The following is a 56,398-nucleotide window of genomic DNA, read 5'->3' as shown; positions in this document are numbered from 1 at the left end:
ACGACGATGCAGGAGCAGGCTGACGCTTTGTCGCGCAACGATTCCTCGCCCGCCGCCTCCACCCCGATCGAGGGACAATCGCTGCCGCCGCCGTCAAGCGGCGGTGAACCTGCCGCTCCGGCGGCCGAAGCGCAGCAGCCGCGGCAGACCGCCGCCCTCAGCGCCGGCTCCTCTGCCGCTCGCGGCAATACCGTGCGCTTCCTGCCGATCATCGGCGCGCCGGTGCAGGCCGTGACCCCGCTCTCGCGCCAGCTCGGCGCCGAGGCGCGCGCGCACGGCCTTTCCATCAAGAGCTCGACCGATGCGAGCAGCGACTACATTCTCAAAGGCTATCTCTCCGCCTTCAGCGACGACGGCAAGGTCACCGTGGTTTATGTCTGGGACATTCTCGACAGCGGCGGCGGCCGCCTGCACCGCATCCAGGGGCAGGAAAGCGTGCCGACGGCGGCAGCCGACCCCTGGGCCGGCGTTCCCGCCTCGGTGATGCAGCAGATCGGCTCGAAAACCATCGCGGAATTCTCCTCCTGGCGGCAGACGCGGGGCGGTTAGTCACAAACTTTTTGCAAATATCAAAGCCTGTGGCGCCTTTGCCCTTGCATTCACGGGGAAGCTGGCTAAAAAGCGCGGCTATCAGCGCATAACAGGCGGACCAAAATGAAGGTTTTCGCAGGCAATTCGAACCGGCAACTCGCCGAAGCGATCTGCACCTATCTCAACGTTCCCTTGGGGAGAGCCAGTGTTCGAAGGTTTGCCGATCAGGAAATCTTCGTGGAAATCCAGGAAAATGTGCGCGGCGAAGACGTTTTCCTCGTCCAGCCGACCGCCTTTCCTGCCAACGACCACCTGATGGAGCTGCTGATCATGATCGACGCGATGCGTCGTTCTTCAGCCCGTCGCATCACCGCGGTGCTTCCCTATTTCGGCTATGCGCGTCAGGACCGTCGCGCCTCCGGCCGCACACCGATCTCCGCCAAGCTGGTCGCCAACCTCATTACCGAGGCCGGCGCCGACCGCGTCATGACGCTCGATCTCCATGCCGGGCAGATCCAGGGCTTCTTCGATATACCCACAGACAATCTCTTCGCCATGCCCGTGCTGACGCGCGACATCAAAAGCCATTACGACCTCAGCAATGTCGTGGTCGTCTCGCCTGATGTCGGTGGTGTGGTTCGTGCCCGTGCGCTTGCCAAGCGGCTGGACTGTCTTCTGGCCATCGTCGACAAGCGTCGCGATCGGCCGGGTGAATCCGAAGTGATGAACATCATCGGCGACATCACCGGCAAGGACTGCCTGCTGATCGACGACATCGTCGATTCCGGCGGCACGCTCTGCAACGCCGCCGACGCGATGCTGGCCCAGGGCGCATCGAGCGTCACCGCCTATATCACCCACGGCGTCCTCTCCGGCGGCGCGGTCACCCGCGTCACCTCCTCGAAGCTTCGTGAACTCGTCATTACGGATTCGATCCAGCCGACCACAGCCGTACTCTCGGCGCACAATATCCGCATCGTGACGACGGCGCCGCTGATCGGCGAAGCCATCAGCCGAACGGCCCAGGAAGAGTCCGTCTCCAGCCTCTTCGACTAAGAAGAGCCGGCATTCGTCCGGCTCTTTCAATTTCAGCATCAGATAAACCAGCTATTCCCGGGCATGCTCTCCGAGCCGCATGAATCGCTGGCCGTTGCTTGTCGCGAAGCCGCGTTCCTTGACGGCGAAAGCCCGGAATAAACTGCCGCGCCGATCGTTGACAAAAAAGGCCGGCACAAGGCCGGCCTCTTCATTTCCGATTGATAACGCTCAAGGCTGCTGCGGCGGTGCCGGTACCGCGTCCTGACCCTGATCCGGCTCCTGCCCTGGTTCCAATCCCTGATCCTGATCCTGGTCTGTCTCGAGGCTGGGATCCTGATCCGGACCATCCGGTCCCTTGATCTGCTGGCCATTGACCGCCACGGAACCATCGCGGCTGACGCTGATGTCCCAGCGCGAGCGACCGTCCGCATCGGTCTTGGCGAATCCCTTCACCATCATGATGCCGAAGGAGACCTGGTTGAGATCGGGATCCGTCTTGGCAAGCTCCTGAACCGCCGCGATCGTCTTGTCGAGATCGCGAGCAAGAATCGTCGCCTCCATCGAATAGTCCTTCTGGGTGTCGACGCGCCCCTCAATCTTGCCCGTCATATCGACATCATAGACCTGAGACTTGGCGCTGATCTTCGGAAACTCGACGGCAAGCCGGCCGTCGTGGAAGAGCTTCTTCGCCATCTCCTCGCCGGTCTTCTCCGGCGTTTTATCGTTGAAATCCAACGCCATGATGGCGTCGCCGAAGCTTGCGAAATCCAGGTTCGGAACAGCAAGCTGGAAATCGAAGCTGGTCGGCATGAAAGCCGAATAGTTTGCCGGCATCAGCGGCGTGTCGAGGCTGATCTCCTGGGCGTTCATGCCGAAGCCGAAACGCATGGCGTCACTCGGCCCGTCGATGGCGAGATTGTAGCCGAGTGCCTTGGCGCCGCCCTTACCCATCTCGCTGCTGACGATCAGGTCGTTGACCCCGATCGTCTCGCTGAACGAGGTCAGAAGCGGGAAGGCTTCCTTCACTATTCCCTTGATCTTGTCGCTGTTCTCCGGGCTCAGTTCCTTCTCATCGAGATGATCGAGGACAAAGAAAACCATGTCGCGTATTTGCTTTGCCGGCAGGCCGTCCACCTTGGCATCGACATTGATCGAGCCGGCACGAAATTCGACGGGCGGCATTTGCAGGCCGGAAACCTGCTCGACGAAACCTGACATCGAGGCGTTGCCGGCAAAATCGATACGTCCATTGCCGCCTGCGCTGTCCGTCGAACTCAGCTTTTGGTCCATGCTGGCGATGCTGGCATGGACCTCCTCGGTTTCGGACTTGCTGGCCATCTTAATGTCCTTGGCCGCAAAGGTGCCGGAGCGCAGATAACTGATCGCCGGGTCGAAGACGCCGGTATAAACAAGCGAAGCGATGGAATAGGTGAAATCCGTCGGCTTCTGATCCGGGCCTTTGAAGTGGCCGGAGACGTTGAACTTGTTGTCGCCTTCGACATTCCAGAGCCCGCTGTCGAGCGGCGTGGCGAACATCGAGAACGGCGTCAGCCCGTTGATCGTGAACGTCGCCGGATTAGCTTTGGCAACCAGCTTGGCCAGATCGTAAATGACTTCGTAGCGCGTGCCCGCCGGATTGACGGTTATAAAGCCGCTCTTCGCCAGTTCGTCAGGAAGCAGCTTCGTCAGAGTCTCCTTGACCGCATTGGCGCCGTCCTGGTTGATCTCCGCGCCCTTGGCCGTGGTGAAAAGGCAAAGAACAAGCAAGCTCGTTGCCGTGACATGTTTGAGACGCATAGTCTGTTTTTCTCCTCAGCCGCTTTTTTGATTGCGGCATCCAAAGATGCCAACTGCGCTCATGTCAAGCCAAGTGGCGGCAGGTACTGGCGATTTTGCCACGCGGGTGGGCGTGGATTACAAACATTTCAACGAGGTTCTTCTGGTCGAGACGGCCCGGCGCGGATGGCACGCAGTCGATCCAAGCAGATTTGCCGTCTCAACAATTGAGCGCCGCGGCGGACGCCTGTATATCACCCAAAAACCGCGGCAATCCGCAACTTGCGTTTCAGAGCGAGTTATAATATAGGCCACCGGTCCGTGTAGACACCCTTGGAGGCAACGCGGATGAGGATGGGGAAACCCGCCTCCGGTTTGACGGAACAAGGCATTTGCCCGCCGACGAACTCTCCAAATAACCTCGAAAGGAATAGCCATGAGCCAGGAAACTTACGAGCTCAAGGCCGAGGCGCGCGAACGGGTTGGTAAGGGGTCCGCCCGTGAACTTCGCCGCAACGGTTTGATTCCCGCTGTCATCTATGGTGACAAGCAGGCCCCCATTGCCATCGCTCTCAACACCAATGAGGTGACGAAGCGCATTCATGCCGGTGGTTTCATGACCACCGTGGCGACGATCGAAGTCGACGGCAAGAAGTACAAGGTTCTGCCGAAGGACTACCAGCTCGATCCGGTCCGCGACTTTACGATGCATGTCGATTTCCTGCGCGTCTCAGGCAACACCCAGGTGACCGTCGCAATCCCGGTTCACTTCATCAACGAAGATAAGTCCCAGGGCCTCAAGGTCGGGGGCGTGCTGAACATCGTTCGTCACGAAGTCGAAGTCCATTGCCCGGCCGATGCGATCCCGGAATTCTTCAACATTGACCTCAGCGGCAAGAAGATCGGCGACAGCATCCATATTTCGGAAGTCACCCTTCCGAAGGGCGTCACCACCGTCATCGACCGTGACTTCACGATCGCGACCATCATCGCTCCGGCTGCCGGCATCGACGAGAGCGCCGCGGAAGGCGAAGCCGAAGCCTGATCGCTTCGACCATTTGTAAAGCATACGGCCCGCTTTCCCGTGAACTGGGAAAGCGGGCTTTTCTTTGCCCGGCAAGCTCCCGTTTCAGCAACATTTAACGTATTCGTGAAAGCATGCTTCGTCAGCTGCGAAGAAGCCCGCCTAAGCGCGCGACAGCAGGTAGGGTCGGCCTGGGGGAGTAGACGGAACCATGAACAATTCCGTTGAGAACAGATTTTTTGGAATTGTTTGCGGAGCGCTGCTCGTTTTTGTCGCTCCCCTCTTTGTTCTCTTCCTTTTTCTTTCCTCGGAACGGGCCGACAAGGAAATACGCGATCATATTTCCGTTCTTCTTGTCGCCAATGCTCAGGCGCTGGCAAAGCCGCTCTGGGATCTCGACGAGGAGAGCGTCACCCAGATCAGCGCGACGGTGGTTTCCCAGGGCGCTATCGTCAAGGTCGAGGTGCGTGACCAGTCGGGCCAGCTCGACATCAGTCAGTCCACCATTCCGCGCTCCTTCGACGGCAAGCTCGTCCAGGTGTCGCGCGCCATTATCTACAACACCGTCGACGGCCCGAAGCATCTCGGCAGCATCAGTGTCTACTATCCCGCGCTCGGCTTGTTTTCCGGCCTGAAGCAGGAAGAGGTCGTCTTCATCTCGATCTTCATCTTCGCCGTGCTGACCGTTTTCGGCACGGCGCTGATCGGCAACCGGTTCTTCGTCATTCAGCCGCTGATGCGGCTGACGGCGGCAATCGAGGCCACTCGTCAACTCGGCTCACGCCACCATGTCGACTGGCAGTCGAACGACGAGATGGGACGGCTTGCCCGCAGCTTCAACGAGATGCAGACCAAGCTCGAAAGCGAGGAAAAGGAGCTGAAGGTCGCCCACCGCCGCGCCACCGACATCTATAATCTGACACCCGCCATGCTCTTTTCGCTCGACGAGGAAGATCGCATCACCGCCGTCAGTGATTACTGGCTGCTGGCCACGGGTTATAACCGCGCCGCCGTCATCGGCCGCAACTTCGCCGATCTCGTCACATCGACCACCCGCGACAAATTCGTCAAGCGCCGTCGGGCCGAAAGCGGCATGACCGTCACCGTCAAGTTCGTCTGCCTGGATGGCCGCACCATGGACGTCCTCATCATGGAATCGGAGGCGGAAGCCGGCGCTCAGGACCGCCTCTCGCTGTCGGTCATGACCGATGTGACCGAGCTCAAGGCCTCCGAGGACCGCAACCACCGCCAGGCGATCACCGATCACCTGACCGGGCTGCTCAATCGCCAGGGCTTCGAAGCCGTCCTCGACAACAAGATCGCCGCCGCCGATGCGGCCGGCCAGGAACTGGCCTGCCTCTTCGTCGATCTCGATCGCTTCAAGTGGATCAACGACAATATGGGCCACGCTGCCGGCGACGTGGCGCTGGTCGAGCTCGTCGAACGCCTCAAGGCCTACCTTGCCCCCTCCGATGAGGCTGCCCGTCTCGGCGGCGACGAATTTGCCATCCTGCTGCCGGCGAAAGATGCCGAAAAACGCGCCAGGATAATGTGCGAGCAGATCGCTTCGATCTTCGAAACGCCGTTCGCCCCCGACATGCATCTGAGTGCTTCCGTCGGCATCGCCATCTATCCGCACCATGCCGCAACCGCGGCCGAACTGCTGCAGAAGTCCGACCTGGCGATGTATGCCAAGAAACGCGACGGCAAGAATGGCGCGCAGCTTTTCGACAACGCCATGCTCGACCGTGCCCGCAGCCGCGCCGAGATCGAGGCCAATATCGAAGCCGGTCTCGTCGACAACTGGTTCGAGGCCTTCCTGCAGCCGATCGTCAGTCTGAACGGTCGCGGTATATCAGGTTTCGAAGCACTGATGCGCCTCAACCATCCGCAGAAAGGCTTGATGCCGCCGGCCGAGATCATCAGCGTCGCCGAAGAGACGGCAAAGATCGTCCGCGTCGGCAACGTTATCATGGAAAAGGCGGTCGCCAACCTAGCGAAGATTTCCCGCATATCAGGCATGCAGGACACTTATCTCGCCATCAACTTCTCGCCGCTGCAGTTCGAGCCGGCACTGCCTGCCCGTCTTGCCGCCATTGTCGGTCGCCATGGCATCCGTCCCGAGCGTATCGTCGTCGAGATTACCGAAGCCGTGCTGATGCACGACAACCCTGAGATTCGCATGATCGTCACCGAGCTTCGCCGCTTCGGCTGCCGTATCGCGCTCGATGATTTCGGCACCGGCTATTCGTCGCTGAGCTACCTCAACCGCTTCCCTGTCGACATCATCAAGATCGACCAGTCCTTCACCCGCGCAATCAATGACGGCGACGACGACGTGCGCCAGAAGAGCCGCATGCTGATCGAAGGCATTACCACGCTCTCGCACAAGATGAACTGCACCGTCATCGCCGAGGGCATCGAGACCGAAGAGGAATGCCGCACGCTCCACCAGATGGGGCTCGATTATGGCCAGGGCTACCTCTTCCATCGCCCGCAGCACGCAGCCGTCCTCATCGAGGAACTGACGGCCTCGCAATCGGCCGTCGCACGAGCTTCTTGAACGAAGGATAAGGGAGATGATTATGATGAAAAAGCTCCTGCTTCTTGCATGCCTGGCGCTGCCCTGCACCGCCCATGCGCAAACCGTGACCTTCACCACCGAGGACTACGCGCCCTTCAATTATCGCGAAGGCAAGGAGATCAAGGGCGCGACCGTCGAGCAGGTCGAAAAGGTGATGGCCGCGATCGGCGTCGACTACACGATCGAGATCATGCCCTGGGCGCGCGCTTTCGGCCTTGCCCGCACGGCACCGATGACCTGCGTCTTCGCGACCGCCCACAACGGCGCACGCGACCCGTTGTTCAAATGGATCGAACCGCTGCTCATCGATCGCAACATCCTGATCACCCGCAAGGGTTCCGGCGTTACAGCTGGCAGTCTGGACGAAGCGAAGAAATATACGATCGGCACGCAGCGCGAGGACTATACCGAGACGATCCTGAAGGAGAAGGGTTTCACCAAGCTCGATGTCGCCAGCGACTTCAACGCGACGCTGCGCAAGTTGCTGGGCGGCCGCATCGACATGATGCCGATCTCCGAACTCTATTTCGAAAAGCTGAAGGCCGATCAGCCGCTGGAAATGGTGACCGTGCTCTCCGCCCAGCCGATGAGCATCGCCTGCGAGAAGAGTTTTCCGGACGATTTGCGCGCCAGGATGCAGGCGGCCCTCGACAAGCTGATCGCCGATGGCGTCCAGAAGCAAATCTTCCTGAAATACGGCATGAACCTGTCGGAATGACACCGACGGATGCTGCCCTTTCGACTTGACTTTAGGTTCATTTCCAGATGGTGAACGGCGGGAAGTTCTAGCGAGGGAAGACAGACCATGCTGATCATCGCGGGTCTCGGCAATCCCGGCGGCAAATACGCCGGCAACCGCCACAATATCGGCTTCATGGCCGTCGACGCTATTCATCGGCGCCATAGCTTTTCGCCCTGGTCCAAGAAATTCAGGGCCGAGATCGCCGAGGGTGAACTCGGCGGCGAGAAGGTGCTGCTGATCAAGCCGCAGACCTTCATGAACCTCTCTGGCGAGTCCGTCGGCGAGGCGATGCGCTTCTACAAGCTCCAGCCCGCCAATCTTGTCGCGATCTACGACGAACTCGATCTGCCCCAGGGCAAGGCGCGGCTGAAGACCGGCGGCGGCCATGGCGGCCATAACGGCATCAAGTCGCTGGACGCCCATTGCGGCAAGGAATACCGGCGGCTGCGGCTCGGTATCGGCCATCCCGGCATCAAGGAAATGGTGCAGAATCATGTGCTCGGCGATTTCGCCAAGGCCGACAAGGCCTGGGTGGAGCCGCTTCTCGATACGCTTGCCGACAATGCCGATATGCTGGTGCGAAACGAGGATTCGCAGCTGATGAACAAGATCGCGCTGGCGCTCGGCGGCAAGGCCGAGGAGGAGAAGCCGCGGAAGGACAACAAAAATACCGAAAAAAAGCCGGCCGGCCAGTCGCACATACACCAGGCCCGCAATCACAATCAGCCAAAGGTGCTGGCCACCGGCCCGATGGCCGATATTCTAAAGAAGATGTTCGGTAACAAGGGAGACTGAGGCGGTGCCGGATCAGAATTTCGCCATCCGTCCCGCCGCATCAGGCGATCTTCCCGGGCTGACCACCCTGTACCGGCATTTGAACCCGACGGATCCGGCTCTCGACGAAACCAGGGCCGAAGAGCGGTTCTCCGCCATCCTCGCCCAGCCCGGCATGACCGTATTCATCGGCTTTTCCGGCGATCTCGCCGCAGCAACCGCTACCCTGATCGTCGTGCCGAACCTGACGCGGAACGGCGCCTCCTATGCGCTGATTGAGAACGTCGTCACCCACGCCGACCACCGTCAGCGCGGTTATGCCGGCGCCATCATCGGCCATGCGGTGGCCGAGGCCTGGAAGACCGGCTGCTACAAGGTGATGCTGCTCACCGGCTCAAAGAACCCGGCGACCCTGCGCTTCTACGAGAATTGCGGCTTCGTCAGCGACAAGACCGGCTATCAGATCCGCCGGCCCTGAGCCGCGCTACGCGTGTCTGCACAACATCATTCCTCGGGCTCGGTGGTGAACATCAGCGGAAAGCCCATCTCCTTGGCAAGGTCGATGCCTTCCTTGGCCTTGGTCTCGGCAATATCTCTGGCACAGACCACGACCACGCAGGAACCAAGCTTGTGCGCCGTCATCATCACCCGATAGCCGGTCTCCTCGCTCATGCGGAAGACGGCCTTCAGGATCACGATGACGAATTCGCGCGGCGTGTAATCGTCGTTGACGAGAATGACCTTGTAGAGCTTCGGCTTGTCCAGCTTCGGCTTCACCTTGGTCTTCGGTTTCAGGACAACGTCATTGTCACTCATCGGAAAATCCAGCCGTTGATGACATGAAAAGGCGGAAGAAACATCCGCCAACAATATATTGCACCGTAAGCACGGCAGTTCAATGACGTTGATCTCACTGGGCCGACAGCAGGAGTGATCTTTCGCCCGCCTTCCATCGAAGATCGCGACTATCTTCCGGGCGAACTTGCGGCCTTCAATCACCATCCTAATCTCGCTACCTTTTCAATTCATGCCGCAAACCCTTGACCCAAGCCGGCCATTCCCGCATAGGCAGGGCAAAGTTACCAATAGATATGGATCAAGCCATGGGCTTCAAATGCGGCATCGTCGGTCTGCCGAACGTCGGCAAATCGACCCTCTTCAACGCGCTCACCAAGACGGCGGCCGCACAGGCGGCGAACTACCCCTTCTGCACGATCGAGCCGAATACCGGCGAAGTCGCCGTGCCCGATCCGCGCATGCGCAAGCTTGCCGACATCGCCAAGTCGAAGGAACTGATCCCGACCCGCATCTCCTTCGTCGACATCGCCGGCCTGGTGCGCGGCGCCTCGAAGGGTGAAGGCCTCGGCAACCAGTTTCTCGCCAATATCCGCGAAGTCGATGCCATCGTCCATGTGCTGCGCTGCTTCGAAGACAGCGACATCACCCATGTCGAAGGCCGCATCAACCCTGTCGCCGATGCCGAGACGATCGAGACCGAGTTGATGCTCGCCGACCTCGAAAGCCTCGAGCGCCGCACCGAGCAGACGCGCAAGCGCGCCACCAGCAAGGACAAGGATTCCATGGCGATGCTGCCGATCATGGAAGCGTCGCTGAAGCTGCTCAACGAAGGCAAGCCGGTGCGCACGCTGCTGTCGACGCTCGATGCCGAGGAAATCGTCATCCTCAAGGGCCTCAATCTCCTGACCTCGCATCCGGTGCTCTATGTCTGCAACGTCGCCGAGGCCGAGGCTTCGACCGGCAATGAATTCACCGAGGCCGTCGCTGTCATGGCGAGGGAACAGGGTGCCGAAACCGTCGTCATCTCAGCGGCGATCGAGGCCGAGGTTGCTCAGCTTCCCGAGGATGAGGCCAAGGAATTCCTCTCCGCCCTCGACCTTGATGAGGCCGGCCTCGACCGGCTGATTCGCGCCGGTTACAAGCTGCTCCACCTCATCACCTATTTCACCGTCGGTCCGAAGGAAACGCGCGCCTGGACGATCGAGCGCGGCACCAAGGCGCCGCAAGCTGCCGGCGTCATCCATTCGGATTTCGAGCGCGGCTTCATCCGCGCCAACACCATCGCCTATGACGACTACATCAAATTCAACGGCGAAGTCGGCGCCAAGGATGCCGGCAAGGCGCGTGACGAAGGCAAGGAATACGTCGTCCAGGACGGCGACGTCATCCACTTCCGCTTCAACACCTAAGAAATAACGGGCTGCCGCCTCAACCGGGCGGCAGTCTCTCTGAAATCGCGCTCGGCAGCGCCCGCAACACCAGCCGCCGAAGCGGCATCCATCCCGTTCCAATGATGAGCACGATCGAGCCGACGACAATCAGCGTCGTGAAGATGTAGGTGTCGACGGTCGCGCTTCCGTGCCGGAAGACGCTGAAGATCGCAACGCCGAGCGACAGCAGCCCCGAGGTGACGAAGGCGCGGCGGTCGATAATGAGACCGATCAGCATCAGCGCCGCCACGGTCGCGACGACCACGGGCGTCCGGGCCGATACGTTCGCCAAATCGAAGATACGGCCACCTTCCCCCAGAGACAGCAAGGAAACAGTGCTGTAAAGCAGCGCCGGCGCCGCGCCGAGATGCAGCCAGAAAGCGATATCCGAGCGCGTCGTGCGGCGCAGCCGGTCGCCGAGATCGAAATAGAGCGCCGTCGCGAAGAGGCCGAGTGCGCAAACGAGGGAGACTGCCGCCAGCACGGCAAGATGATCGACGAAAAAGGCAGGATTGCCGCTGAGCCATTGCACCAAGCGCAAAAGCAGGGTGAGTACCAAGGCCAGCGTCGACATGATGGAAAGCGCCAGCGACAGGGGCACGCGATAGCGGGCATAGTAGATGCCGAGAAGGATCGGGAAGCCGGCGACAAACTGCGTCAGCTCAGCCCCGATTTGGGAAGTCCACGGCGTGAAGACGCGGGACATCAGCAAGAACGTCCAGCAGAACAGCGCAATCGTCAGGCTGACGGCCGGCAAAGCCAGCCGCTGGCGGCGCACCAGGATTTCCGAAAGCACGATGATGGCAGGCGGCACGGCATAAAGCGGCGCAAGGCCCCAGAGGCCGACAAGCGCCACGATCACGCCGATGGTGATCAGCACGTCGTGGAACCCTCGCACGAAACGCGGCGTCTCCGTATCCGACCAGGCCTGCTCCTCGGCCGCCATCGCCGGCTGCCCAGCGGCAACGGCCACGCCGCGCTCGATGAGGAACGGCAGAAGCCGCCCGCCCGCCTCCGGCGAAATCAGCTCCCGGCGCACCGCCTCGTCGAGGATCGACCTTAGTTCAGTCATACCGGTTTATCTCCCCGGAATCATTGAGCCCATGCGGATGCTGTTGTAAGCACTAGAGCATCATGCCGAAAAGTGTAAGCGGTTTTCGGACGACATCCTGCTCTAACTCTTTAATGTAGAACAGGATTCAGATTTTAGGCCGACCGGCCTAAAAACATCCTGTTCTAGGCTGCATATGGCGGAGGAGCGAATGTCGGCAGAAAAGCTTTCCCTTGAGGATTTCCAGCCTGGCCGCCGCTTCACCCTCGGCCCGAAGCTGGTGCTGGCTGAGGAAATCATCGAGTTTGCCCGGGAATTCGACCCGCAGCCGATGCATCTCGACGAGGCCGCCGGCCGCGCCAGCATTCTCGGCGGGCTCGCCGCCTCCGGCTGGCATACGTCCTCGATGCTGATGCGCATGATGGCCGACAGCTATATTCTGAACGCCCTCTGCGAGGGTGCGCCGGGCATCGATCTGATGGAATGGCGAAAGCCGGTGCTGGCAGGCGATACGCTGCAGGGCCACTCGACCGTGCTCGGAGCCAGGCCGATGCGCTCGCGCCCCGGCATTGGAATAGCCAGATTCCGCCACGAGGTGGAAAACCAGCGCGGCGAACTCGTTTGTCTCTCGGAGAATTCGGTCATGATCCGCATGCGGGCGGAGGCATCGGCATGAGAATGTCCGAGCTTTACGCCGTCGGCGAAAAGGCCGAGATCGGCAGCTACACCTTTACCGAGGAAAACATCGTCCGCTTTGCCAGACGCTACGATCCGCAGCGTTTCCACGTCGACAAGGAAGCCGCCAAAGAGACCCTCTTCGGCGGACTTTGCGCCTCGGGCTGGCATACCACCGCCGCCTGGATGCGGACCTTCCTTGCCTTCTGGAAAAGCCAGAGTATCGCGCTTGCGCAAAAGGGTCTGACGGCGCCGAACCTCGGCCCCTCGCCCGGCTTCCAGAAACTGCAATGGCTGCGGCCGATTTTCCCGGGTGACGTCGTGACCTATTCGGTCGCCTTGCTCTCGAGCCGGCCGCTTGCGTCGCGGCCGGGCTGGCACGTCAACACCATTCTCTGCGAGGGCGTCAACCAGAACGGCGATGCCGTCATGCGCTTCGAAAGCGGCGTCTTGGAATTCGACTGACGACGCTGGCGGAATGCCGGTCAGTGGCCAGAGAATTCGACCAGCGTGTGCACGACGACGCCGAGCTCTTCCAGCTTCCTGCGACCGCCGAGATCCGGCAGATCGATGACGAAGCAGGCGCCGACTACCTCAGCGCCGATCTGGCGCAGCAGCTTGGTCGCACCGACGGCCGTACCGCCGGTGGCGATCAGGTCATCGACCAGGATCACCTTCTCGCCGGGCTGCACCGCATCGCGATGCATCTCCATCTCGTCGACGCCATATTCCAGGCTATAGGCGATACGCACGGTCTCATGCGGCAGCTTGCCCTTCTTGCGGATCGGCACGAAGCCGGAGGAAAGCTGGTGCGCCACCGCACCGCCGAGAATGAAGCCGCGTGCTTCCATGCCGGCGATCTTGTCGATCTTCGTGCCGGCATAGGGCTGCACGAGTTCATCGACCGCCCGGCGGAACGCGCGGGGGTTGCCGAGCAACGTGGTGATGTCGCGGAAGATGATGCCGGGCTTGGGATAGTCGGGGATGGAGCGGATGCTGGCTGCGAGCTCCGAAAGCGTATTGTTCATGGAAAGTCCATATTCTGCGAGGGCATGAAACGGCCCGCACCCTAGATCATGAAGCCGAAAAGTGTAAGCGGTTTTCCGAAGGGATTGCCGGCCGGAGTCGACGCAAAGCGGCAGGCAACAAAAAAGGCGGCTCGCAAGCCGCCTTTCGAATTCAGACAAGGAACGCTCAATGTTCCTTGTTGGCGTAGACCGAGCGCTTCGTCAGATAGATCAGCACAGTGAAGATCGCCAGGAAGACCATGACCATGAAGCCGGTGCGCTTGCGCTCCTCCAGATGCGGCTCGGCAGCCCACATCAGGAAGGCGGTGACGTCCCTGGCATACTGGTCCACGGTCGCGGGCGCGCCGTCGTCATAGGTCACCTGACCATCGGAAAGCGGCTTCGGCATGGCGAGCACGTCAGCGGCGTTGAAATACGGATTGTAATGCGCGCCTTGCGCTATCTTGGTGCCGGCTGGCGGTTCTTCATAGCCGGTCAGGAGCGAATAGATATAGTCCGGGCCGCCTTCCTGATACTGCGTGAACATGTCGAAAACGAACTGCGGAAAGCCGCGCGTGACGCCGCGGGCCTTGGCGATCAGCGAAAAATCGGGAGGAGCGGCGCCATTGTTGGAAGCAGCCGCGGCTTCGGCATTGGGGAAAGGCGACGGGAAGTAGTCGGAAGGAACCGCCTTGCGGGTAAACATCTCGCCGCTGGCGTCGGGACCGTCCTGCACCTCGTAATTCGCGGCGAAGGCCTTTACCTGCCCCTCGGAATAGCCGAGTTCGTCGAGCGTGCGGAAAGGCACGAGCTTCATCGAATGGCAGGCTGCACAGACTTCCGTGTAGACCTTGAGGCCGCGCTGGAGCTGGCCTTTATCGTAATGGCCGAAGGGACCGGCGAAAGTCCATTCCTGCTGCTTCGGATGCTTCAGGGGATAATGCGGTGTCTCGCCTTCCGCGTGATGGGCCGGAGCCGCACCGGCCGGGCCTGGCTCTTCGGCCAGAGCCGCGCCGCTGAGACCGGCAACGAAAGCGAGCGAGAGAATGCTTGCAACAAGCGTTTTCATGTTTCTGTTCCCTTCCGTCTCGCGCTTACGCATTGGCCGCTGCACTGGCGGCAGCTGTCTTGTTGCGCTTCTCGAGCACCGCTTCGGTGATCGAGTTCGGGATGCGGCGCGGCGTCTCGACGAGGCCGAGCACCGGCATGGCAACCAGGAAGAAGGCGAAGTAGAGGAGCGTGCAGATCTGCGAGATGATGACGAAGCTCCCTTCCGCCGGCTGAGAGCCGAGCCAGCCGAGGATGATCGCGTTGATCACGAACAGCCAATAGAACAGCTTGTACCAGGGACGGTAGACCGCCGAGCGAACCTTGGACGTATCGAGCCAGGGCAGGAAGAACAGCACGATGATGGCGCCGAACATCACGAGCACGCCGCCGAGCTTGGAGTCGATCGGGCCGATGTTGAAGGTGATCGAACGCAGCATCGCGTAGAACGGCAGGAAGTACCATTCCGGAACGATGTGGGCCGGCGTCTTCAACGGGTCGGCCGGAATGTAGTTGTCGGCATGGCCGAGGAAGTTCGGCATGTAGAAGACGAAATAGGCATAGACCAGCAGGAAGACCGAGACGCCGAGCGCATCCTTCATCGTCGCATAGGGCGTGAAGCGCACCGTGTCCGTCTTCGTCTTGACCTCGACGCCCGTCGGGTTCGTCTGACCGGTGACGTGCAATGCCCAGATGTGCAGGACGACGACGCCGGCGATCATGAAGGGCAGCAGGTAGTGCAGCGAGAAGAAGCGGTTGAGCGTCGGCTGTTCGACGGCAAAGCCGCCGAGCAGGAACTGCTGGAGCGATTCGCCGATCATCGGGAAGGCCGAGAAGAAGCCGGTGATGACGGTCGCGCCCCAGAAGGACATCTGGCCCCAGGGCAGGACGTAGCCCATGAAGCCGGTCGCCATCATCAGCAGGTAGATGACGACGCCGAGGATCCAAAGGATTTCGCGCGGAGCCTTGTAGGAACCATAATAGAGACCGCGGGCGATGTGCAGGTAGACGGCGACGAAGAAGAATGATGCGCCGTTGGCGTGCATGTAGCGCAGCAGCCAGCCGTGATTGACATCGCGCATGATCTTTTCAACGGAGTTGAAGGCGATCGTCGTGTCGGCGGCGTAATGCATGGCGAGCACGATGCCCGTCAGGATCTGCACGACCAGCATGACGGAGAGCATGGCGCCGAAAGTATAGGCATAGTTCAGGTTTCTCGGAACCGGATATGCTACGAAGCTGTCATAGACCATGCGCGGCAGCGGAAGGCGCGCATCGACCCATTTCTCGAAGCCGGTTGATGGTTCGTAGCTGGAATGGCCACTCATGAATCAGTCTCCCCTCAACCGATCTTGATTTTGGTATCGGACACAAATGAAAAGGTCGGGATCGCCAGATTCTGAGGCGCGGGACCCTTCCGAATGCGGCCGGCCGTGTCGTAGACCGAGCCATGGCAGGGACAGAACCAACCATTGTATTCGCCGGCCTGGCCGAGCGGGACGCAGCCGAGATGGGTGCAGGTGCCAATCATGACGATCCAGTTTTCCTTGCCTTGGCCGCCCGAGCGGTCGACGCCCGTTGCCTGAGCGTCGGCAGGAAGGTTTGCATTGCGGGCCACCGGATCCTTGAGATCCGACATCGGGACATCGGCCGCGGCCTTGACTTCCTCAGGCGTGCGGTTGCGGATGAAGATCGGCTTGCCGCGCCATTTCACCGTCAGCGACATGCCGGGCTCGAGGCTCGTGACATCGACTTCGATGGAGGCCAGCGCCAGCGTCGACGCATCCGGGCGCATCTGGTCGATGAACGGCCAGGCAACCGCGACGGCGCCGACAGCGCCCGCCATACCAGTGGTGAGATAAAGGAAATCACGGCGAGTAGGCTCTGTCGAAGCCTCGCTTGTCGTTACGTGTTCGCTCACGGCCTAACCATCCTCTGCGCAATTATTGCGGAATTCCGCCCTGCCCCCTCTGCCGGCGAATCGATCTAGACACAATTCGGCCATAGATTCCCCGGCAATCCGGCGCGTTCTAAGCTTGATCGCAAATTATGTCCAGCCTTGGCAAGGGGACGGGGGCACAATGTCGCGGGAATTTCCGATGAATTTTTTAAGGCAAACACGAGCTTGCCATTATGCTGCATTGCAACAAAAACCCCACCGTGATAGGCGCAGGCGCAACCAAGCCAGCGAGCCGGACCGAAGCGGATGAGAGACACGATTTATTGCGTATTCAGCGTTCTCACGACCCTTGTACTTGCCATCGTCTCGCTGCGCTACGTCAAGGATTTCTATCTGCTTTCCTTCTTTTACAGCTTCCAGGTCCATCTGGCCGTGGCAGCAGCAGCGGCGTCCATCGCAGCCTTTATCGTCAAACGGCACTGGTATGCGTTGCTGACGCTTGGCGTATCTGTGGTCCTTGCCGTCCATGGTGTCATGATGATGCGCGAATTCGTCGAGCCCGCCGTCGAAGAAAATCGCCCGGCCCTCTTCAAGCTGATGTCCTTCAATATCGAGAACGATAATTTCGCCAACGGCCCGGCAATTGCCGACATGGCCATCGCCTCCGGCGCCGATGTCGTCAACATCCTCGAGGCCGAACCGCTGCTGTCGGAACTGCCGCGGCTCCTGAAGACATATCCCTATTACATCGGCTGCGGCGTCGGCATGCGGGAATGCGATACCCTGGTTCTGTCGAAGCGCCCGCTGATCGAGCCCCGCATCCGCAATCTCGGCCTGCTCTGGCGCAACCGACTGACGATCTCGACGATCGATTTTTACGGTCAAAAGATCAATTTCCTCGCCGCGCATTTGACCAAACCTTATTATGACGAATTCCACGGCCTTGAGATCGAAGATCTCGCCGAGATTATCCCCACCCTGCCGGGACCGCTTGTCCTCGCCGGTGATTTCAATACCTCCATCCTGGCGCCCGACGTGCAGTGGCTCATGCGCAGCCAGGGCCTGGGCACGGTAGCATTGGAGCCGGCGACATGGCCGATTGCTGCCGGCGCCTTCGGAATTCCGATCGATCACGTCTTCAGCAAAGCGCCGCTGCGGCTGAAATCGGTGAGCCGCATCAAAGACGGCTTCGGTTCAAATCATTTTGGCCTCATGGCGGAATTCGCCGTCGACCCTTGAGACCGCATCCTCGTCCGCCGCGAGGAAACCGCCGGACTGGCGCGCCCAGAGCTCGGCATAGAGCCCGCCGCGGCGAAGCAGCTGATCGTGGGTGCCCTCCTCGATGATGCGGCCGAGATCGACAACGATCAGCCGGTCGAGCGCAGCAATCGTCGACAGCCGATGAGCGATCGCAAGCACGGTCTTGCCTTCCATGATCCGATGGAGATTGGACTGAATCGCTTCCTCCACTTCCGAATCGAGCGCCGAGGTCGCTTCGTCGAGGACAAGGATCGGAGCGTCCTTCAGCATGACGCGGGCAATGGCGATGCGTTGCCGCTGGCCGCCTGACAGTTTCACACCGCGTTCGCCGACATGCGCATCGAAACCGCTGCGCCCCTGCTGATCCTGCAGGCGCTCGATGAAGTCGATGGCTTCGGCGCGCGTGGCTGCCTCGACCAAGCGCTCCTCACCGGCATCCGGCCGTCCGAACAGGATATTGTCGCGCACCGAACGATGCAGCAGCGACGTGTCCTGGCTGACGACGCCGATCTGCATCCTGAGCGATTCCTGCGTCACGGCCGCAATATCCTGGCCGTCGATGAGAATGCGGCCGTCCTGAATGTCATAGAGGCGCAGCAGCAGGTTCATCAGCGTCGACTTGCCCGCGCCGGAACGGCCGACGATCCCGACCTTTTCGCCCGGGTGTATTGTCAGGGAGAAATTCTCGACGACCGGCAGGTGACCTTTGCCGTAGCGGAAGGAAACATTGTCGAAGCGGATGCCGGGCTGCCGGATCATCAGGCTCTTCGCATCCGGCCGATCGACGAGCCCCAGAGGCTGGGAGATCAGCTCGGCGGCGTTCTGGATGGTGCCGAGATTGCGCATGATGCCGTTGAACTGGGTCATCAGCCGCCCCAACAGGAAATTCAGCCTGAGCACCAGCGCCAGCGAGAATGCCACGGCACCCGAGCTGACCAGGCCGCGCAGCCAGAGATCGACGCTCAGCCCCGCCATCGTCACGATCATCAGGCCGGAGAGCAGCGCCATGGAGGCCCGGACACCGGTAATGAAGCGGGTGAAGCGCAGCACCGTATCCTGATAGATATCGAAGCCCTGCCGCATGTAGCGGTCGCTCTCCTCGGCGCGCGCAAACAGCTTCAGCGTCTGCATGTTGCTGTAGGAATCGACCATCCGGCCGTTCAGCATCGATCCGGCCTCCGCCGTTTCGCGGGAATGATGGCGGATCCTGGGAACGAAGTGGCGGGCAAGCAGGCTGAAGGCGCAAAGCCAGAACAGCACGACGGCGGCCAGGGAAAAGTCCAGCCGGGCGACGAGCACGAGCGTCGTCACGGCATAAATTCCGACGAACCAGACGCTTTCCATCAGCGAGGTGACGAGATCCCCGGCCGCCTGCCCGGCCGACCAGACCTTGGTAACGATGCGCCCGGAGAAATCGCTCTGGAAGAACGATAAAGACTGCCGGGAGACATGGAGATAGGATTGCCAACGTGCTAGATTGTAAAAACCCGGCGTGATCACCTGCTGATCGACGAGCGCGATCAGGAAAGCGACGACGAAACGTACGAGGCCGATGAGAGCGAGCATGCCGAACAGCTCGCCGCCATGGGCTGCCAGAAGACCGCTCCAGCCGGCGCCGGGTGTGATACTGCCGAGGATATCGACCAGCCGGCCGACGAACCAGAAAAGTGCCGCCTCGATTGCCGCCGATGTGCCGCCGAGAACGAGCATGGCGACGAAGGGCATCTTCGCCTGGCCGATATAGAACCGGATGAATCCGAGCGTCGAGCCCGGCGGCTGAAGATTGGCGCGCGGACGGAACGGATCGATCCAGGTTTCAAACAGGCGAAGAATGGGGCGCAGGAACATGGAAGCGATATAGGCGGATTGGCGGAAGCGGCAAAGAGAAGGAAATGCCGACCAACCTTATATTTTTGTAATGATCGATAACATCGGCGGCATCGCTATTGATTGCTCCCGAACCGGTCACAATCTGACACTATGATCACGGCTCACCGGAGAGAGGCCCATGGAAACGAAAATGCTCGACGCGCATATTCCGCTTCCGCTCGCGGAAAGGCTTGACGCCCTGGCCATCGACCTGGCGCTGCCGCGCGACGAGATCGTCACCGAGGCCCTTGCCGCCTGGCTCGACCAGGAAGACCGCCGCCGCATCGTGGCGCTGCGCACGATCGCCGCAGCCAACACCATCGTGGTCGTTGGACATGACCGGGTGATCGATTGGGCAGACAGCCTTTGAACGCACGTGGGCGGTCAGGCGATAATCCCGCCTCCCCATCAACCGCGTGGCTTTTAAAATAGTCCCTGAAAATCAAACGGCCCTCCTCGCGTTCGCAGGGAGGGCCAATTTGATTTTTATTCAGCCGCTTCTTCCGCCTCTTCGGTATGATCGGAGAGGAAGCCGCCGGACTGGCGGTTCCAGAGGTCGGCGTAGATGCCGCCATTTTCGATCAGTTCGGCATGCGTGCCGGCCTCGATGATCCGCCCCTTGTCGAGCACGATCAGCCGATCCATCTCCGTCAGCGTCGACAGCCGGTGGGCAATCGCGATCACCGTCTTGCCCTCCATCAGGGCGAAGAGGTTTTCCTGGATCGCCGCCTCGACTTCCGAATCGAGCGCCGAGGTTGCCTCGTCGAGCACCAGGATCGGCGCGTCCTTCAGGAAGACGCGGGCGATCGCGACGCGCTGCCGCTGGCCTCCTGAGAGCTTCACGCCGCGTTCGCCCACCTGCGCGTCGAGCCCTTGGCGGCCCTGCATGTCGACGAGGCCCTCGACGAACTCCCAGGCATTCGCACGCTTGGCAGCCTCGATAATCTCAGCATCAGAAGCGTCGGGGCGGCCATAGGCGATGTTGTCGCGGATCGAGCGATGCAGCAGCGAAGTATCCTGTGTCACCACGCCGATCAGCGAGCGCAGACTCTCCTGCGAGACGCCTGATATATCCTGCCCGTCGATGGTGATGCGGCCGCCCTCCAGATCGTAGAAGCGCAGCAGCAGGTTCATCAGCGTCGTCTTGCCGGCGCCGGAGCGCCCGACGAGACCGACCTTCTCGCCCGCCTTGATGTCGAGCGACAGGCTGTCGATGACACCCTTGCTTTTGCCGTAGTGGAAGCGGATGCGGTCGTAGTGGATCGCGCCCTTCTTCGCCGTCATCGAGGGCGCGCCCGGCTTGTCGACGATGTCGTGCTGTTTGCTCATCATCTCCATGCCGTCATAGACGGTGCCGATATTCTCAAACAGCGCCGAGACTTCCCACATAATCCATTGCGACATGCCGTTGACGCGCATGGCAAGGCCGATGGCGATGGCGATGGCGCCGACCGAGATCGCGCCGTTCAGCCAGAACCAGATCGACATGCTGGAGACGACGAAGAGCGCAATGCAGTTGTTCAGGTAGACGCTGATGTGGAAGAGCGTCACCTTGCGCATCTGCTTGTGCACGGTCTGCAGAAACTCGTCCATGCCCTCTTTGGCATAGACCTCCTCGCGGCCGGCATGCGAAAACAGCTTGACGGTTGCGATGTTGGTGTAGCTGTCGACCACGCGCCCCGTCATCATCGAGCGTGCATCCGCCTGCGCCGCCGCGATCTTGCGAAGCCGCGGCACGAAATAGGCGACGATGCCGATATAGATGGCGAGCCAGACGAGGATCGGGATCATCAGCCGCCAATCGGCCGCCGCAATCACGATGATCATCGTCAGGAAATAGCTGACGACATAGACGAAGACGTCGAGGATCTTCATCACCGTTTCGCGCACGGCAAGCGAGGTCTGCATCACCTTGGTCGCGACACGCCCGGCAAACTCATTGGCGAAGAATGTCATGCTGTGGCGCAGCAGGAAGCGATGCATCTGCCAACGGGCGCTCATCGGATAATTTCCGAGCAGCATCTGGTGCATGATGAGGGAATCGAGCCCAGCCGCCAGTGGTAAGCCAACCAGCACCAGCGCCGCCATCCAGAAAAGCTTGTGGCCCTCCGTCTGCAGGAAGGTGGCTCGGTCGGCATTGGTCAGCCAGTCGACGATATCGCCGAGAAACTGGAAGAGCGCCACTTCGCCGACGGCGATTGAGGCCGTCAGCATCGCCATCAGGCCGAGCCAGGGTGCTGCCGGCTTGCTGTAATGCCAGCAAAAGGCGAAAAGACCCTTCGGCGGAGCGACTGGCTCCTCGCTCGGAAAGGGATTGAGTCGCTGTTCGAACCAGCCAAACATGAAATTGCTCCAAAACGTCAGCGTTTCGGCTCCCGGCTTCGCGCCATCCCGGTGCTACGCAAGCACATATGGGAACCGAACGTTCAAGGGGCGAGGCTGAAACAGCCGCACAATGGATCAAAAAGGGGGATTCAGTAGGAAAGGCGCACTAGCGGCGCCGTGTCGCCTTAATCGGCATCACGCCGGGAAAGCGCATATCGAGCAAAATATTCATGACGGCCCTCCCTGCTGGCGACTGAAAGATGTGCATGGATAACGCGAAAATCGCTAAATTTCCAGCCCTATAATGGCGTAAATAGAACGTTTCTCGGCCAAAACGCGCCCTGTTGCGGCGAAACGGCAGTTGCTTTAGGTCTCACGCGTCTTAACGAAATAAGCGGCGTGTGATGACCGACCTCAGATTGGCACTCTATCAGCCGGATATCCCCGGCAATACCGGCACGATCCTGCGTCTTGCTGCCTGCCTCGGCTTTGCGGTCGATCTGATCGAACCGGCCGGCTTCGACGTTTCGGATCGAAACCTGAAACGATCCGGCATGGATTATATCGCCGCCGCCGCGCTGACCCGCCATGTCAACTGGGAGCGCTTCGTGGCGTGGCGTGCCACGACCGGCCGCCGTCTGATCCTCGCCTCGACCAAGGCGGCCGATCGCTACACCGATCTGGTCTTCCGCTCGGATGACATCCTGCTTTTCGGTCGCGAAAGCGCCGGCGTGCCGGATCATGTGCATGAAACCGCCGATGCCCGCATCCTGATCCCGATGGTCGAGGGCCATCGTTCGATCAACGTCGCCGTCTCCGCCGCGATGATCGTCGGCGAAGCGATGCGCCAGACGGTCTGGGTTTGATCGATATCGACTTCGAAGCAACCACCGATCCGCTCCAGAACATGTCGCAAAACGACGTTGCGAATCCGCCAAATCGGTCTATATTTATTAGCCGGGCAAACAAAAATATCGCATAGCCTCCGTTATTTCAACAGCTTGGGAGGTTTCACCCAGGCCAGCGCCTCTGCACACAGATGAAAGAAGAATAAAAGCAAGAAAATGGATTCCACAGTCATCATGATCAACCTGTTCGGCGCCGTGGCCTTGCTGCTATTCGGCCTTGCGCAGGTGAAGGACGGCGTGTCCAGGGCATTCGGCGCACGCCTCAGGACAGGGTTGGCGACCGGCACGCGCGGCGGTTTCCGTTCCTTTCTGTCCGGTCTCGTCGCGACCATCGCGCTACAGAGCTCCACGGCGACGGCGCTGATGACCGCATCCTTCGTCGAGCGTGATCTGATCAAGCCGCGCATGGCGCAAATCGTCCTGCTCGGCGCCAATGTCGGCACTGCGATCACCGCCTGGATCGTCGCCACCGGCATCGAATGGCTCTCTCCCCTCTTGATCCTCTTCGGCATCGTGCTTTACCGCGGGCGTTCCAGCGCCCGCCAGGGCGGCGGCGCAGCGCTGATCGGCATCGGGCTGATGCTGCTGTCGCTGCATCTTCTCGGCCTCGCGACAGAACCGATGCGCGCCTCCCCCGCTCTCGCCGCCTTTATCGGCCTGCTGGATGGCGCGCTGCCCGTGGCGCTGCTCTTCTCGGCAGCCCTCGCCTTCCTATCCTCATCGAGCCTGGCCGTAGTGGTGCTTATCCTCTCGCTCGCCTCGGCGGGCCTGGTTTCGGCCGAACTCGTCATCGTGCTTGTGCTCGGCGCCAACCTCGGCGGTGCGATCCCGCCCGTCATCGCAACATTATCCGGTCCGGTTTCGGCGCGGCGCGTCACCCTCGGCAATCTCGCGGTGCGCACGCTAGGATGCTTTATCGCCCTGCCGCTGGCGGGCTATGGCGCCGAATTCATCCGGATGCTGCCCTTTGGCCCGGCGAAGCTGCCGGTCGACGCGCATCTTGCCTTCAATCTTCTGCTCGCCGCCCTGGCCTGGCCTTTTTCCCGACCGCTCGCCACCTTGATGGCCCGGCTGGTGCCGGATCAGCCGGAACCTGACAACGCCCCGAAATATCTCGATGCGCAGGAGCTTTCGACACCCGTCATTGCCCTGACCAGCGCCACCCGCGAAGTGCTGGGCGTCGGCGACCTCATCGAGCGCATGCTCGTCAGGGTCTCCGAAGCCTTCGAGCAGAATGATGCCGGCAAACTTGCCGAAATCCCAGCTCTCGAAGAGCGCGTCGACCGGCTGCAGCAGGCGGTGAAGATCTATCTCTCGAAGCTCGGCCGCGAGGGGCTCAGCGATGAAAACGCTCGCCGCTCGATTGTCGTCATCGACTACGCGATCAATCTCGAACATATGGGCGACATCATCGAGAAAGGCTTGCGGGAGGAGGTGGCGAAGAAGATCTCGCTCGGCCTGAAATTTTCCGACGACGGCCATCAGGAACTGCGCAAGCTGTTCGATCTGACGATCGACAATCTGCGCGTCGCCCAGACGATCTTCGTCACCCGCGATTTCAATCTCGCGCGGCAGATGATGGAGATAAAGGTTGAGGTGCGCCGGATGGAAAAGCAATCGGCCGAGCGCCATCTCGAACGCCTGCGCGACGGCCGCGCCGACAGCCTGCAGACGAGTTCGCTGCATCTCGATATGCTGCGCGACCTGAAGCGCATCAACGCCCATATCGTCTCGGTGGCGCATCCGATCATGGATGAGAGCGGCCTGCTGATCGAAAGCCGCGTGCGGACTGCTGTAGAGTGATGGTCAGTCGGCCGATGGCAGGCGGCGCATAGTGAATTCGATCTGATCGCCGTCGAGCTGACGCCAGCTCTCCACTTCTGTCCAGTAGGCGGCTTTCGGATATTCGTCGAACCATTCGCGCGCCTTGGCGCGTGCGTCGAGGAGGCCGAGGCAATATGTCTCACGCACGAAATGGTCTTTCCTGCGGGAGGACGTTTCCGCCCGATGTCTCGCTATCCTGCGCTTCAGGCCGTCAAAGGACGGAGGCCCTGGAACTTTTTTCATCAAACCTACCTCTTCGGAAAAGGTAATATCGAAATCTGGGATTTGCGAGTCGAATCTTGGAAGCGCTTGGGAGTGCGCCTTGGCTTGGCGACATGCGGCGCCACCTGCTAAACGGGGCGGGCAATCGAGAATGAGCGAGTCGCTTCCTATGGAGATGCCGACCGCCGGAGGCGTGACATGGAAAGACCGGAACTGCCGATCGGCCTGCCTGACGATATCGAAGTGAAGAAGGCCGCCGCCCGCAGCTGGTTCGAAGGACTGCGCGACACGATTTGCGCCTCCTTTGAGGCCCTCGAAGACGAACTGGAAGGCCCGCTCTCCGATCAGGAGCCCGGCCGCTTCGCCGCCAAGGACTGGTCGCGCGAAAACGGCGGCGGTGGTCGCATGTCGATGATGGAAGGCCGGGTCTTCGAGAAGGTCGGCGTCCACACCTCCACCGTCCATGGCGAGTTTTCCCCGGACTTCCGGGCGCAGATACCCGGCGCCAAGAACGATCCCCGTTTCTGGGCCTCGGGCATTTCGCTGATCGCCCATCCCGTGAACCCCAACGTCCCGGCCGTGCACATGAACACCCGTATGGTGGTGACCACCAGCCGCTGGTTCGGCGGTGGCGCCGACCTGACGCCGGTGCTGTCGCGCCGCCGCACCCAGGAGGACGAGGACAGCCAACTCTTTCACAAGGCGATGGAGATCGCTTGCCGCAATCATGCCGTCGCCGACTACGATGCCTACAAAGCCTGGTGCGACGAATATTTCTTCCTGAAACATCGCAACGAGGCCCGCGGCATCGGCGGCGTCTTCTATGACTGGCTGCATTCGGGCGAGGATGCCGGCGGCTGGGACGCCGACTTCGCCTTCACCCGCGATGTCGGCCGGGCCTTCGCCATGGTCTATCCGAAGATCGTCCGCTCCAACTTCAATAAGCAGTGGACGGAGGCGGACCGCGACGAACAATTGATCCGCCGGGGCCGCTACGTCGAATTCAATCTGCTGTATGATCGCGGCACGATCTTCGGCCTGAAGACCGGCGGCAACGTTGAATCCATACTCTCATCGCTGCCTCCCGTCGTCCGCTGGCCATGAGACTGTAATAACTCGTCGATAAATTCGAGTTGATTGACCTTCACGAAAATTAAGCGCGTCCTAACTTAATATGTATGTGCGTAACAATCGGAGGAGGATTGTCATGACGATACAAAGTGGTTCGCCTGCGTCCACGGATGTCCAGGAAACATCCCGCGCAATCGACACATCCGAGTTTCTGACGCGCATCGCCGAGAAGCTGCGGGCCAAGAGCGGCTCGGATCTGCCGCTGTCCTGCTTCATCGAGCAGGTCAAGCTGCAACTGGCCGGCGGCAAGTCGCCGGAACAGCTGCAGAACGAAGCCGCGGCCGCCAACAGCAACATGCCCGGCCAACTATCGGATACCTACAAAGCCTGGGCGATGCCCGACTGACACGGCCTTTACCGGCCGGCATGTCGATGCCGGCCGGAACCTTCCCTCCCCCCGCACATTCATAAATCGCGTCAGATCGCGATCGTCTTTGTGTTTTAAACAGAGGAGAAGACCATGCGACTTTTCGAATGCGGCACTCTCGTCCCGGGCTGCGCCTGGCATACGCGGGCCGATAGCGACGCCGAGGTGGTCCGCCGCGCCGTCGAGCACCTGAAAAACGCTCACGGGGAAACCACGATCCGCGAGAACATGGTGGATAATATCAAGGCTCGCATCCGAGACGAGGTCAATGCAGCCTAATTATTGCACCCGTTCCTGCAGCCGGGCGAGCAGCGCCGCCCGGTCGGAAACGAAATTTTCCTCCACCCACTGGTTTTCCAGGCCGGCGAGCAACTCGCCAACACGCGGGCCGGACGCGATTCCCGCAGAAATCACGTCGCCGCCGTTCAGCGGAAATTGCGGCTTCTTCCAGTTCGCGGCCTGATCCAGCAGCTTGGTGAGCCGCGCCGATCGTGCCATTTCGTCGAAATCCCCTTCAGCCTTCCCACGCGCAACGCCGAGCGCCAGCTTCAGCCGAGACAAGATACCGTCGGCGCCGTTGCGGTAAAGCAACCGTTCGAAGGCCGCCGACGACATGTCGTCGTTAACAGGTGCCGCCATTGCCCAGGCCCTGAGAGTGGCCGCCTCCGCATTCGAGAGCTTGAGCCGGGCTGCCAGCCCCTCCAGCCGCACCGCATCGGGCGGCACGATCGCCGCAAGGCGCAGCAACGGATCCGGCGTCCAGCCGAGCGCCTTTTCGGTGGCGACCAGCGAGGGAATCGCATCGATCCCCCATTTTTCCGATTCCGGCAGGATTTCCGTCAGCACCGCCACCTGCCGCATCCAGAGCAGTGCCCGGCCGGGATCGGAAGCACTCAGCAATTTCCGCAGTTCCGACCAGACTCGCTCCGCCGACAGCGTCTTCAGCTTCGAACGCGCCGCCGAACACGCCTTCAGCCCCTCGGCATCTGGCCGTCCGGAGCCGTAATAGGCAAAGAAGCGGAAGAAGCGCAGGATGCGCAGATGATCTTCGGCAATACGCTTTGCCGCATCGCCGATGAAACGGATGTTGCGCCTTTCAATGTCGCCAAGCCCGCCGACCAGATCCACCACCTCACCCTCGGCATCGGCATAAAGCGCATTGATCGTCAGATCCCGCCGTTCGGCATCTGCCTTCCAATCGGTGCTGAAGGCGACCTTGGCACGGCGCCCATCGGTCTCGACGTCGGTGCGAAGCGTCGTCACCTCGAAAGGCTTGCCGTCGATGACGAGCGTCACCGTGCCGTGCTGCAAGCCGGTCGGCACCGCCTTGATACCGGCGACTTCTGCCCGGTCCATCACCGTCTCCGGTCTGAGTGTCGTGGCGATGTCGATATCGCTGACCGGCAGGTCCATCAGGCTGTTGCGCACGGCGCCGCCGACCACCCGCCCCTCGCCGCCATCGGTATTGAGAAGCGCCAGAATCCGGCCGAGCGCCGGGTCGCGGAACCATGCTTGGTCGGCAAGGCCGGTCATGCATAAAGCCTTTCATAAAGCGTGCGGACGATGCCGGCGGTAATGCCCCAGATCATTCGGGTTTCATAGGGCATGCGGTAGAAATGCCGGTCGATGCCGTCGATAACACGCCTGTCGCGGGCATGATTGGCAGGGTTCATCAGGAAGGAAAGCGGCACCTCGAACACGTCGGCCACCTCGGCCGGGTTCAGCGTCAGCGCGAAGCCCGGCGAGACCACGCCAAGCACCGGCGTGATGCGAAAGCCGGTCGAGGCAAGGTAATTCGGCAGCCGTCCGACGGTCTCGACGAAGGAACCGGAGAGACCGATCTCCTCCTCCGTCTCGCGGATCGCCGCCATCTCAGGCGAGATATCGGCGGGATCGATCGAGCCGCCGGGAAAGGCGATCTGCCCGGAATGTTTGCGCAGCGTCGCCGTGCGCTTGGTGAAGATCACATGCGCTTCCTCGCCGTCGTCGACGACGGGCACGAGCACGGCGGCGTCGCGCAGCTTGAAGGTCGCGACCTCCTCTACGATATCGGGATTGAGGATATGGTCGCCATGATCGCGCCAGGCATGATCGACCGGCCCGCCGTTCTGGTTGAGCGCCCGGCGGCGGAATTCGGCTGCTGAGAACAGCGGGTAACGGTGGGTGATCGCATCATTCATCGGCAAAGAGCATCCAGTTGATCGGCCGGCATGACCGGGAAAACCTCGCCGGCGGAGCGGATCGCAAACATCGCCTGCCCCTCCAGGTCGAGAATCTCGCCGAGCGCGACCAGTTCATACATCACCGCACGCGACACCAGCGCCTCCAGCCGCCCGCGCACATGCAGATAGGGTTTCAATTCGGCGTTGCCGTCCGCAATGGCAAAGCGCAGCCGATGCTCTCCTCCCGCCTCCACGACATCGCCGACATTGGTACGGAAGGTCAGCAGCTGTTGGCCCTGCCTCTCCGTCACGCTCATCTCCACGGCGATGAACGCAGCATCGACGACCCTGATCCCGACCTTTTCCACAGGAGTTACGAGATAGGTCTTCTCGTCGTCATCTTTCCGCAAAACTGTCGAAAACAGCCGCACCAACGCGGGCCGGCCGATCGGTGTGCCCATGTAGAACCAGGTGCCGTCGGCTCTGATCTCCATATCGATATCGCCGCAGAACGGCGGATTCCACCGCTCGACCGGCGGTAACCCGCGTTTTTTTCCGCCGCTTTCGTCAGACGCGCGCGAAATCATGGCAGCAAGTCCTGCCGCATCCGCCTGTCCGCTGATTTCCTCGGCTGCCATTCTTCCGTCCCGGTTTGTCCTTAACGAAGTAAAGTCACGAGATAGTCATTCGCAACGAACTTGTCAGCCCGTCGCATCTCCATAACTCTATCGAGTATGAGGCAGATGTATAAGTCCGCCGATTCGCTGCCGAATGATTTCAGCCGTTGGAGATGCCCGTGGGTATGATGAAGACCGAAGCCAGCCTCGATGAAAAGGCGATCGTCGCCGCTGCCGAAAAGGCGCTCTCCGATATCGCCGCCATCCGCGGAGAAGTCTCGAAGGTGATCTTCGGTCAGGAAAGCGTCGTCGAGAACACCATTCTCGCCGTCCTCTCCGGTGGCCATGCCCTCCTCGTCGGTGTCCCCGGCCTTGCCAAGACCAGACTGGTGACGACGCTCGGCGAAGTCCTCGGCCTTGCCGCCAATCGCATCCAGTTCACGCCGGACCTGATGCCGTCCGATATTCTCGGCTCCGAGGTGATGGATCAGGACGACAGTGGACGCCGCTCTTTCCGCTTCGTCAAGGGCCCCGTCTTCGCTCAGCTGCTGATGGCCGATGAGATCAACCGCGCCTCGCCGCGCACCCAGTCGGCGCTTCTGCAGGCGATGCAGGAATATCACATCACCATCGCCGGCCAGCGTTATGACCTGCCGGCCCCCTTCCATGTGCTCGCCACCCAGAACCCGCTCGAGCAGGAAGGCACCTATCCCCTGCCCGAAGCCCAGCTCGATCGTTTCCTGCTGCAGGTCGACGTCAACTATCCCGAACTCGCCGCCGAACGCCAGATCCTGCTCGAGACAACGGGCTTGGGCGAAAGCCGGCCGGCAGCCGTCATCGACGCGCAGCGGCTGATCGAGATTCAGGCCCTGGTGCGGCAGATGCCGGTGAGCGACACCGTCGTCGATGCCATCCTGGCGCTGGTGCGTTCCGCCCGCCCAGGCCAGGGCAATGCCGCAACCGACAAGAACGTCGCCTGGGGTCCGGGCCCTCGCGCCGGCCAGGCGATGATGCTCTGCGCGCGTGCCCGGGCGCTCTACGAAGGCCGCCTGGCGCCCTCGCTCGATGATATTTTTGCGCTCGCCGAACCCATTCTCCAGCACCGCATGGCGCTGACTTTCGCTGCTCGCGCCGAAGGCATGTCGGTGCGCGACGTCATCGCCGGACTGGTCAAGCAGGCAAAGGGATAAGGAAGCCGGACGCGTGGCATCTATCGGACAGATCGTCAACCCGACGTCAGGCAGCGATGCCCTTTCCCGCGCCAGGCAGCGGGCCGCCCTGGTACCGGACTGCCTGGTGGAAGCCAAGCGCATCGCCAACACGGTGATCGCCGGCTGGCATGGCCGCCGCAAGCGTGGCATCGGCGAGAATTTCTGGCAGTTCCGCCCCTATGCCGAGGGCGAAAGCCTGTCGCGCATCGATTGGCGCCGCTCCGCCCGCGACGACCATACCTATGTGCGCGAGCGGGAATGGGAGGCGGCCCATACGATCTGGCTCTGGTGCGACATGTCGCCCTCGATGATGTACAAGTCGAGCTATGGCAGCGTCTCCAAGGAAAGCCGCGCGCTGGTCGTCATGCTGGCGCTGGCCGAAATTCTCGCCCGCTCCGGCGAGCGCATCGGCTGCCCCGGCATCATGGAACCCGCCTCCGCCCGCAACGCCGCTGAGCGCCTTGCAGCCGCGCTGATGCACACGCCGCTAACCGGTGGCCTGCCGGAAACGGCGATGATCCGCGGCTGGAGCGACCTCGTCCTAATCGGCGATTTCCTCGACGACGCCCCGGCGATCATGGAACGCCTCGGCCCACTTGCCCGCCGTGGCCTGCGCGGCCACGTGGTCGAGATAGCAGATCCCGCCGAAGAGATATTCCCCTATAGCGGCCGCACCGAATTCACCGATCCGGAGAGCGGCGCCAAGCTGATCGCCGGCCGCGCCGAACACATCCGCGAGGCCTATCGCAACGCCTATCTCGCCCGAAGGGACAGCCTCGGCCAGTCGCTGCGTCATCTCGGCTGGACCTTTGCGACGCACCGCACCGATCATCTCGCCTCGGAGGCGCTAGTCGCGGTGCACATGTACCTCTCCGGCATGCCGGCCAAGGCAACGCATGGAGGGCAGCTGTGAACGCCCTTCCCTTCGCTTTCGCCTTTCCCGCCATCCTCGGCGCCCTCATCGCCCTGCCGGTCATCTGGTGGCTGCTGCGGCTGACGCCGCCGCGCCCGAAGACCGAGGTCTTCCCGCCCCTAAAAATCCTCGCCTCCGTCTTGAAACGCGAGGAGACGCCGGCGCAAAGCCCGTGGTGGCTGACGCTGCTGCGCATGCTGCTCGCCGCCATCGTCATTCTTGCGATCGCCGATCCGGTCTTCAATCCGCGCACCAGTTCGCTCGCATCCGGCGGCCCGCTCGTCCTCTTCGTCGACAACAGCTGGGCGGCCGCACCCGACTGGGAGCGACGCATCCAGACGGCCGACGCGTTGATAGACGACGCCGAATCCGCCGGCACGCCTGTGTCGATCACCTTCACCGCCGATCCGACCAACAACGCCGTTCCAGGCACCGCCGCGAGCGCCCGCGACAAGCTGCGCGCCGCCGAGCCGCGACCGCTGGTGCCGGACCGTGAGCGCGCCTTCCAGCGCTGCGCGCCGCGCTGAACGGCCTCAAGCCCGGCACCCTCGCCTTCCTGACCGACGGCGCCGCCGCCAAAGCCGACGACGCGACGGTGCGCAGGCTCGCTGAACTCCAGCCCGCCGATCTCCGCTTGATCGAGGGCGATGCCGCTCGCACGGTCGCGATCACCGCGGCCAACAATGCCGCTGACGCCATGACCGTCAAAGTCACGCGGCTCAACGCTTCGCGTGCCGCATCCGTGACGCTGAACGCCGTCGATAGCCAGGGGCGCTCGATCGCAAACGGCAGGGTGGATTTCAGCCCCGGCCAAAGCGTCGCGACGAGCTCGATCACCGCCCCTTTTGAAATGCGCAATGATTTCGCCCGCGTCAGTGTCGATAACGGCGCGACGGCCGGCGCCGTCCACCTTCTCGACGACGCGTTCAAGCGCCGCCGTGTCGTGTTGCTGTCGGGTGAAGGAGGTGATGAGTTCCAGCCGCTGCTCTCGCCGCTCTATTATATCCAGCGGGCGCTGCAGCCTTATGCGGATCTGATCCAGCCCAGCGATTCCGATCTTTCGGTCGCCATACCGAAACTTCTCGCCAGCAATCCCTCGATCATCATCATGGCCGACATCGGCCGTCTGCCGGAGGAGACCTACGAACCGCTGACACGCTGGATATCGAATGGCGGCATGCTGCTGCGTTTCGCCGGTCCGCGTATGGCCGCAGCCCCTGCGGACGATCCGCTGATCCCGGTCATCCTGCGCCAGGGAGAACGAGCGCTCGGCGGCACATTGTCCTGGAGCGAACCGCAGTCGCTCGCCGAATTTCCGAACTTGGGGCCTTTCGCCGGCATTGCGCGTCCCGCCGATGTGGTCGTCAAGCGGCAGGTGCTTGCCGAACCGACGCCCGATCTTGCCGAACGCACCTGGGCGAGCCTGGCTGACGGCACGCCGCTGGTGACGATGAAACAACTCGCATCCGGCCAGATCGTCCTGTTTCATGTCACGGCGGAAGCGACCTGGTCCGATCTGCCGATCTCAGGCACGTTCGTCGACATGCTGCGCCACCTCCTGCAGATATCGCGTTCGGGCGGCGTAACGTCGGAGGCCCGCGGCAATGCGCGTGTCTCCGAAACCCTGCCGCCATTCCGGATACTGACGGCCAAGGGCACACTCGTCTCCGAGACGGGTTCGGCGCGGCCCCTCATTCCGCAGGCGGGAGCCGAACCGACGGCGAATTTCGACAACCCGCCCGGGCTCTATGGTTCGGAAGATGGTTTCACCTCGCTCAACGTACTGCCGGAGAATGCCGAACTGATGCCGCTCGACACAACGGGGACCAATGCCGTGCGCGAAGGCCTAATCGGCGGCGAAAGCTGGTCAGCAAAGCCCGCTCTTTTCCTCGTAGCTTTTCTGCTGCTTCTGGCCGACAGCCTGATCGTCCTCTTCATGAATGGCGCGTTCTCGCGCTCGCGCCCCGCTGTCCGCACCGCCGCGATGATCGCCATTGCGCTCAGTGCCGGCTTTCTGATGCAACCCGGTACGCTTCACGCCGACGACTCTAAGCCCGGTGACGACCTCATCCTTCAGAGGCTTGATAATACGCACCTTGCCTATGTCGTCACCGGTGAACAGGATGTCGACGATATATCCGAGCGCGGCCTCGAGGGCCTCACCCAATTCCTGACCTTCCGCACGACGCTGGAACCGGCGCCGCCGGTGGGCATCGACCTCACCAAAGACGAGCTCGCCTTCTACCCGATCATCTACTGGCCGGTTTCGGCGACGGCGCCGATGCCGTCTTCGGCTGCGATCAGCCGCATCGACGCCTATATGCGCAACGGCGGCACCGTGCTTTTCGATACGCGCGATCAGATCAGCGCATTGGACAATGGCGGCAATGTCAGCGCCAACGGCGAGAGGCTGCAGCAAATCCTCGGCAATCTCGACATTCCGCCGCTGGAACCTGTGCCATCCGATCACGTGCTCACGAAATCTTTCTATCTTCTGTCGAGCTTTCCCGGTCGTTACACGGGCAGTCCCCTGTGGATCGAGGCCCGGCAGGGCAGCCGCGAAGCGACCGAAAAATCGGCGGCGACGGCCGACGGTGTGTCACCGATCCTGATCACCGGCAATGATTTCGCCGGCGCTTGGGCAGTCGACAACAACGGCGTACCAATGCTGCCGACCGTGCCGTCCGATGAAGCGCAGCGCGAATATGCCTACCGTGCCGGCGTCAATATCATGATGTACATGCTGACCGGCAACTACAAGACCGACCAGGTCCATGTTCCCGACCTTCTCGAACGGTTAGGACAGTGAGATGACCTTCGACTTTTCGCCCTTCCTGCCTTGGCCGGTTCTGGCCGCACTGGCCACCGTCAGCGTCATCATCGCCGCCTTCGCGATCTGGCGCGGCATTCGCGGCGCCTGGATCAGAACGCTGGCGGCGCTCGCCATGCTGACCGCGCTTGCCAATCCGGTGCTGCTGCAGGAGGACCGGGATCAGCTGTCGACGATCGTCCCGGTTCTCGTCGACCGAAGCCAGAGCCAGCAGACGCCCGATCGCATCAAGATGACCGACGATGCGCTGGCCGCCCTGAAGGGACAGGTCGCCCGCTTCCCCCAGATCGAGCCTCGTTTCGTCGATGTCGAAGGCGACGTCAATTCCGACGTGCCGTCGACGCGCCTGTTCGACGCGCTGTCAGCCAACATCGCCGATGTCCCGCCTGCCCGTATCGGCGGCGCCATCATGCTGACCGACGGCGAAGTTCATGATGTTCCGGCCGCCAACCAGGCGCTCGGTTTCGACGCGCCGATCCATGGCCTCATCACTGGCAAGGCCAACGAATTCGATCGCCGCATCGAAGTCATCAAGGGGCCGCGCTTCGGCATCGTAAACGAGGAGCAGCAGGTCGTTCTGCGCGTCTTCGACGACGGCCCGAGCCCCGGCGGCACCGCCAATGTCACGGTGAAACTGAACGGTGACGAGATTGCTACTTTGCAGGCGACACCTGGCCAGGATACGCCCTTCTCCTTCAAGGTGCCGGCCGGCGGCAGCAACGTGCTGGAATTCTCCGTCGCAGCACTCCCCGGCGAGGTCACCACCGCCAACAATCGCGCCGTTCATGTCATCGACGGCATCCGTCAGAATCTTCGCGTCCTTCTCGTCTCCGGCGAGCCGCATGCCGGCGAGCGCGCCTGGCGCAACCTGCTGAAATCCGATGCCTCCGTCGATCTCGTTCACTTCACCATCCTGCGCCCGCCGGAAAAACAGGACGGCACGCCGATCAACGAGCTGTCGCTGATCGCCTTCCCGACGCGCGAACTCTTCGTCGACAAGATCAAGGATTTCGACCTCATCATCTTCGATCGCTACCAGCATCGCGGCGTGCTGCCGCTGCTCTATTACGATTACATCTCGCAATATGTCGAAAACGGCGGCGCGCTGCTGATCGCCGCCGGGCCTGAGCATGCTGGCCCCGATTCGATTGCAATAACGCCGCTTTCCACGGTCCTGCCGGCAACGCCCACCGGCGAGATGATCGAGAAGGCCTTCTATCCTCGCCTTTCCGAGGAAGGCCGCAAGCATCCCGTCACACGCGGCCTCGACGGTTCGGCTGAGGAACCGCCGCATTGGGGACGCTGGTTCCGCAGCGTCGACGTCGACCGGCCGCAGGGCGAGACAATCATGCTCGGCGCCGACAACCACCCGCTGCTGGTGCTGAACCGCGCCGGCCAGGGCCGTGTCGCCATGCTGCTTTCCGACCAGGGCTGGCTCTGGGCGCGCGGTTTCGAAGGCGGCGGCCCGAATGTCTCGCTCTACCGCCGCATCGCCCATTGGCTGATGAAGGAGCCGGCGCTCGAGGAAGAAGCGCTGACGGCGCGCGCCTCTGGCAGGACACTTGAAGTCACGCGCCAGACGATCGGCGACAATCCCGGCAACGCCACGGTGCGTTATCCATCCGGCAAAACCGAAACCCTGCCGCTCATCCAATCCGAACCCGGGCTCTACAAGGCCGAAAAGCGGATGGACGAGATCGGCCTATTCGAAATCCGCAACGGCAAACTGTCGACGCTGGTCCATATCGGCGCCGTCGACGCACCGGAATTCAAGGCGATGATCTCGACGACGGATGTGCTGAAGCCTGTCGCCGACAGAAGCAAGGGTCTCGTCACCCGCGTCGCCAACGCAAACGGCAGGATCAACGTGCCGCCGATCCTGCCTGTGCGCGGCCAGGTCCGCGTCGCCGACAACGATCGCATGATGATCCGCATGACCAGCGAGACGGTCTTGAAGGGCATCAACACGCTGCCGCTCTTTGCCGGTTTTGCCGGCGTCGGCATCCTGCTGCTTGCCTTCGGAACCATGTGGTGGCGCGAGGGGCGGTAATCTGATGCGGGAATTCGAGTTGACCGCCTCCCCCTCGCCGGAGGAATTGGCGGCGATCACCGATGCGCTCTCCGCCTTCAACAACAGCGATGTCGGCCCCTCGGATCGTCGGCCGCTTGCCGTTCTCATCCGCGATACCGACGGCAAGGTGACCGGCGGTCTTTCGGGCTATACCGCCTGGGGCTGGCTCTTTACCCAGATGCTCTACATTCCCGACACGTTGCGCGGCAGCGGTCTCGCCGGCAGAATCCTGGCAAGAGCGGAAGAAGAGGCCAAGGCCCGGGGCTGCCACGGCGCCTGGATCGACACCTTCAGCCCGCAGGCTCTGCATGTCTACATCAATCAGGGTTATGAGGTTTTCGGGGAGCTTGAGGATTTCCCGGAAGGCCGCACACGCAGCTTCCTCCGGAAGAATCTTTAATCATCCCTGCCACGCGATCGTGCCGGTCAGCCGTTCGTGCACGCCCTCGGCAATTGGTACGACGAGGACGCGGCCGGGATCGACGGGGCCTGGAAAGGCAAGCGCGTTATAGGCGACTTTCTCGAAGCCGAGTGGGCCGTAATAGGGCGGATCGCCGACCAGGATGACGGCTTCCGAGCCTTTGCGTCTAGCCGCCTCCACCGCAATCCGCACCAGTTCGCGACCGATGCCCTGGTTCTTGTGGGAAGGACGCACGGCGAGCGGGCCGAGCAGATGACCCTTCACGCTGCCGGCCAACACCGGCGTCATCCGCACGGAAGCGATCGTCTCGCCATTATCGGTGCAGATGAAGGAGAGCGACAGGTCATGCGGCCCCTGCTCGCGGATGCGCGCAGCCGCCCGCGTGAAGCGACCGGGACCGAAGGCTTCTTCGTTGATGTGTTCGATGGCGGCGTCATGAGACGCGTCTTCTGTAAGGTAGACGAGATCGTGCTTGTACATGATGACAGAAACCGGCTGGACAAATTGATGGTTCTCGAACACGCCTTGGGCGTTCGGGAGCATCAGCGTCGTCGCGGGTTTCTGGAAATGAACATCAGGCAAGGATCCTAAAATCGTGAAAAGGCGGATAGCAGGAAAAATTTCCGCAGTCCAACGCAAAATGCAAGGGACGGCACTCGAAACTATGCAGTGCTCGAACGGCGTGACACACTGTTCAACCTTTACCGCCTGCAAAGCCCCGCTATCTCAGCTAAGTCAGGCCCCGACACGCAACCAAAGGAAATGAAGATCATGGGAATGCTGGTGGACGGCGTCTGGCATGATGTCTGGTACGACACGAAGGAGAGCAAGGGCCAGTTCAAGCGGCAGCCCTCGCAGTTCCGCAACTGGGTGACGTCGGACGGTCAAGCCGGCCCATCCGGCAGCGGCGGCTTCAAGGCCGAAGCCGGGCGATATCATCTCTATGTCTCACTTGCCTGCCCCTGGGCGCATCGTACGCTGATCTTCCGCAAGCTGAAGAAGCTGGAGGATCTGATCTCGGTCTCGGTCGTCGACCCGCTGATGCTCGATAACGGCTGGGAGTTCAAAGTCGGCGACGGCGCCACCGGAGACCAGCTTTACGGTTCAGCCACGCTCTGGCAGATCTATGCGAAGGCCGATCCGCATTACTCCGGCCGCGTCACCGTTCCCGTCCTTTGGGACAAAAAGACCGGCACGATCGTCAGCAACGAATCCGCCGAGATCATCCGCATGTTCAACAGCGCCTTCGACGGGCTGACCGGCGCGAGGACCGATTTTTATCCCGAGGATCTCCGCGCCGAAATCGATGCGCTAAACGCCACCCTCTACGACACCGTCAACAACGGCGTCTACAAGGCGGGCTTCGCCACCACCCAGGAAGCCTATGAGGAAAATGTCGGCAAGCTGTTCGAAACCCTCGATAGGCTCGACGAACGCTTGGGCAAGGGCCGCTATCTCTTCGGCAACCGTCAGACCGAAGCCGACTGGCGCCTGTTCACGACGCTGGTGCGCTTCGACCCCGTCTATGTCGGCCATTTCAAATGCAACATCCGACGGATCGCCGATTACCGCAACCTGCCCGGTTACTTGAGAGATCTCTACCAGACGGCGGGCATTGCCGAGACGGTGAACCTGACGCACATCAAGCACCACTATTACCGCAGCCACAAGACGATCAATCCGACCGGCATCGTCCCCGTCGGCCCGGCGCTCGATCTCGACAGCCCGCACGGTCGCGCTACAGCGCCGCGCGTCTTTTTAGACGCGCAAAGGACGCTGTAAAACTTTAAATTGCTGCATAATTTACTCTTAAATCGATTCCGATTTAAGAAATTATGCAGCGGCTTGCCGCGGCTTGAGACTTGCCTCTCACCAGCGGTGATCGGGCTCCTGCTCGCCCCGAAGCTCGGCGAGGCGGCGATGCGTCGCCTCGGTCGTGCCCTCGGGCAGGCTGTCGAGCGAGAAGAAGCCGCTGTCGGAAATCTCCCAGTCGGGCGGGCGCGGCGCCGTCTGCTCGACGCTCGCCCGGTAGAACACCACATGGTCGCGACAGGTGGTCGTGGTGTTGAAATAGACCTGGACCAACTGCGGTTTGCCGATGATCCTGAGGTTGCCCTCCTCGCGCAATTCCTTGGCGAGCGCTTCTTCGACCGTCTCGTTGCGCTCCAGCCCGCCGCCTGGCATATGCCAGCCGCCGACATAGCTGTGGCGCACCAGGAAAATTCGCCCCTCCGCATCGAAGCAGGCAGCCCTGACGCCCATCGTCATGCCGCGGGCGAAGGAGAAATAGACATGCAGAAGGCGCAGGGCCGTCCTGATGTGTAGGGGCCGCTTTTCTTTATCCACCATCGTTCCGTTTCAGACCTTCATCGCGCCGGATGTGTTTGATTTGTCAATAAGCTGGTCTATGTCTCGTAGCATGTTCAAGCTCGCGCATATTTCCGACGTCCACCTTGGGCCGTTGCCCCGTCTTTCCATCCAGGAGTTGTTTTCAAAACGTATAACGGGCTTTGTGAACTGGCATCGAAACCGACGCAAGCACCTTTTCGGCAGCACGCTGGATCTGCTGCTCGACGACATCCGCGCCCATCAGGCCGATCATCTGGCCGTCACCGGCGACCTTGTCAATCTGGCGAGCGGCATTGAGATCCGCGCCGCCGCCGCCTGGCTGCGCGAACTCGGCGACCCCGCCGACACCTCGGTCGTTCCCGGCAATCACGACGCCTATGTGCCCGGCGCCTACGAGAAGTCGATGCGCGCCTGGTACGATTATGTCCGCGGCGATCTCTCCCCGCCGCAATGGCAGGAGGATCGCCACATCTTCCCTTATCTGCGCATCCGCGACAAAGTCGCGATTGTCGGCTGCTCGACCGCGGTCGCCACGCCGCCCTTTGCAGCCTCCGGCTTCTTCGGCGCGCGCCAGGCCCGCGACACCGTCAATATGCTGCGCGCAGCCGGCGAAGCCGGTCTCTTCCGGGTCGTCATGATCCATCATCCGCCGATCCGCGGCGCCACCACCTTCTATAAGCGCATGATCGGCATTCGCCGCTTCGCCGCGGTGATTTCGACCGGCGGCGCCGAACTCGTGCTGCACGGCCACACCCACCTGAACACGCTGCATTGGCTGCGTGGCCAGGTGCAGCCGGTGCCCGTCGTCGGCATCGCTTCGGCTTCGCAGGGACCGGGCAGCATCAAGCCGCCCGCTGCCTACAACCTCTTCTTCATCGACGGTTCTCCCGGCGCCTGGGAACTCAGCGGCGAGCGTTTCAGCATCAACAGATCAGGCGACGCAGTAATGCGGGAAAGCGCTGATATTTTCGTACGTTAGCATCGGTTCCGGACTCCTTTCCTCTAGCACTTGAACCGATCTGAGAGGAGGTCAGGCGATCGTCGCAACAATTGCTGTCGAGGCTGCTTACCCCACTTGGTATTTTTGGCGGTAAGCGTACAATCCGGCCCAACCGCATCGCCTCAGAACGGAGCCCGCCGATGACTTCTTCTTTCCGTCACCTGTCCAGACTTTCGCTCGCCGCCGGCTTTGCCTTCGGCATCGCCACGGCCGCTTTTGCGGTCGGCGGCGGTAATGATGACACCAATCCGCCGCCGAAGACCGAGACGACGAAGACCTGCACCGGAGGCAAGGTCTGGGACAAGGCCAAGAAGGAATGCGTCAATCCGAAGAAGAGCAGCTTCAACGACGACGATCTCTTTAAATTCGCACGGGAATTTGCCTATGCGGACCAATATGAGAACGCCATCACCGTGCTCAATCTCGCCCGCAATCAGAACGACCCGCGCATCCTGAATTATCTCGGCTACGCCAACCGCAAGGCCGGCCGCATGGAGCTCGGCATGTCCTACTACCGCAAGGCGCTGCAGGCGGATGAGAACTATATCCTCGCCCGCTCCTACATGGGCATGGCGCTGGTAGAACAGGGAGATATCCAGGGAGCCCGCGTCCAGCTCGTCGAAATCCGCGATCGCGGCGGCGAAGGCACATGGGCCTATCGCGCTCTGCTGCAAAGCTTGAATGGCTACAAGACATATTGACGCAAGTTTTGTGGCCCATAATACGAAAATCCCTTGAGAAAAGGGGATGAAGACAGCCGGATGCTTGCGAAGTGCAGGAGACTTGCTTCATAAAGCACATGCAGCGTCGGCGTCGATAAGGCCGGCTTCGCGCCCGAGGGCAAACCCTTCGTCCGCGAAACCATCGTGAATGCTTCTTGGATAGACAATGCGTCAACCCGCAACGACCATCGATCTCCGGCGTGATCTCGTCGGCCTTCTGCCCCGCCTTCGCCGCTTCGCGATCACGCTCGCGGGTGAGGCTGCCATGGCCGACGAACTCGTCCAGGCCGTCTGTCAGCGCGCCATCGCCAAGGGCCATCAATGGAGCGGAGAAGGCCGGCTGGAAAGCTGGATCTACACGCTTGCCCGCCAGCAATGGACCGAAGATAGCCGCAAGCGCAAGCCGAAGGCCTCCGTCCGCGGCAACGTCACCGATATCAGAGAGGCCGCCCGCGAACGCTCGGCTGCGGTCGATCCCGACGCAATCCATCGCATGATCGCGGAGATGCCGGACGGCATCTGCAGCATGTTCCTGCTTGTCGATGTCGAAGGCCACAGCTACCAGCAGGCGGCCGACATCATGGGCGTTCCGGTGGCAAATGTCGTTTCGCAGATCGCAACCGCCAGGCTGCATTTTGCCGGGCTTGCCGGCTCCCACCCGATCCACAGGTACTGAATTGCCCGATCTCAGGAAATTGCCGCTCGAAGCCCAACTCACCGCTCTGCTCGATGGCGAGGTCTCGCCCGAACAGCGCCACGAGCTGGAGCAGCGCCTGGCAGAGGACGAGAAAGCGCGGCGGCTGCACGAGAAACTTCGACACGGCGCCGATTTCGGCCGCCGCCGCCTCGACGACATCCTGAAGGAGCCGGTGCCGCTTGCCCTCGTCCGCTCGATCAAGAGCACGCAGCCGCCGAAGACGCCGATCGCCCAGCGCGCCACGCGTCCGCCGGTGAAGCTGGCGCCGAGCGGCCCGCAGGCGCTGGCCGCCGCGCTTATTCTCTTCGCCGTCGGTTGCGGCATCGGCTATTTCGTCGGCATCAGCCCGGATGCCGATGAAATCGCCACCACGACCTCCGCCACGGCGCCTGCCAATACCAACGACTGGCTGGGCGACGTCACCGCCTATCAGCGTTTGCTGATCCGCCAGCCGCGGCATCTCGTCGAAGTGCCCGCCTCGCAGGCCGAGGAAATCTCCAGCTGGCTGACGACCGCGATCGGCGTGCCTTTCCGCGTGCCCGATCTCAGTGGCGAGTCCTGGACCTTCCAGGGCGCACGCGTCATCCTCGGCGACAGCCGCCCTGTCGGCCAGCTCGTCTATTCCAACGCCGACGGCGACGTCATCTCCATCTGCTTCCGCAAGGATGCGCAGCCACCGGAGACCGACGACTTCAAGGAAACCATCAAGGACGAGATCGGTCTCGTGACATGGCACAATGCCGGCACGTCCTACGTGCTTGCCGGCCCCTCCGCCGAAGCGACGCTAGGCCAGCTCGCCATGAAGATCGCTACGGCGATCTGACGGCAGAGCATGGTTCCCTGCTCTGCTTTATCGATTTAAGGCACAAGCACGACCTTGCCCACCGCTCTGCGTTCCTCGATGGCGCGATGTAACCCCGCCGCTTGATGCATCGGAAAGCGGCCGCCGTCGATGACCTTGAGCCCAGATGGAGGAACACGGGCTGGTCGCCCGCCGAGTATTCGCCGAAGTACCAGCCCGCGTCGAATACAGCGCGACTGAACTTGGCCTTGATCTCGAACCGGTGTTGCTGGCGCTTTGCCAATGGGGTCAGCGCCACGCCGAGGCGAGGAACGAAGCCGGCGAGATCGCCGACTGCATCGTTAGGCCGCGCGGCACCGACGCGATCGCGGCCTGGACCCTATCTGATCAGACTCTACCAGCCTTAACGTCGAGCACGCGGTTGGCGGCCGAGACGATCGCTTCCAGCGATGCAGCGACGATGTTGGTATTGACGCCGGCGCCAAAGAGCTTGCCGCCGGGATAGGAGGTCTCGACATAGGAGATCGCCGCTGCGTTCGAGCCGTGCTGCAGCGAATGCTCGGAATAATCCTCGACCGACATCTCGATGCCGAGATAGTGCGACAGTGCGTTGATGAAGCCGTCGATCGGACCGTTGCCGCGGCCTTCGATGCGCTTGATCTCACCATTGTCTGATATCTCGGCCGCAACGATCCGCTGACCCTTGCGCTCGGTGTCGGGATAGGTGTGGTGATCGACAAACCTCAGGCGTGCATCGGGCTGCGTCACATAGCGCTCGATGAAACGATCGTAGATCCGCCTCGAAGGAAGCTCCTTGCCCTCGACGTCGGTGATGCGCTGGATATCCTCGCGGAACTCGACCTGCAGGTTGCGCGGCAGGTTCAGCCCGTAATCCTGCTGCAGGATATAGGCGATGCCGCCCTTGCCGGACTGCGAGTTGATGCGGATGATCGCCTCGTAGGAACGGCCGACGTCGCGCGGGTCGATCGGCAGGTAAGGGACTTCCCACACCGGGTGATTGGCGACCTGCGCCGCCTTCATGCCCTTGTTGATCGCATCCTGATGTGAACCCGAGAAGGCCGTATAGACCAGCTCGCCAACGTAAGGGTGACGCTCGGAAATCGCCATCTGGTTGGAATATTCGAACACTTCCTTGATACGCTCGATGTTCGAGCAGTCGATCTCGGGATCGACCCCTTGCGTGAACATGTTCAGCGCCATCGTCACCATGTCGACATTGCCGGTGCGCTCGCCATTGCCGAACAGCGTGCCTTCGACGCGGTCGGCGCCTGCCAGCAAGGCCAGTTCGGCAGCGGCGATGCCGGTGCCGCGATCGTTATGCGGATGCAGCGAAATGATCAGGTTCTCGCGGTTGTCGAGATTGCGGCACATCCACTCGATCTGGTCGGCATAGACGTTCGGCGTCGCCATCTCGACGGTGGACGGCAGGTTGATGATCAGCTTGTTGTCGGGCGTCGGCTTGACGACCTCGATGACGCCGTTGCAGATTTCCAGCGCCACTTCGAGCTCCGTGCCGGTAAAGCTCTCGGGCGAATATTCGAAGCGGTAGCCGCCGCCGGCTTTGACGGCCATGTCGGTAATCATCTTGGCGGCATCGACGGCGATCTGCTTGATGCCCTGCACATCCTTGGCGAAGACGACGCGGCGCTGCAGCTCACTGGTCGAGTTGTAGAAGTGCACGATCGGCCTGTTTGCGCCTTCCAGCGCTTCGAAGGTGCGTGTGATCAGCTCAGGCCGGCACTGCACCAGCACCTGCAGGGAGACGTCGGCGGGCACATTGCCCTCCTCCACGCACCAGCGGGCGAAATCGAAATCCGTCTGTGAAGCCGAGGGAAAGCCGATCTCGATTTCCTTGAAGCCCATCTCCAGCAGCAGCTGGAACATGCGCGCCTTGCGGTCGTGGCCCATCGGGTCGACCAGGGCCTGGTTGCCGTCGCGCAGGTCGACCGAGCACCAGACCGGCGCCTTGGTGATGATCTTTGTTGGCCAAGTGCGGTCTGGAATGTTTACCTGCGGATAGGGCCGGTATTTCACCGCGGCGTCGGGCATGCCCTTTGCAGGGCTCGTCGCGCTTTTGGAGGATTGCGTTTTCGCGTCCATGGTATCGTCTCCTCGTCCCGGCATTTGCCCCGCTCTTAGCCGATCACATCAGGCTTGGCGATAAACAAATGCGGACCTTTGTCGGTCGTTAGGTCAATTTTGAAAATGAGTCGCGAGGAGCGATGGCCGGGCGGGCTTTCGGCCGCCGGGCGCTCCTCAAAGGACCCGGCAACCGCGCGTAAGGCCGAGGAGAAGAAGCGAGGTCAGGGCGCGCGTATTGTCACGCAAGGCGATGCGGCCGCGTGCAATCGTGTTGGAAATCCTGGCGCCAGTGGTCTTCATGGCCGCGCTTATAACCTTGGGCGGCGGAACTGGCAAGCCCTTGCGGCACGGCAACCTCCATCACCGTGGCTGAGCCCGATCCTTCGACATCTTCACCAGCCGTGACAGCGCCAGCATCAGCCCACCGGCGATCAATCCCCAGAAGGCGCCTGATATGCCGCCGAAGGAGATGCCGGAGGCGGTGACGAGGAAGGTGATCGCCGCCGCCTCACGTGATTCCGGCGCCTGGAAGGCCGACATCGCCGACGACGAGAAGGCACCGACGAGCGCCAGTCCCGCCACCGCCTCGATCAGGATAGGAGGCGCCAAGGCGACGAAAGCCGTCACCACGCCGGCGAGCAAGCCGAGGATGATATAACCGACGCCGGCGATCAGTGACGCCCAGTAGCGCCGCTTGGGATCGGCATGGGCATCTTGGCCCGCGCACATTGCCGCTGTGATTGCCGCCAGATTGACGGCATGGCCGCCGAACGGCGCCGACAGCAGCGAGAAGAAGCCGGTGACCGCAAAAAGCGGGCCGGGCTTCGGATCATAGTGATTGACCTTCAGCACCGCGATACCGGGAATGTTCTGCGATGCCATCGTAACGATGAAGAGCGGCAGCGCGATCGACACGAGACCGGCAAGGTTGAACACCGGCCGGACGATTTCCGCCGTCGGCACCAGCGATTGTTCGAGCGACCTAAGCGCGCCGTCCGGGATATCGACACCGAAGGTGAGCACCAGCACGAAGGCCGCAAGTGCCGCCGGCACCGCCCAGAGGCGCTTGAAGGCGCCGACGACGATCCAGGCGCCGATGATCGGCAGGCCGAGGACGGGATTGAAACCGATTGCCTTCACCGGCGCGAAGCAGAGGCCGATCAGCACGCCGGAAAGCATCGCATTGGCAAGCGGCGCGGGAATGGCAGCAACCGCCCGGCCGAGCGGCTTGAACAGCCCCGCGACGATGATCAGCGCTGCACAGATCAGGAATGCCCCGACCGCAGCATTGAAACCGCCGTCGATCGCGCCGGTGCTTGCCAGCAATGCCGCCCCGGGCGTCGACCAGGCAATGCTGATTGGCAGCCGCGTCACGGCGCTCAGCACGATCGCGCAGACGCCCATGGAGATCGACAATGCCATCAGCCCGGACGCCGCCTGCGCATCTGTCGCACCGACCGCCTCGAGCCCGTGCAGCACGACGGCAAACGAGCTGGCGGAACCGACGAAGGCGGTCAGCAGCCCCATGAACAGGGCTTGGACGGAAAAATCTTTGAGCATGGCGGGACTCGGCGATCTGCGGGAATGGCGCATGGAGCATGATGGTTGCCGCTGGCGCAAGCCCGAACTCAGCTCTTTCCGTTCAGCACCCGCGTCTTCCTATCCGTCAGGCTCTCCATGCCGGCCAAGACCGGCAGAAACAAAACGCCCTCGCCTGATGTTGCAGGCGAGGGCGTTCAAAAGCTTCAAATGAAAAACTCAGATATCGGCCTGTGACGTCACGATCCGCGAGACGAGACCGTAGTCCTTCGCCTCTTCGGCCGACAGCCAGTAGTCGCGATCCGTATCCCTGGCGATCTTGTCGAGCGGCTGGCCGGTGGCCTCCGCCATGATCTTGTTCAGGCGCTCGTTCATCTTGATGATCTCGCGTGCCTGGATCTCGATATCGGATGCCATGCCGCGGGTGCCGCCCGAGGGTTGGTGCAGCAGGAAGCGGGTGTTCGGCAGGCACAGGCGCCGCTCCTTCGGGGCGGCGACATAGATCAGCGCGCCGGCGGAGGCGACCCAGCCCGTGCCGATCATCCAGACCTTCGGCTTGATGAACTTGATCATGTCATGGATGGAATCGCCGGATTCGACGTGGCCGCCGGGCGAATTCACATAGATGCGGATATCTTCGTCGCCGGCCGCGGCAAGCGCCACAAGCTGCGAGCAGACCTTCTGCGCCAATTCCTGATTGATCGGTCCGTAGATGAAGATCGAACGCGACTTGAAAAGATTCGCCTCCGTTTCCTTGCCGAGCGGCAGTTCCTTCGTCTTGTCGTCCTGGTCTTCGTCGTTCATTCGAACCTCTTGGAGATGAATTCGGCTTCCCCGCACATAGTGCGACTCAATGCCTAAAACAATGCGGGAAAAACACAAGGCACCGAAGCGATGGAGATATCCTTAAGAAGCCGCGCGCCGTTCTGCAAGCCTTACTGAAATGTAACGGTGAAAGGCTTTGAAAAGCCTGAATCGGTTCCTACCTCAACCTTACGCAGCGATAGCTGCAGCGAAAAACCATGGAGCGCTTTACGCGTCCGGTCGGATACGAGAGCGCTCCGGACCAACAGGAGGCAGAACATGTCACCCGAAGAACGCCAATTGCTGACCGCCCTCTTCGACCGCGTGCGCACAGCAGCGGCGCAGCCGCGCGACCGCGACGCCGAGGCCCTGATCGACCAGGCGACGCGCGAACAGCCCTCCGCCACCTATTATCTCGCCCAGGCCGTCATCGTGCAGGAAAAGGGGCTGGAAGCGGCCGCCAACCATATCAAGGAACTCGAAGAGCATGTCCGCCAGCTGGAAGCCGGGGCGAGCGATCACCGCCAGGCCGAACAAGGCGGCGGCTTCCTGAGCTCGATCTTCGGCAACACCCAGACGCAGCAGCCGGCACCGGTTCCCTCCAATCCCGGTCCCTGGGGTCAGCAATCGCGCTCCTATGAGGATTCCCGCGGCTACGACCGCGATGGCCGCCAACAGCAGCAGCAGCCGACCGGTCCCTGGAACCAGCAGGCCGGTGCGCCATCAGCCGGCGGCAGTTTCCTGCGCGGCGCGCTCGGCACGGCCGCCGGCGTTGCCGGCGGCATGCTGCTTGCCAATTCACTGAGCGGCATTTTCGGCAATCACATGTCCTCGCTCGGCTGGGGCTCGCCTTTCGGCGCCAACCCCTTCGGCAATGCCAGCGCGCCCACCGAGGAAACCATCATCAACAATTATTACGGCAATGACGACGCCCGCCAGGCCTCGGATATTGCCGGCAATGACAATGACGACAATGTGCAGCAGGCCGATTATGACGACGGCGACGATTATAGCGATGACTCGTCCGGCGACGTTACGGATGTTTGACGGGCAGAAATTGGCGGTTGATTTTACACCGCCGCACCGTATCCCGGCCCTTCGCTCTAGCTCAGGGCGTTCGCTGCTGCAATCGATTCACTGGCGCCTTTGGCGGCGCCGCAGCTTACCCACGTCCGCGATAGGTGGCGACGCCCTGATCCGGCAGCCATACACCTTCCGGCGGTTTGCCAGTCTGCCAGAACACGTCGATCGGAATACCACCGCGCGGATACCAGTAAGCGCCGATCCTCAACCATTTGGGATTGAGCAGCTCGACGATGCGCTTGGCGATATAGATCGAGCAGTCCTCGTGGAAAGCGCCGTGGTTGCGGAAGGAATGCAGGAAGAGCTTCAGCGACTTCGATTCCACCAGCCATTCGCCCGGAATGTAATCAATGACGATATGGGCGAAATCCGGCTGCCCGGTCATCGGGCAGAGCGAGGTGAATTCCGGCGCGGTGAAGCGTACGACGTAATCGGTGCCGGCATGATTGGACGGCACTTTTTCAAGCACCGCCGCCTCCGGCGATTGCGCGGTTTCGGTTTGCTGACCCAGCATCGACAGGCTGGAAACATCGGTATTCGGCATCATGCCTCCTTGACGACTTTGACGCGGATGCCATGGGCCTTTTCGCCCTCCGGCTCCACGTGAATGGCTATTTTAGCGCCCTCGTGCGCCGCACTGATGGCATCCTCAAGGCGGTCGCATATATCATGCGCCTGCCGCACCGACATAGTGCCGGGCACGACCATGTGAAAATCGATGAAGGTGACGGTGCCCGCCCGCCTTGTTTTCAGGTCATGCACGCCGATCGAGCCCGCCGCATGGGTGGCGATCGCTTGCTTGATCGCCTCTTCGTCGAGCGGATCCACCGCCTGATCCATCAGCCCGCCGATCGATTGCGAGATCACTTTCCAGCCCTGATAGAGGATGTTGACGGCGACGAGAATGGCGAGCACCGGGTCGAAGATCGCATAACCCGTCGCCAGCGCCAGCAACAGGCCGACGAGCACGCCGGCGGAGGTCACCACGTCGGACAAGATATGCTGCCCGTCGGCTGCGAGCGCCGCCGAGCGGTATTTACGCCCGGTCCGGATCAACAGCCGCGCCCAGACCGCATTGATGACACCGGCCGCCAAATTGATCGCGAGGCCGAGCACCGGCGCATCGAGCATGCGCGGTGCTGCGAGATACCCCACCGCCTCGTTGACGATCAGCAGCGCGGCGACCACGATCAGCACGCCCTCGGTGACCGCGGACAGATATTCTGCCTTGTGATGGCCGAAAGGATGGTCGTGATCGGCCGGTTTCTGCGCGTAGCGGATGACGAAAAAGGCGATGAAGGCGGCCACGACGTTGACGGTCGATTCGAGCCCATCCGACAACAGCGCCACCGATCCGGTAACCCACCAGGCCACCATCTTCAGTCCCATGACACCGAGCGACAGCGGAATGCCCCACATCGCCAGCTTGCGAACCGTAAGATCGCCGTTGTCGCTCATATCGTCCTCCTGCGGTTGCGAATGAATTGCAGGGTCCAAGCCATTGAAATGCAAAACCGCCCACGCGAATGTCGCGCAGGCGGTCCAGTTTGAGGGTGATATGAGCGATGATGCAGGATTTGTCAAAGAGAATGACACTTCCTTCACAGGTGTCTTCACGACTGTTGTCACCCACAACTGGAAAGCAGCGACGGTGAACGTTCGCGATCCCGCTGCGGCGCTCAGTGAGCCGGGTCTGAGAGGACGGGCTGCGGCCAGCGCAAAAGCGCGGCCTGCCCCGCCGGCGTCAAGGCGTAGATGCCCTTTTCTATGCGCTCGAACCATCCGTAGACGTTGTCGCGCAGGATCGGACCGGCCTTTAATGTAAGCGCCTTCATATCTCGAGGCCTTACGATTCCCCGATCGAGTGCCGAAGCGCAAAGCAGCGCCTGCTGACGATAGGCGGTCATGATCGGCGCCCGCGAGCCGCCGCCGACAGCCGGGTCGCCACGACGGCGCTGATGCTCATTGACAAGACGCGTGCGCCGCTTCGGGTTGGTGCGCGGCATCGGCGAGACGGAACTGACGATGACGCTGACCTCGCCGCCGTCGGAGACGCCGAGCATGCCGATACCGAGCCGCCGGCAGAGGTCGCGAAAGCGCCTGTCGGCCTCCCGCCCGCGCCCCTTGGCCGAAACGCGCGCCGCGATCCAGACTTCATCGCTCATAGCGGCGCGGTCGACCGCCTGCAGAAGCAGTTCGAGGTTGAAGGAAAGTTTCAGTTCGCAGACCACCACGACCGGCGGCTCGCCCTCGCTCAAGCCGACGAGATCGCATCCGCCGACCTCGCCCTTCACGACATAGCCGGCCGCTTCCAGGAAGGTTTTGACCGGCAGGTAAAGCGACGTTTCCACAGTGAAAACGGCGCCTCAGGCAGCGTTGAGATCGGCAATCTCGCCATATCGGGCGAGCAGTCGCGGCGAAGACATGTCGCCGGTTTCCTCGTCGACGATCACGGCATAGGCCGCCACACCGACATACCGCTCAGCCATCGCCGAGGCGATCTTTTCCGCACTGACGGAATTCGACGCCTGGCGCATTTCGCCGGGCACAAGATTGCCGCGGTTCTTGCGGTAAGGGAGCACGATGAACTTTTCAGCATTGGCCACGGCGATGGGTTCCGATTGATCGTTCCTGAAATGTTCTGATTTGACTGACAAAGTCAACCTATGAATGCCCCGCCCCGCCCTTCCCGTGACGGGGAAGGGCGAACCGGAGTTGCAATCACGCAGCCTTCGTCTTCGCTTTGCGCGCCAGATGCGCCACGACATTTTCGATCATCCGCATGCCGGCATCTCCACCAAGCGTCATGATCGATTCCGGGTGGAACTGCACCGCGGCGATCGGCTCCTTGGCGTGCTCGATGCCCATGATCGTGCCGTCTTCGCTTTCCGCCGTGATGATGAACTCGCGCGGCAGCGTCGAAGGGTCGGCGAAGATCGAGTGATAACGGCCGACGGTCACTTCCCTCGACAGGCCGGAGAAGACGATGCCCGGTTCCAGCACCCGGATGCGCGAAGGCTTGCCGTGCATCGGCAGCGCCAGATGGCGCAGTTCCCCGCCATAGGCTTCGGCGAGCGCCTGCAGGCCGAGGCAGACGCCGAAGATCGGCAGGTTGCGGGCCCGCGCCTTCTTGATCGTCGCCTTGCAGTCGAAATCCTTCGGCGTTCCCGGCCCGGGCGACAGCACGACCAGATCCGGATTCAGCCGGTCGAAGATTTCCTCCGGCACCGGCGTGCGCACGGTCGAAACCGTCGCCCCCGTCTGGCGGAAATAATTGGCGAGCGTGTGAACGAAACTATCCTCATGGTCGACAAGCAGGATGCTGACGCCCTTGCCGACGGAAGCAACGTCGCGCTGCATTTTGCCGGAATTGCCCGTTTTGGCATCGCGGATAGCGGAAAGCATGGCAGAGGCCTTCAATTCTGTTTCGGCTTCTTCTTCTTCTGGAATGGAATCATTCAGCAGCGTCGCACCGGCGCGCACCTCGGCGATACCGTCCTTGATGCGCACTGTGCGCAGCGTCAGGCCAGTGTTCATGTCGCCGTTGAAGCCGACCATGCCGATTGCCCCACCATACCATGCACGCGGGCTTTTTTCACGGCTCTCGATGAAGCGCATCGCCCAGAGCTTCGGGGCGCCGGTGACGGTAACGGCCCAGGCGTGGCTCAGGAACCCGTCGAAGGCGTCCATGTCGTCGCGCAGCCTGCCCTCGATATGGTCGACCGTGTGGATCAGGCGCGAATACATCTCGATCTGCCGGCGGCCGATCACCTTGACGGAGCCAGGTTCGCAGACGCGGCTCTTGTCGTTGCGGTCGACATCCGAGCACATGGTCAGCTCGGATTCGTCCTTCTTCGAATTCAAAAGCTTGAGGATCTGCTCGCTGTCGGCGATCGGGTCGTCACCACGCTTGATCGTGCCGGAGATCGGGCATGTCTCGATCCGCCGACCGGAAACGCGCACGAACATTTCGGGCGAGGCGCCGACCAGATATTCCTGGTGGCCGAGATTGATGAAGAAGGAATAGGGTGACGGATTGATCGCCTTCAGCCGCTTGGAGATGTCGGAAGGCTTGCTTTCGCAGCGCTCCATGAATTTCTGCCCGGGCACGACTTCGAAGAGGTCGCCCTTGCGGAAGCTTTCCTTCGCCTTGACGACCAAATCGGCATATTCGCCCGGCCGGTGATCGCTCTTCGGTGGAATGGCATCCGTGTGCTTGAAAGGCTCGGGCGCGATGTCTTGCGCCTTGCCCTCGGTCGTCACGCCGCCCTTTTCGAAATCGTAACGGTCGATCCAGGCCTTGGCGGCATAATTGTCGACGACCAGGATCTCGTCCGGCAGGTAGAGCACCATGTCGCGCTGGTCGGACGGCCGCGTCAGCTTCAGATCGATCGCGTCGAACTGGAAGGCGATGTCGTAGCCGAAAGCGCCGTAAAGCCCGAGGCTCGCATCCGCCTGCGAATAGAAGAGGTCGGCCACGGCGCGCAGTACGGTGAAAACCGTCGGCATCTTCGAGCGCTCTTCCTCGGTGAATACCCGGTCCGGCTTCTTGACCGAAAGGTCGAGGCGGCGGGCGGAGGAAGCGCCGAGCACGAGTTCGGACACAGTCTTCAGCCGCTCGGCCACGAAGCCGAGGAGCACCTCGCCGCGTTCGTTATAGGCTTCGATCCAGACGTCGCGCCCGAAGGAGGAGATGCCGAGCGGCGGATCGACGACGGCGGTATCCCAGCGCGTATAACGGCCCGGATATTCGTAGTTCGACGAGAACACCGCGCCGCGGCGTTCGTCGAGCTTGTCGATATAGGAAGAGACCGCATCGCCGTAGGGGATTGCCCGCCGCTGCCGCGTGACGGATATGCCGCCCTTGGTCTCGTAGATTTCCGCACCATCATCCCGCAGGATCGTTACCATTGTTCCACTCCGTTATCGGGCCCGGACGACAGGCGGCGATAAAATAAAAAAGCCGCCTCGAAGTTTCGGGCGGCTCACTCGTCGTCGTCTTTGGACACGATTGGTCGAGGCCGCCTTAGCGAGCCCACCACCAAACAGCAATGTTCAAGGACTTGATCATGGGAAAAATAGTTAGCCTGAGATCAGGCATTGCGCAAGAGGCGATCGCGGGAATGAAAAAGGGCGGCCCGAAAGCCGCCCCTCCCCAGCCTTGAAGGCATGATCGGTAATCAGAACGTCTTGGAGAGCGAGACCTTGAAGGTGCGGCCAGGTTCGGAATACCAATCGCGCGGCTGCGACGCCGTCGCCGAGCTGAGATTGACCTCGCGCACGGCAAGCGCGTTGAAATATTCCTGGTCGAAGATGTTGTAGACGCCGGCCTGCACGCGCAGGCCCGGCAACTGTTCCGGCGTCCACCAGCCGGTGAGGTCGACGATCGCATAGCCGGGCGCATCGAAGGTCGTATCGGCGGTCGAGCCGACGGTGTTGAGATGGTCGGTGAGCATCCCGGCCGAAAGCGTCGAGGAAAGATCGAAGCCGAAGGTCTCATTGCTCCAGCCGCCGCCGACAATCGCCTTGAAGGGTGCGACCGAGCGCAGACGCTGGGTGGTTTCTTCATTCCGGCCATAGGCATAGGCAAGCGAAGCATGCAGATTGATGCCGTTGTCGAAGGTCTTGGCGGCGCTGGCTTCGATACCCGAGATCACGGCTGACGACACGTTCGTGTAATTGAACTGCGTGAAGCCGGTGGCGTCTCTGGTTGTCACAGTCTCGATAAAGTTCTGATAGCGGGTGTGGAACGCTGCGACCCGGCCGGTGAAATCGCCCGTGTCGAAATTGGCGCCGATTTCGACACCGCGGCCGATTTCCGGTTCCAGGTTAGGATTGCCGAGCTGAGCGTAGCGGCCCGTGGGGTTGTAGAAGCGGCTGTAGAGTTCGTCCACCGTGGGGGCACGGAAGCCGACGGCCAGCTGCGCGTAGAGCTGAACATCGGGCGTCAGGTCGTATGTCGCAAGAATCTTCGGCGACATGCCGGCTTCCGTTCGCTCGCGCAGATCGCCGAAACGGGTAAGCCCGGTATTGTTGGCGAAACCGCCGTCGGTCGACGGGTCGTAGTTGAACCAGTCGAAGCGGATGCCTGGCGTCAGCGTAAAGCCGGTATTGCCGATTTCAATCTTGTCTTCGACAATAAGCCCAAGGCTCTGGCTGTCCACATTGGGTACTTCCGCCTGGTTGTTCAGCGCCGGGCATGTTGTCGCCGTTGGGCAAAGTGCCCAGCTATACTGGCTCCAGCTCGCAACACCGACGTCGAGGCCAACGCGAAGGGAGTGGCTGAGACCGGAATATTCGAAGTCCTTCGTCGCGGTGCCGGTGAAGCCCCAGGTTTGGCTTTCGATCTCGTTGTTGCGGCCATAGGCCACATTGGCGGTCGTACGGCCCCTGCTGCCGGCTTCCTTCTTCAAGTCCAGCCAATAAAGCGTGGCGCGCGCGCTGCTGAAGAACGCGTCGGAAGATTGTGCCTCATAATCGTAATCGAGAGAAACGCGGTCGCGGTCGCGCCGTTCGCGGCCGTCAAAATTGTCGATCATGAAGTTGCGGGGCGCAGTACCCCCCTGGAGTTCGCGCAGGTCGGTCGTAAGATCGCGGCGGAAGCGTTCCGCCGTCACGCCGATGCGATGGCCGCCTTCCAGATCCTGGCGCAGTTTGAAGAGCAGGTTGTTCTGATCGAAATCAGCCGGATCCGCCTCGGTGCGAAGGGCGCCATAGCTGCCATTGTCGCCCAAATTGTCGCGTTCATGGCCCTTGCGGTAGCCGCCCTGAAACAGGATCGACGTGTTGCCGATCTTCTTGGCAGCGGCGGCCGAGCCGGAAAGGCTGCGGTCTTCGCTATCATAGGTCGACTTGACGATCGCACCCCAATCGCGGCCTTCTGGAATGAGATCTTCCGGCTCCAGCGTATTGAGAACGATGGCGCCGCCGAGCATGCCGGAACCGCCCTTGCTCGAATCCGCGCCGCGCACGATATCGAGCGAGGACAGTGAATCGAAATCGAAGGTATCGCCGCCGCCATTGGCGTTGGCCGGCGCAAAGGCACCCTGGCGCGCGCTGTTCGAAATATAGGGGATCGGAATGCCGTCGATCGTGGTCAGGATGCGAGCGCCGGAAAGGCCGCGCAGGTTGAAGCCAGAATCGGCGCGCGAATAGTTCACGCCTGCATCGACGCTGCGGCCGATATCGTCATAGCTGGTGACCTGTTTTTCTTCCAGCTGTTTGCTGGTGATCTCGGTCGCAAGCGGCGTGTCGGCGACGCTGCCCGGCGCCACGCGTTTGCCCTTGACGACGATCTTTTGCAGGACGGTGCCGTCCGCGCTGGCCTGCGGCGCCGTTGCCGGAGCGCTTTGCGCTAGAGATTGCGAAACAGGAAGAACAACTGTGGCTGCCGTGCAGACCAGGAGAACCGAGCGCCAATGCCGGACGATCATAACCTACCCTCTCATGATGATTACCGGGCTGGCTGGTCGTGGCGCGTCGAACGCTCGAGGGGCTGGCTGGGCTTTGCGGATGAAGGCGCAGAATTCCGCCTTCTTTCCGCCGCATAAAAAACATGAGGATTTATGTCAAGATAAAGCGGTAGTTTATGTTGAATATTAAATTTAAGTTTTAACGATCTTTCCGGACGTTGCGCAATTGCAACGAAAACCGCCACGATGCGTTATATCTTCCGTTATCGATATGACGGAACCGGATGCGTTGGGAAAATTTTCGATACTGGCGATCCTCACCGCTACCGCCTTTCTTGCCGGCGCCCGCCTCCCCCCGCACGGCCCGTTACCCCAACCTCGACCAGATGCTGGGGAGATGACAGCTCCCGCCCCGCTCCCCGATAAGACTGAACTGCCTGCACCGGATGATGTGCCCGCGCCTCAGCCAAAGCCTAATGTGCCAAAGCCTGGCGTGAAGGAGGAGCCGGAAGCGCCGGCGCCGGACCAGCCGTCGGCGCGACCGACCGAACCGGCAAAGCCCGAAACGGTAAAGCCCTCGCCGGCGGAACCGATGCAGGGCCCGCCGCTCCCGCCGGGCAAAGGCCCGCAGACGCCGGAGGAAGACAATATGCCACCCGCCGAGCAGACGCTCGAAGAGCAGCATCTGACGATCGAACCGGAAAGCGATCCCGAGCACGCCGAATGCACCGCTGCGCTCAAGGCCTTGGGCGTCGTCTTCAAGGACGCTCCGCGCATCGACGACGGCAATGGCTGCGGTATCGACAAGCCGATCATCGTTTCCGAAGCGCTGCCCGGCATCAGGCTAAAGCCGGAGGCGACGGTCCGCTGCCCGGCAGCCCTTGCCCTTGCCCGCTGGGTGAAGGAGAGCGTTATTCCGGCAGCCTCTGCCGCCCTGCCGGAACAGGGCCGCCTCATGACAGTCAACCAGGCAACGTCCTATATGTGCCGCCTGCGCAACGGCGCCGGAACGGGCAAGATCTCCGAACATGCCCGCGGCAATGCTATCGACATTGCAAGCTTCCATTTCGAGAAAGGCGAAGATGTCACCGTCCGCTCCCGCCGCGAGGACGCGACGCTGACCGGCGCCTTCCAACGCACCGTCAGCGCCGCCGGCTGCCTCTATTTCACCACCGTCCTCGACCCCGAAAGCGACGCCGCCCACGAGACCCATTTCCATCTCGACGTGATCGAGAGGAAAGGCGGCTATCGCTATTGTCACTAATCATTTAACGCGCTTGCGATTCTAGCTTGAATCAAGCCGTAAAATACCCAAATCGAAGCTGTGAAACGCGAGGGGAAGGCCGCTAACGGATGAAAACGATCGCAGGCTACCTGAT

Annotated in this window: 54 protein-coding genes and 2 pseudogenes (2 of these 56 cut by a window edge); 31 read left to right on the top strand and 25 right to left on the bottom strand. The window is 61.6% G+C overall.

What is annotated here, in order from left to right:
• On the top strand, positions 1–549 hold the 3' portion of the coding sequence (locus tag FFM81_RS06040) for a hypothetical protein (protein WP_138384977.1). The gene continues 264 nt to the left of window position 1, outside the view; the window shows 549 of its 813 coding nt (coding positions 265–813); its start codon lies off the left edge, out of view; the stop codon is at positions 547–549.
• Positions 550–654: 105 nt separating this feature from the next.
• Complete coding sequence (locus FFM81_RS06035; protein ID WP_003565494.1) at positions 655–1,587, top strand: ribose-phosphate pyrophosphokinase; 933 nt, start codon at positions 655–657, stop codon at positions 1,585–1,587.
• A gap of 210 nt (positions 1,588–1,797) precedes the next feature.
• Here the strand turns inward: FFM81_RS06035 and FFM81_RS06030 are convergent, their stop codons facing one another.
• On the bottom strand, positions 1,798–3,366 hold the full coding sequence (locus tag FFM81_RS06030) for a hypothetical protein (RefSeq protein WP_138384976.1): 1,569 nt from the start codon (positions 3,364–3,366) through the stop codon (positions 1,798–1,800).
• Between the two features lie 415 nt (positions 3,367–3,781).
• On the opposite strand from FFM81_RS06030, the gene FFM81_RS06025 reads away from it, so the two are divergent.
• The 5 genes from FFM81_RS06025 to FFM81_RS06005 all read left to right on the top strand — a co-directional run bounded on the left by FFM81_RS06025 (position 3,782) and on the right by FFM81_RS06005 (position 8,947).
• A complete protein-coding gene (locus FFM81_RS06025) occupies positions 3,782–4,390 on the top strand; it encodes a 50S ribosomal protein L25/general stress protein Ctc (RefSeq protein ID WP_138384975.1) in 609 nt (202 codons plus the stop codon).
• Positions 4,391–4,580: 190 nt separating this feature from the next.
• Entirely contained in the window at positions 4,581–6,932 is a 2,352-nt protein-coding gene (locus FFM81_RS06020) for an EAL domain-containing protein (protein ID WP_138384974.1), read from the top strand.
• A gap of 25 nt (positions 6,933–6,957) precedes the next feature.
• Positions 6,958–7,671 carry a substrate-binding periplasmic protein gene (locus FFM81_RS06015; RefSeq protein WP_138385016.1) on the top strand — a complete coding sequence of 238 codons (714 nt, stop codon included), beginning with the start codon at positions 6,958–6,960 and terminating at the stop codon, positions 7,669–7,671.
• Positions 7,672–7,758: 87 nt separating this feature from the next.
• On the top strand, positions 7,759–8,490 hold the full coding sequence (gene pth, locus FFM81_RS06010) for an aminoacyl-tRNA hydrolase (protein WP_138384973.1): 732 nt from the start codon (positions 7,759–7,761) through the stop codon (positions 8,488–8,490).
• Positions 8,491–8,494: 4 nt separating this feature from the next.
• A complete protein-coding gene (locus tag FFM81_RS06005; protein WP_138384972.1) occupies positions 8,495–8,947 on the top strand; it encodes a GNAT family N-acetyltransferase in 453 nt (150 codons plus the stop codon).
• 26 nt (positions 8,948–8,973) lie between these two features.
• Here the strand turns inward: FFM81_RS06005 and clpS are convergent, their stop codons facing one another.
• A complete protein-coding gene (gene clpS, locus FFM81_RS06000) occupies positions 8,974–9,285 on the bottom strand; it encodes an ATP-dependent Clp protease adapter ClpS (protein WP_138384971.1) in 312 nt (103 codons plus the stop codon).
• Positions 9,286–9,572: 287 nt separating this feature from the next.
• On the opposite strand from clpS, the gene ychF reads away from it, so the two are divergent.
• Positions 9,573–10,676, top strand: a complete 1,104-nt coding sequence (gene ychF / locus FFM81_RS05995; RefSeq protein ID WP_138384970.1) for a redox-regulated ATPase YchF — start codon at positions 9,573–9,575, stop codon at positions 10,674–10,676.
• A gap of 19 nt (positions 10,677–10,695) precedes the next feature.
• Here ychF and FFM81_RS05990 read toward each other — a convergent pair whose 3' ends face one another.
• Positions 10,696–11,769 (bottom strand): hypothetical protein, encoded by a 1,074-nt coding sequence (locus tag FFM81_RS05990; RefSeq protein ID WP_138384969.1) that lies wholly within the window; start codon positions 11,767–11,769, stop codon positions 10,696–10,698.
• 190 nt (positions 11,770–11,959) lie between these two features.
• Here FFM81_RS05990 and FFM81_RS05985 point away from each other — a divergent pair, with 190 nt between their 5' ends.
• Together FFM81_RS05985 and FFM81_RS05980 are read left to right on the top strand one after the other, a co-directional pair.
• Positions 11,960–12,424, top strand: coding sequence for a MaoC family dehydratase (locus FFM81_RS05985; protein WP_138384968.1), 465 nt, complete (start codon positions 11,960–11,962; stop codon positions 12,422–12,424).
• The gene (locus FFM81_RS05980) at positions 12,421–12,888 is read left to right on the top strand and encodes a MaoC family dehydratase (protein WP_138384967.1); all 468 of its coding nucleotides are present in this window, start codon (positions 12,421–12,423) and stop codon (positions 12,886–12,888) included. The genes FFM81_RS05985 and FFM81_RS05980 overlap by 4 nt, the downstream gene beginning before the upstream one ends.
• A 20-nt stretch (positions 12,889–12,908) precedes the next feature.
• Here the strand turns inward: FFM81_RS05980 and FFM81_RS05975 are convergent, their stop codons facing one another.
• From FFM81_RS05975 to petA, 4 genes are all read right to left on the bottom strand, one after another.
• On the bottom strand, positions 12,909–13,451 hold the full coding sequence (locus FFM81_RS05975; RefSeq protein WP_138384966.1) for an adenine phosphoribosyltransferase: 543 nt from the start codon (positions 13,449–13,451) through the stop codon (positions 12,909–12,911).
• A 166-nt stretch (positions 13,452–13,617) separates the two neighbouring features.
• Entirely contained in the window at positions 13,618–14,499 is an 882-nt protein-coding gene (locus FFM81_RS05970; protein WP_138384965.1) for a cytochrome c1, read from the bottom strand.
• 25 nt (positions 14,500–14,524) lie between these two features.
• Positions 14,525–15,805: a cytochrome b gene (locus FFM81_RS05965; protein ID WP_138384964.1), complete on the bottom strand. Its 1,281-nt coding sequence runs from the start codon at positions 15,803–15,805 to the stop codon at positions 14,525–14,527.
• A gap of 14 nt (positions 15,806–15,819) precedes the next feature.
• Complete coding sequence (gene petA / locus FFM81_RS05960) at positions 15,820–16,398, bottom strand: ubiquinol-cytochrome c reductase iron-sulfur subunit (protein ID WP_138384963.1); 579 nt, start codon at positions 16,396–16,398, stop codon at positions 15,820–15,822.
• 285 nt (positions 16,399–16,683) lie between these two features.
• Here petA and FFM81_RS05955 point away from each other — a divergent pair, with 285 nt between their 5' ends.
• Positions 16,684–17,616 (top strand): endonuclease/exonuclease/phosphatase family protein, encoded by a 933-nt coding sequence (locus tag FFM81_RS05955; RefSeq protein ID WP_138384962.1) that lies wholly within the window; start codon positions 16,684–16,686, stop codon positions 17,614–17,616.
• Here the strand turns inward: FFM81_RS05955 and FFM81_RS05950 are convergent.
• Entirely contained in the window at positions 17,572–19,485 is a 1,914-nt protein-coding gene (locus tag FFM81_RS05950) for an ABC transporter ATP-binding protein (RefSeq protein WP_003565528.1), read from the bottom strand. The genes FFM81_RS05955 and FFM81_RS05950 overlap by 45 nt on opposite strands.
• A 160-nt stretch (positions 19,486–19,645) precedes the next feature.
• Here FFM81_RS05950 and FFM81_RS05945 point away from each other — a divergent pair, with 160 nt between their 5' ends.
• Positions 19,646–19,876 carry a ribbon-helix-helix protein, CopG family gene (locus FFM81_RS05945; RefSeq protein ID WP_003565529.1) on the top strand — a complete coding sequence of 77 codons (231 nt, stop codon included), beginning with the start codon at positions 19,646–19,648 and terminating at the stop codon, positions 19,874–19,876.
• A gap of 116 nt (positions 19,877–19,992) precedes the next feature.
• On the opposite strand, the gene FFM81_RS05940 is transcribed toward FFM81_RS05945, so the two are convergent.
• Positions 19,993–21,849 carry an ABC transporter ATP-binding protein gene (locus FFM81_RS05940; RefSeq protein ID WP_003565530.1) on the bottom strand — a complete coding sequence of 619 codons (1,857 nt, stop codon included), beginning with the start codon at positions 21,847–21,849 and terminating at the stop codon, positions 19,993–19,995.
• Positions 21,850–22,235: 386 nt separating this feature from the next.
• Here FFM81_RS05940 and FFM81_RS05935 point away from each other — a divergent pair, with 386 nt between their 5' ends.
• Positions 22,236–22,697 carry a tRNA (cytidine(34)-2'-O)-methyltransferase gene (locus FFM81_RS05935; RefSeq protein ID WP_003565532.1) on the top strand — a complete coding sequence of 154 codons (462 nt, stop codon included), beginning with the start codon at positions 22,236–22,238 and terminating at the stop codon, positions 22,695–22,697.
• Positions 22,698–22,895: 198 nt separating this feature from the next.
• Positions 22,896–24,542 carry a Na/Pi cotransporter family protein gene (locus tag FFM81_RS05930; RefSeq protein WP_003565534.1) on the top strand — a complete coding sequence of 549 codons (1,647 nt, stop codon included), beginning with the start codon at positions 22,896–22,898 and terminating at the stop codon, positions 24,540–24,542.
• Between the two features lie 3 nt (positions 24,543–24,545).
• On the opposite strand, the gene FFM81_RS05925 is transcribed toward FFM81_RS05930, so the two are convergent.
• Positions 24,546–24,806 (bottom strand): hypothetical protein, encoded by a 261-nt coding sequence (locus tag FFM81_RS05925; RefSeq protein WP_003565536.1) that lies wholly within the window; start codon positions 24,804–24,806, stop codon positions 24,546–24,548.
• A 177-nt stretch (positions 24,807–24,983) separates the two neighbouring features.
• Here FFM81_RS05925 and hemF point away from each other — a divergent pair, with 177 nt between their 5' ends.
• The 3 genes from hemF (at position 24,984) to FFM81_RS05910 (ending at position 26,562) form a co-directional block, all read left to right on the top strand.
• On the top strand, positions 24,984–25,889 hold the full coding sequence (gene hemF / locus FFM81_RS05920) for an oxygen-dependent coproporphyrinogen oxidase (protein ID WP_138384961.1): 906 nt from the start codon (positions 24,984–24,986) through the stop codon (positions 25,887–25,889).
• A gap of 103 nt (positions 25,890–25,992) precedes the next feature.
• A complete protein-coding gene (locus FFM81_RS05915) occupies positions 25,993–26,262 on the top strand; it encodes a hypothetical protein (protein ID WP_003565540.1) in 270 nt (89 codons plus the stop codon).
• Between the two features lie 114 nt (positions 26,263–26,376).
• A complete protein-coding gene (locus FFM81_RS05910; RefSeq protein ID WP_003565542.1) occupies positions 26,377–26,562 on the top strand; it encodes a DUF1059 domain-containing protein in 186 nt (61 codons plus the stop codon).
• On the opposite strand, the gene FFM81_RS05905 is transcribed toward FFM81_RS05910, so the two are convergent.
• Genes FFM81_RS05905 through FFM81_RS05895 form a run of 3 tightly spaced genes read right to left on the bottom strand, consistent with a single transcriptional unit; the run spans position 26,563 to position 29,083 of the window.
• The gene (locus FFM81_RS05905; RefSeq protein WP_003565544.1) at positions 26,563–27,816 is read right to left on the bottom strand and encodes a CCA tRNA nucleotidyltransferase; all 1,254 of its coding nucleotides are present in this window, start codon (positions 27,814–27,816) and stop codon (positions 26,563–26,565) included.
• Entirely contained in the window at positions 27,813–28,463 is a 651-nt protein-coding gene (locus FFM81_RS05900; RefSeq protein WP_003565546.1) for a CoA pyrophosphatase, read from the bottom strand. The genes FFM81_RS05905 and FFM81_RS05900 overlap by 4 nt, the downstream gene beginning before the upstream one ends.
• On the bottom strand, positions 28,460–29,083 hold the full coding sequence (locus FFM81_RS05895; protein WP_003565548.1) for a DUF1285 domain-containing protein: 624 nt from the start codon (positions 29,081–29,083) through the stop codon (positions 28,460–28,462). The genes FFM81_RS05900 and FFM81_RS05895 overlap by 4 nt, the downstream gene beginning before the upstream one ends.
• A gap of 158 nt (positions 29,084–29,241) precedes the next feature.
• Here FFM81_RS05895 and FFM81_RS05890 point away from each other — a divergent pair, with 158 nt between their 5' ends.
• From FFM81_RS05890 to FFM81_RS05870, 5 genes and pseudogenes are all read left to right on the top strand, one after another.
• Positions 29,242–30,252 (top strand): AAA family ATPase, encoded by a 1,011-nt coding sequence (locus FFM81_RS05890; protein ID WP_025416748.1) that lies wholly within the window; start codon positions 29,242–29,244, stop codon positions 30,250–30,252.
• Between the two features lie 13 nt (positions 30,253–30,265).
• Positions 30,266–31,186 carry a DUF58 domain-containing protein gene (locus FFM81_RS05885; RefSeq protein WP_003565552.1) on the top strand — a complete coding sequence of 307 codons (921 nt, stop codon included), beginning with the start codon at positions 30,266–30,268 and terminating at the stop codon, positions 31,184–31,186.
• Positions 31,183–33,995 (top strand): annotated as a pseudogene (locus tag FFM81_RS05880) (DUF4159 domain-containing protein). The gene FFM81_RS05885 and the pseudogene FFM81_RS05880 overlap by 4 nt, the downstream one beginning before the upstream one ends.
• A gap of 1 nt (position 33,996) precedes the next feature.
• Entirely contained in the window at positions 33,997–36,066 is a 2,070-nt protein-coding gene (locus FFM81_RS05875) for a hypothetical protein (RefSeq protein WP_138384960.1), read from the top strand.
• Between the two features lie 4 nt (positions 36,067–36,070).
• Positions 36,071–36,487 carry a GNAT family N-acetyltransferase gene (locus FFM81_RS05870; RefSeq protein WP_003565558.1) on the top strand — a complete coding sequence of 139 codons (417 nt, stop codon included), beginning with the start codon at positions 36,071–36,073 and terminating at the stop codon, positions 36,485–36,487.
• On the opposite strand, the gene FFM81_RS05865 is transcribed toward FFM81_RS05870, so the two are convergent.
• Entirely contained in the window at positions 36,488–37,051 is a 564-nt protein-coding gene (locus FFM81_RS05865; protein WP_003565560.1) for a GNAT family N-acetyltransferase, read from the bottom strand. It lies immediately after the preceding gene.
• Between the two features lie 228 nt (positions 37,052–37,279).
• Between FFM81_RS05865 and FFM81_RS05860 the strand changes: the two genes are divergently transcribed.
• The gene (locus tag FFM81_RS05860; RefSeq protein WP_003565561.1) at positions 37,280–38,290 is read left to right on the top strand and encodes a glutathione S-transferase family protein; all 1,011 of its coding nucleotides are present in this window, start codon (positions 37,280–37,282) and stop codon (positions 38,288–38,290) included.
• 87 nt (positions 38,291–38,377) lie between these two features.
• Here FFM81_RS05860 and FFM81_RS05855 read toward each other — a convergent pair whose 3' ends face one another.
• Complete coding sequence (locus tag FFM81_RS05855; protein ID WP_138384959.1) at positions 38,378–38,857, bottom strand: NUDIX domain-containing protein; 480 nt, start codon at positions 38,855–38,857, stop codon at positions 38,378–38,380.
• A gap of 70 nt (positions 38,858–38,927) precedes the next feature.
• Here FFM81_RS05855 and FFM81_RS05850 point away from each other — a divergent pair, with 70 nt between their 5' ends.
• The 5 genes and pseudogenes from FFM81_RS05850 to FFM81_RS05830 form a co-directional block, all read left to right on the top strand.
• Positions 38,928–39,836 (top strand): metallophosphoesterase family protein, encoded by a 909-nt coding sequence (locus tag FFM81_RS05850; protein ID WP_138385015.1) that lies wholly within the window; start codon positions 38,928–38,930, stop codon positions 39,834–39,836.
• Between the two features lie 161 nt (positions 39,837–39,997).
• Positions 39,998–40,558, top strand: coding sequence for a tetratricopeptide repeat protein (locus FFM81_RS05845; RefSeq protein WP_025416755.1), 561 nt, complete (start codon positions 39,998–40,000; stop codon positions 40,556–40,558).
• A 187-nt stretch (positions 40,559–40,745) separates the two neighbouring features.
• On the top strand, positions 40,746–41,255 hold the full coding sequence (locus tag FFM81_RS05840) for an RNA polymerase sigma factor (protein WP_003565566.1): 510 nt from the start codon (positions 40,746–40,748) through the stop codon (positions 41,253–41,255).
• A gap of 1 nt (position 41,256) precedes the next feature.
• Positions 41,257–42,099 (top strand): anti-sigma factor family protein, encoded by an 843-nt coding sequence (locus FFM81_RS05835; RefSeq protein WP_025416756.1) that lies wholly within the window; start codon positions 41,257–41,259, stop codon positions 42,097–42,099.
• A 142-nt stretch (positions 42,100–42,241) separates the two neighbouring features.
• Positions 42,242–42,451, top strand: a pseudogene (locus FFM81_RS05830) (winged helix-turn-helix transcriptional regulator); the annotation flags it as partial.
• A gap of 14 nt (positions 42,452–42,465) precedes the next feature.
• Here the strand turns inward: FFM81_RS05830 and leuA are convergent.
• From leuA to FFM81_RS05815, 4 genes are all read right to left on the bottom strand, one after another.
• Positions 42,466–44,199 carry a 2-isopropylmalate synthase gene (gene leuA, locus FFM81_RS05825; RefSeq protein WP_003565568.1) on the bottom strand — a complete coding sequence of 578 codons (1,734 nt, stop codon included), beginning with the start codon at positions 44,197–44,199 and terminating at the stop codon, positions 42,466–42,468.
• 156 nt (positions 44,200–44,355) lie between these two features.
• The gene (locus tag FFM81_RS33125; RefSeq protein WP_280176715.1) at positions 44,356–44,481 is read right to left on the bottom strand and encodes a hypothetical protein; all 126 of its coding nucleotides are present in this window, start codon (positions 44,479–44,481) and stop codon (positions 44,356–44,358) included.
• A gap of 60 nt (positions 44,482–44,541) precedes the next feature.
• Entirely contained in the window at positions 44,542–45,774 is a 1,233-nt protein-coding gene (locus FFM81_RS05820; RefSeq protein ID WP_025416757.1) for a benzoate/H(+) symporter BenE family transporter, read from the bottom strand.
• Between the two features lie 165 nt (positions 45,775–45,939).
• Positions 45,940–46,524 (bottom strand): ATP-dependent Clp protease proteolytic subunit, encoded by a 585-nt coding sequence (locus FFM81_RS05815; RefSeq protein ID WP_003565570.1) that lies wholly within the window; start codon positions 46,522–46,524, stop codon positions 45,940–45,942.
• Positions 46,525–46,803: 279 nt separating this feature from the next.
• On the opposite strand from FFM81_RS05815, the gene FFM81_RS05810 reads away from it, so the two are divergent.
• Positions 46,804–47,571, top strand: a complete 768-nt coding sequence (locus tag FFM81_RS05810) for a DUF2076 domain-containing protein (RefSeq protein WP_003565571.1) — start codon at positions 46,804–46,806, stop codon at positions 47,569–47,571.
• 115 nt (positions 47,572–47,686) lie between these two features.
• On the opposite strand, the gene queF is transcribed toward FFM81_RS05810, so the two are convergent.
• The 6 genes from queF to FFM81_RS05780 all read right to left on the bottom strand — a co-directional run bounded on the left by queF (position 47,687) and on the right by FFM81_RS05780 (position 55,040).
• Entirely contained in the window at positions 47,687–48,151 is a 465-nt protein-coding gene (queF, locus tag FFM81_RS05805) for a preQ(1) synthase (RefSeq protein ID WP_003565572.1), read from the bottom strand.
• Positions 48,151–49,065 carry a CDF family cation efflux transporter EmfA gene (emfA, locus tag FFM81_RS05800; protein WP_003565573.1) on the bottom strand — a complete coding sequence of 305 codons (915 nt, stop codon included), beginning with the start codon at positions 49,063–49,065 and terminating at the stop codon, positions 48,151–48,153. The genes queF and emfA overlap by 1 nt, the downstream gene beginning before the upstream one ends.
• 221 nt (positions 49,066–49,286) lie before the next feature.
• On the bottom strand, positions 49,287–49,958 hold the full coding sequence (locus FFM81_RS05795; protein WP_138384958.1) for a DUF2161 domain-containing phosphodiesterase: 672 nt from the start codon (positions 49,956–49,958) through the stop codon (positions 49,287–49,289).
• A gap of 15 nt (positions 49,959–49,973) precedes the next feature.
• Positions 49,974–50,213: a hypothetical protein gene (locus FFM81_RS05790; RefSeq protein ID WP_025416760.1), complete on the bottom strand. Its 240-nt coding sequence runs from the start codon at positions 50,211–50,213 to the stop codon at positions 49,974–49,976.
• A gap of 115 nt (positions 50,214–50,328) precedes the next feature.
• The gene (locus FFM81_RS05785; RefSeq protein WP_025416761.1) at positions 50,329–52,518 is read right to left on the bottom strand and encodes an anthranilate synthase; all 2,190 of its coding nucleotides are present in this window, start codon (positions 52,516–52,518) and stop codon (positions 50,329–50,331) included.
• 269 nt (positions 52,519–52,787) lie between these two features.
• The gene (locus FFM81_RS05780; protein WP_138384957.1) at positions 52,788–55,040 is read right to left on the bottom strand and encodes a TonB-dependent hemoglobin/transferrin/lactoferrin family receptor; all 2,253 of its coding nucleotides are present in this window, start codon (positions 55,038–55,040) and stop codon (positions 52,788–52,790) included.
• A gap of 250 nt (positions 55,041–55,290) precedes the next feature.
• Here FFM81_RS05780 and FFM81_RS05775 point away from each other — a divergent pair, with 250 nt between their 5' ends.
• Positions 55,291–56,283, top strand: coding sequence for an extensin-like domain-containing protein (locus tag FFM81_RS05775; RefSeq protein ID WP_173883761.1), 993 nt, complete (start codon positions 55,291–55,293; stop codon positions 56,281–56,283).
• A gap of 89 nt (positions 56,284–56,372) precedes the next feature.
• On the top strand, positions 56,373–56,398 hold the 5' end (the start) of the coding sequence (locus FFM81_RS05770; protein WP_003565578.1) for a hypothetical protein. The gene runs 199 nt beyond the window's last position; only the first 26 of its 225 coding nucleotides appear in the window; it begins with the start codon at positions 56,373–56,375; the stop codon falls past the right edge of the window.

Origin of the sequence: Rhizobium hidalgonense, from assembly GCF_005862185.2 — a bacterium.
In the GTDB taxonomy this organism is placed as follows: Bacteria; Pseudomonadota; Alphaproteobacteria; order Rhizobiales; family Rhizobiaceae; genus Rhizobium; species Rhizobium hidalgonense.
The sequence above is the reverse complement of the archived record's forward strand: the minus strand, read 5'-3'. Positions and strand labels throughout refer to the sequence as shown.

Excerpts from the sequence above, each read along its gene's own strand:
- FFM81_RS05990 (WP_138384969.1), bottom strand. The coding sequence starts at position 11,769 with ATGACTGAACTAAGGTCGATCCTCGACGAGGCGGTGCGCCGGGAGCTG.
- FFM81_RS05965 (WP_138384964.1), bottom strand. The coding sequence starts at position 15,805 with ATGAGTGGCCATTCCAGCTACGAACCATCAACCGGCTTCGAGAAATGG.
- FFM81_RS05810 (WP_003565571.1), top strand. The coding sequence starts at position 46,804 with ATGTCACCCGAAGAACGCCAATTGCTGACCGCCCTCTTCGACCGCGTG.
- FFM81_RS05980 (WP_138384967.1), top strand. The coding sequence starts at position 12,421 with ATGAGAATGTCCGAGCTTTACGCCGTCGGCGAAAAGGCCGAGATCGGC.
- FFM81_RS05820 (WP_025416757.1), bottom strand. The coding sequence starts at position 45,774 with ATGCGCCATTCCCGCAGATCGCCGAGTCCCGCCATGCTCAAAGATTTT.
- FFM81_RS05785 (WP_025416761.1), bottom strand. The coding sequence starts at position 52,518 with ATGGTAACGATCCTGCGGGATGATGGTGCGGAAATCTACGAGACCAAG.
- FFM81_RS06020 (WP_138384974.1), top strand. The coding sequence starts at position 4,581 with ATGAACAATTCCGTTGAGAACAGATTTTTTGGAATTGTTTGCGGAGCG.
- FFM81_RS05970 (WP_138384965.1), bottom strand. The coding sequence starts at position 14,499 with ATGAAAACGCTTGTTGCAAGCATTCTCTCGCTCGCTTTCGTTGCCGGT.
- FFM81_RS05780 (WP_138384957.1), bottom strand. The coding sequence starts at position 55,040 with ATGATCGTCCGGCATTGGCGCTCGGTTCTCCTGGTCTGCACGGCAGCC.
- hemF (WP_138384961.1), top strand. The coding sequence starts at position 24,984 with ATGGAAAGACCGGAACTGCCGATCGGCCTGCCTGACGATATCGAAGTG.
- FFM81_RS05905 (WP_003565544.1), bottom strand. The coding sequence starts at position 27,816 with ATGACCGGCCTTGCCGACCAAGCATGGTTCCGCGACCCGGCGCTCGGC.
- FFM81_RS06015 (WP_138385016.1), top strand. The coding sequence starts at position 6,958 with ATGAAAAAGCTCCTGCTTCTTGCATGCCTGGCGCTGCCCTGCACCGCC.
- FFM81_RS05940 (WP_003565530.1), bottom strand. The coding sequence starts at position 21,849 with ATGTTTGGCTGGTTCGAACAGCGACTCAATCCCTTTCCGAGCGAGGAG.
- FFM81_RS05865 (WP_003565560.1), bottom strand. The coding sequence starts at position 37,051 with ATGCTCCCGAACGCCCAAGGCGTGTTCGAGAACCATCAATTTGTCCAG.
- emfA (WP_003565573.1), bottom strand. The coding sequence starts at position 49,065 with ATGAGCGACAACGGCGATCTTACGGTTCGCAAGCTGGCGATGTGGGGC.
- FFM81_RS05945 (WP_003565529.1), top strand. The coding sequence starts at position 19,646 with ATGGAAACGAAAATGCTCGACGCGCATATTCCGCTTCCGCTCGCGGAA.
- FFM81_RS05855 (WP_138384959.1), bottom strand. The coding sequence starts at position 38,857 with ATGGTGGATAAAGAAAAGCGGCCCCTACACATCAGGACGGCCCTGCGC.
- queF (WP_003565572.1), bottom strand. The coding sequence starts at position 48,151 with ATGCCGAATACCGATGTTTCCAGCCTGTCGATGCTGGGTCAGCAAACC.
- FFM81_RS05850 (WP_138385015.1), top strand. The coding sequence starts at position 38,928 with ATGTTCAAGCTCGCGCATATTTCCGACGTCCACCTTGGGCCGTTGCCC.
- FFM81_RS05860 (WP_003565561.1), top strand. The coding sequence starts at position 37,280 with ATGGGAATGCTGGTGGACGGCGTCTGGCATGATGTCTGGTACGACACG.
- FFM81_RS05935 (WP_003565532.1), top strand. The coding sequence starts at position 22,236 with ATGACCGACCTCAGATTGGCACTCTATCAGCCGGATATCCCCGGCAAT.
- leuA (WP_003565568.1), bottom strand. The coding sequence starts at position 44,199 with ATGGACGCGAAAACGCAATCCTCCAAAAGCGCGACGAGCCCTGCAAAG.
- FFM81_RS05925 (WP_003565536.1), bottom strand. The coding sequence starts at position 24,806 with ATGAAAAAAGTTCCAGGGCCTCCGTCCTTTGACGGCCTGAAGCGCAGG.
- FFM81_RS06030 (WP_138384976.1), bottom strand. The coding sequence starts at position 3,366 with ATGCGTCTCAAACATGTCACGGCAACGAGCTTGCTTGTTCTTTGCCTT.
- FFM81_RS05845 (WP_025416755.1), top strand. The coding sequence starts at position 39,998 with ATGACTTCTTCTTTCCGTCACCTGTCCAGACTTTCGCTCGCCGCCGGC.
- FFM81_RS05985 (WP_138384968.1), top strand. The coding sequence starts at position 11,960 with ATGTCGGCAGAAAAGCTTTCCCTTGAGGATTTCCAGCCTGGCCGCCGC.
- FFM81_RS06035 (WP_003565494.1), top strand. The coding sequence starts at position 655 with ATGAAGGTTTTCGCAGGCAATTCGAACCGGCAACTCGCCGAAGCGATC.
- ychF (WP_138384970.1), top strand. The coding sequence starts at position 9,573 with ATGGGCTTCAAATGCGGCATCGTCGGTCTGCCGAACGTCGGCAAATCG.
- clpS (WP_138384971.1), bottom strand. The coding sequence starts at position 9,285 with ATGAGTGACAATGACGTTGTCCTGAAACCGAAGACCAAGGTGAAGCCG.
- FFM81_RS05930 (WP_003565534.1), top strand. The coding sequence starts at position 22,896 with ATGGATTCCACAGTCATCATGATCAACCTGTTCGGCGCCGTGGCCTTG.
- FFM81_RS05840 (WP_003565566.1), top strand. The coding sequence starts at position 40,746 with ATGCGTCAACCCGCAACGACCATCGATCTCCGGCGTGATCTCGTCGGC.
- FFM81_RS06025 (WP_138384975.1), top strand. The coding sequence starts at position 3,782 with ATGAGCCAGGAAACTTACGAGCTCAAGGCCGAGGCGCGCGAACGGGTT.
- FFM81_RS05815 (WP_003565570.1), bottom strand. The coding sequence starts at position 46,524 with ATGAACGACGAAGACCAGGACGACAAGACGAAGGAACTGCCGCTCGGC.
- FFM81_RS05915 (WP_003565540.1), top strand. The coding sequence starts at position 25,993 with ATGACGATACAAAGTGGTTCGCCTGCGTCCACGGATGTCCAGGAAACA.
- FFM81_RS05910 (WP_003565542.1), top strand. The coding sequence starts at position 26,377 with ATGCGACTTTTCGAATGCGGCACTCTCGTCCCGGGCTGCGCCTGGCAT.
- FFM81_RS05775 (WP_173883761.1), top strand. The coding sequence starts at position 55,291 with ATGACGGAACCGGATGCGTTGGGAAAATTTTCGATACTGGCGATCCTC.
- FFM81_RS05875 (WP_138384960.1), top strand. The coding sequence starts at position 33,997 with ATGACCTTCGACTTTTCGCCCTTCCTGCCTTGGCCGGTTCTGGCCGCA.
- pth (WP_138384973.1), top strand. The coding sequence starts at position 7,759 with ATGCTGATCATCGCGGGTCTCGGCAATCCCGGCGGCAAATACGCCGGC.
- FFM81_RS05870 (WP_003565558.1), top strand. The coding sequence starts at position 36,071 with ATGCGGGAATTCGAGTTGACCGCCTCCCCCTCGCCGGAGGAATTGGCG.
- FFM81_RS05955 (WP_138384962.1), top strand. The coding sequence starts at position 16,684 with ATGAGAGACACGATTTATTGCGTATTCAGCGTTCTCACGACCCTTGTA.
- FFM81_RS05950 (WP_003565528.1), bottom strand. The coding sequence starts at position 19,485 with ATGTTCCTGCGCCCCATTCTTCGCCTGTTTGAAACCTGGATCGATCCG.
- FFM81_RS05900 (WP_003565546.1), bottom strand. The coding sequence starts at position 28,463 with ATGAATGATGCGATCACCCACCGTTACCCGCTGTTCTCAGCAGCCGAA.
- FFM81_RS33125 (WP_280176715.1), bottom strand. The coding sequence starts at position 44,481 with ATGAAGACCACTGGCGCCAGGATTTCCAACACGATTGCACGCGGCCGC.
- FFM81_RS05895 (WP_003565548.1), bottom strand. The coding sequence starts at position 29,083 with ATGGCAGCCGAGGAAATCAGCGGACAGGCGGATGCGGCAGGACTTGCT.
- FFM81_RS05975 (WP_138384966.1), bottom strand. The coding sequence starts at position 13,451 with ATGAACAATACGCTTTCGGAGCTCGCAGCCAGCATCCGCTCCATCCCC.